Genomic DNA, 57,671 nt, shown 5'->3' with positions numbered 1-57,671 from the left:
GCGCCCCACGGCTGGCTGCAACCGCGGCAAAAATACATTTCGGTTCAGGATCTGGCGGGCCAATCTTTGGTGGGCCTGGATGGCCACGACCCGCTGAGCCCTGCGTTCGACCATAAGCTGGCGGCGCTACGCCCCGCGCCGGTCATCCAGATCCGCGTACAGACCCATCAGATGATGCGCGCCATGGTCGAGGCTGGTGAAGGGCTTGCCATCGTTGACCCCTTCACCGCTTCAGGTGCCAAGGACGGCGGGCTGGACGTATGCCCGGTATCGCCCGCCATTCCCATCTGCCTGTATGCGCTGAGCCTGAACGGCACGGCGGCCTCTTCCACCCTCCAGTCGCTGCTGGAACTGATTACGGAACAAGCCGAGGCGCTGTTGGGCCACTGATCGCCATGCCCAGCGGATCGTCGAACAACCGGTACCAGAACAACGCCACCTCGGCGGTATGCCGGTCAATGCCGCGATAGCGCAGATGATCGATCCCGCCCAGCACGTAACCGCACCGCTCATAGAGCCGGCAAGCGCCCAGGTTGTTGTTCTGGGTTTCGAGCATGATTCCCGGCAGTTTTTTCTTGCGACTCCAAAAATGAGCGACGTCTAGCAAAGCCCTGGCCACACCGTGGCGACGGGCCGGGGCATGCACGGCAAGCTCATCGATGTGGGCAAAACCGTTCCAGTTGGTGCTCACCACCAGATGCCCTACCGGTTGGTCATCGAGATAAGCCATGAAGATCTCGCTGTCCGGCGCATCGCGGAAGCTGCTGAATTCCTCAGGATCGATGCCATAGCATTTGCGATAAGGGGCGATGGGCGTCACTGGCCATTGGCTCACTGGCCGCCCCACCTGCGCCGCTCCATAGGCACTGACCTCGAAACTGAAGTCGCTGCCCCAGATATAGGCGGCAAAGCCGTCATCGACGACACGCACCGACAGGCCGGGGTGCTTGGGATTCATGACCGGCTGCATACTGGGAAAAGTCCTCATTCCTTGAGACAACCAACGGCGCTCTGCCATCCATTGCCCTTGCCTCTCGAAGCTTCATACATCAAGCGGGTATCCGTAGCCTGCCCGTTACCTCAGGTTAGAAGGTACTGGCGATTGTGGCGAGAAATGAATGATGAGGGCCCCTTGTGGGAGCGAGCCTGCTCGCGATGGAATCTCCACGATACAGCCGACAGACCGAGCTGCCTGCATCGCGAGCAGGCTCGCTCCCACAGGGCGCGGTCGTGGCGCAAGATCAATTCGCTGCGGCCTGGGATTCGACCAATTGCGTCCACAATGCCGGAGCGCCAGCAGACTTGGCGATGGCTTCCAGACGTGCGGCATGTTCAGCCAGGTCGTTTTCGCTGGCGCGAAGGATCCGGCCTGGCGTGCGGTCAGTGGGCAAACGACGAATTTCCGAGGCTTGGTTACCCGAACCTTCACCCGTGCCATTGCCATCGGAGGCGTTGCCGGCCAGGGACAGGCTGGTCTGCCCGCCCGTCATGGTCAGGTAGACGTCGGCCAGGATCTCGGAGTCGAGCAAAGCGCCGTGCAGTTCACGACCAGAGTTGTCGACCCCGTAGCGCTTGCACAAGGCATCGAGGCTGTTGCGCTGCCCCGGGTGCCGCTCCCGCGCCATCATCAGGGTATCGAGGATGGTGCAGTGCCGGGTGATGTCGGCCCGGTCGTGCTGGCCCATCAGGGCAAATTCGTTGTTGATGAAACCAACGTCGAACGCCGCGTTATGGATGATCAGTTGCGCACCCTGGATGAACTCGAAGAATTCATCGGCCACTTCAGCGAAGCGCGGCTTGCCCACCAGAAACTCGTTGGTGATGCCGTGGACGCCGATGGCGCCTTCATCACTTTCGCGGTCCGGTTGCAGGTAAACGTGGAAATGGCGACCGGTCAGGCGCCGGCCAATCAGCTCGACACAGCCGATTTCGATAATCCGGTGACCATCGGTCACCGGCATGCCGGTGGTTTCGGTATCCAGTACAACAGATCTGTTGGCCATCAGTGTTCAGCTCTCAACGGGCATGCTTGCAAAAGCGCGGATGTTAACACGCTCCGAGGGAGTTGCTGGCCGCAGCTTTGTGGCGAGGGGATTTATCCCCGCTGGGGCGCGAAGCGACCCCGTGCAAACTTCCTGACACACCGTGGTGTCTGGCTTTAGGGCTGCTTCGCAGCCCAGCGGGGATAAATCCCCTCGCCACAAAGTGTGCATGCCCAACTGAACAGGGTTGCATCAGGCTTGCTTGTACCCCCGCACCTCATCCACCCCACGGTTGGCCAACTGGTCGGCCCGTTCGTTACCGTGATGGCCGATATGGCCGCGCACCCACTTCCAGGTGACGTTGTGGCGGTTGACCTGCTCGTCGAGCAGCTTCCACAGATCGGCGTTCTTCACCGGCTCTTTCGCAGCGGTTTTCCAGCCACGCTTCTTCCAGTTGGCCATCCACTCATTGATGCCTTTCATCACATACTGCGAGTCGGTCACCAGCAATACGTCGCAGGGCCGCTTAAGCTCTTCCAAACCCCGAATAGCGCCCATCAGCTCCATGCGGTTGTTGGTGGTATTGGTTTCACCGCCCCAGAGTTCCTTCTCGACACCCTTGCATACCAGCAGCGCCCCCCAACCACCCGGGCCGGGATTGCCCTTGCAGGCGCCGTCAGTGAAGAGTTCTACGCTATCGCTCATGCCAATCCATCCAGAAAAAAATGCAAAGGCCTGCCGGACGGGAACGACAATGCCCGCAACCGAAATGCCGCCAGACCATCAGAAAAGGGTTAAGGCTCGATGTGGCGACGATTGACCTTGGCCATCGGCAAGGGAATCAGCTTGCCCATCGGCTCGCGTCGCGCCTGACGAACCGGGCGCAGCCCGACCGCAATCTTGCGCGCCACCAATAAATAGAAGCCGCCGCCGGACAGTTGCCACTCACCGGCCTTGCGCTCCCAGCCGGCCAGACGGGCCTGCCACTTGGGCGACGCAAGCGGCGGACGATAGCATCCGAAGCGGCGTTTCTCCAGCGCGAAGCCCAGCAGGTTGAGCCAGTCACCGACCCTTGACGCCGAGATGCAGCGAGCCTGACGCAAAGCATCGTGTGCGAACACGTGACGCAACCCCCAACTGCTCCAGGGATTGATGCCAATGATCAGCAGATGCCCGCCAGGGCGCACGCTGCTGGCGGCTTCGCGCAGCAACCCGTGCGGGGAGAGACAGAAATCCAGCCCGTGCTGCATCACCACCACGTCGGCGGCATGCTCGCTCAACGGCCAGGCCTGCTCTTCGCAAACGATCTCCACGCCGGGCAAGGGTGCCCCCAGGCGGACATTGCGCTGGACCTGCGGCGCCGACGGCGGTGTCTGCGCCGAAGGCCCGTAGTGCACCAGATAGCCACCAAAGAACCGGCCCAGCTCGTCTTCGAGCATGCGCCGCTCCTCTTCCAGCAAAAATTGCCCGACAGGGCCGGACAGCCACTCACGAGCGGCGCTGATCAACGCAAGCCAGTCGGGATCAGCCTGAGCGAACGCTTCATCAGTCATTGCATTCTCCAACGCGTCAGGAAGTTCTAAGATGCGCCTTTGTTTTCTGCTTGGCGAATTCCGCGATGATACAGATCAGTGCCCTGCCCGCGTTCACCGATAACTACATCTGGTTGTTACAGGACCACGCCACTCAACGCTGCGCCGTCGTCGACCCCGGCGACGCCACGCCGGTGCAGGAATGGCTCGACGCCCATCCAGGCTGGGTCCTGAGCGACATCCTGATCACCCACCATCATCACGATCATGTCGGCGGCGTCCAGGCACTGAAAAACGCGACACACGCCACCGTCTACGGCCCGGCCAGCGAAAACATCCCGGCGCGGGACGTGGCGCTGCAAGACAACGACCAGCTCAGCGTCCTCGGCTGGGACTTCGATGTCTACGCCGTACCCGGCCACACCCTGGGGCATATCGCGTATTACCATCATGGCCTGTTGTTCTGTGGCGACACCTTGTTCGCCGCCGGCTGCGGCCGGCTCTTTGAAGGCACGCCGGCACAAATGCATCAGTCCCTCAGCCGCCTGGCCTCTCTGCCTGAGGATACGCTGGTCTACTGCACCCATGAATACACCCTCAGCAATCTTAGATTCGCCGCGGCGGTAGAGCCCGGCAACCCGGACATAGCCGCGCGCCTGGAAAAAGTCAGCCAGCAACGCAACGCGGGCGTCATGACCCTGCCCTCGACCCTGGCACTTGAAAAGCTCACCAATCCGTTCCTGCGGACCGCTGAAACATCCGTTAAACAAAAAGCAGACGAACGGAATGGCCAGCGTAACGAGACGCCAAGTGAGGTTTTTGCGGCCTTGAGGGCATGGAAAGATAAGTTCTAAGGCCGCTGGCGTTTGATACAAAAATTCTGAAAGGTTGACCTGTTGGGGTGCGCTTCCTAGAATCGGCCGACATTTTTGCCCGGAACTTACTTCCAGCCAATGTCGTCATCTATACGTAAGTCCGTCCAGTCAGACACATTGACCCGCTTGGCTCAAGCTGTCGCAGTGGCTGTGTCCGCTACCCTGGCGGGCTGCCAGAGCACGAGCCAGGTGCCGCAGACCGATGTGGCGCACACGCCGAACATCGCCGCTCGCGCCAAACAGAAACCCATCTGGCTCACCGAAAAACCTGTCCCTCAAGTACCTCAGGACGTCTGGGAGCGTATGCGCCAGGGCTTCCAGCTGCAGGAAACCGCCGGCGTCAACCCGCGTATCGAACAGCAACGCCTGTGGTTCGCCAGCAATCCATCCTTTCTGGAAAACGCCGGCGAACGCGGCAGCCTGTACATTCATTACATCGTCGAACGCCTTGAAGAACGCAACATGCCCCTGGAGCTGGCGCTGCTGCCAGTGATCGAAAGCGCCTACAACCCCATGGCTTATTCCCGGGCCCATGCGGTGGGCCTGTGGCAGTTCATCCCGTCCACGGGGCGCTACTTCAACCTGCGCCAGACCCGCTTCTATGACGGGCGTCGCGACATCACGGCCTCTACCACGGCCGCGATGGATTACCTGACGCGCCTGCACGACATGTTCAACGGCGACTGGCTGTTGGCGCTGGCTGCCTACAACGCAGGCGAGGGAACGGTCAGCCGCGCCATCGAGCGCAACGAAAAACTTGGCCTGCCCACCGATTACTGGAACCTGCCGCTGCCCAGCGAAACCCAGGCCTATGTGCCGAAGTTGCTGGCGTTGTCCCAGGTGGTGCTTGCCCCGGAGGCCTACGGGGTCAACCTCAACCCGATCGCCAACGAACCGTATTTCCAGGTCGTCGAGATCAACCAGCGCATGGACCTGTCCAAGGTCGCGGCGGTGGCCGACATTGACGAAGACGAGCTGTTCCAGCTCAACCCGGCGTTCAAGCAGCGCACCACCATCGATGGCCCGCAGCACCTGCTGGTGCCCACGTCCAAGGCCCAGTTGCTGACCGCCAGCCTGTCCACCATGCGTCCGGAAGAACTGATCAGCAAACGATCGCTCAAACCGGTTTTTGACTCAGCCGAAGAAAGCACGGTGGCGGGGGCCAAGCGCACGTACCGCGTCAAGCGTGGCGATAACCTGGGTCTGATCGCCAAAGCCAACAACGTTCAGATCAAAGACCTGCAACGCTGGAACAGATTGAGCGGCAACAAACTCAAGATCGGCCAGACCCTGGTCATGCAGGACACCCGCAAACGCGTCAACACGGTGGTCGCGGCCAGCAGCAAGAATAAAAAGAAACAGACCCAGTACAAGGTCAAGCAAGGCGACTCGCTGTACGTGGTCGCCAAGCGCTTCAACGTGGAAATGCAGCACCTCAAGCGCTGGAATCCACGGGTAGGCAAGGCGCTGAAGCCCGGGCAGATGCTGACGGTTTACTCCCCGCACTGACGTGACCGGGGGCTGTGTAGGAGCTGTGTAGGAGCTGGCGAAGCCTGCGATCTTTTGATCTTCCGCTTTGAGATTCAAGTGTCCGGGGAGAAGCTCGCAGCCTCGTTGCACTCGACAGCTCCTACACCGCTCCTAAAGCCCCGCCTTTTTCCTGCCGATACAAGCTGTTACTGTACGGGCCATAAAGCCCAAGCCGCCTGGATCGGATCTCAGACTTGATACGTCCCCTCCTCCTGCTCCTGATCAGCCTGGCCTTGAGCTCTCCCGCCAGCGCAACCATTAGCGAAAGCCATGGTTATGCGCAGTTCGGCACGCTCAAGTACCCGGCCAGATTCACCCACTTCGACTGGGTCAACCCGCAAGCGCCCAAGGGCGGAATCTTGCGGGTCATGGCATTCGGCACCTTCGATACGCTCAATCCCTACACATTCAAGGGCAGCAGCCCGGTTTCGACCCCCAATTTCCTGCAATACGGCATCAACGAGCTGAACGAACCGCTGATGGTTGGCACGGGTCAGTACGCGCCGTCCGGCGACGAGCCGACGTCGAGCTATGGCCTGATCGCCCGGTCGGTGGAATACAGCGAAGACCGCAGTTGGGTGGTGTTCAACCTCAGACCCGAAGCGCGTTTTCACGATGGTGTGCCGATCACCGCCTATGACGTGGCGTTCTCCTACCGAACGCTGCTCAAGGAAGGTCATCCGCAGTACCGCACCAACCTTCAGGAAGTGCTGCGGGTCGACATCCTCAACCCGCTGAAAATCCGCTTTGTGTTCAAGCGTACGGGCAACCCGCTGCTGATCCTGCGTCTGGGTGAGTTACCGGTGCTGCCTCAGCACTACTGGAAAGACCGCGACTTCAAGGCCACCACCTTCGAACCGCCCTTGGGCAGCGGCCCATACCGGATTACCAAAGTACAGCCTGGTCGCCAGTTGGTGTTTGAGCGGGTCAAGAATTACTGGGGCAAGGACTTGCCGGTCAATCGCGGCAAATACAACTATGACCGGATGGACGTGGAGTTTTACCGCGACAGTGAAGTGGCTTTCGAAGCCTTCAAGGCCGGGGAGTTCGACATTTACATTGAGCACCAGGCCAAAAACTGGGCCAACGGCTATCAGTTCCCGGCAGTCAATCGCGGCGAGGTGATCAAGGCGCAGATTGCCCACCAGATCCCGACCCAGACCCAGGGTCTGTTCATGAACACCCGACGCAGCACGTTCGCCCAGGCCAAGGTTCGTGAAGCCCTGGGGATGATGTTCGACTTCGAGTGGACCAACCGCACGCTGTTCAGCGGTGCCTACAAGCGCACCCTCAGTTATTACCCCAACAGTGAGTTCTCCTCCAGCGGCCTTCCGGTGGGCCACGAATGGCTTCTGCTCAAGCCGTATCGGGAACAATTGCCGCCCCAGTTGTTCACCCAGCCCTTCAGCCTGCCTCGGACCGACGGCCGGGGGATCCCCCGGGAAACCTTGCGCAAAGCCCTCGGGTTACTCAAGGAAGCCGGTTGGAGCATTCACGGCCAGCGTCTGCTCAACGCCGACAGCCAGCCGCTGCGCTTCGAGATCCTGCTGGTGAACCCGAATCTGGAGCGCATCCTGCAACCCTACGTGGAAAACCTCGCCAGCATCGGCATCCAGGCCCGCCTGCGTACGGTGGACCGCGCCCAATACAAGCAGCGCCTGGACCAGTTCGACTTCGACATGATTCTGCTGACCCTGGGCCAAACCCTTAGCCCGGGCCTTGAGCAATGGCAGTACTTCCATTCCAGCCAGGCGGGGGTCAAGGGCAGCAAGAACTACGCTGGCATCAACAACCCGGTGGTCGATCACCTGCTGGAAAAGCTCCTTTCTGCCCGCACCCGTGACGAACAGGTCGCCGCCGGCAAAGCCCTGGACCGTGTGCTGCTGTGGCAGCACTACTGCATCCCTAACTGGTATCTCAATTATCATCGCCTGGCCTACCGTAACCGGTTTGCCTTTGTCACCACGCCGCCCTACACCCTGGGTTTGAGCGCATGGTGGCTGAAATCTTCGGAGAAAGATCAATGAAGCCTTTACGCGCCCTGCTCCTGCAGGCCAGCGGCCTGTTGTTCGCCGGACTGGCCTGTGCCGCACCGCAGCACGCCTTGACCTTGTACAACGAGCCGCCGAAGTACCCGGCCAACTTCAAGCATTTCGATTATGTGAACCCTGACGCCCCCAAGGGCGGGATTTTTCGTCAGGGCGGGTTTGGTGGTTTCGACAGCCTTAACCCTTTTATCAGCAAGGGCGTCCCCGCCGATGACATCGGCCTGATCTACGACACCCTGGCCAAACAAGGCCTGGACGAACCCTTCACCGAATATGGCCTGATCGCCGAAAAAATCGAGAAGGCCCCGGACAATGCCTGGGTGCGCTTCTACCTGCGGCCCGAAGCCCGCTTCAACGATGGCCATCCGGTGCGCGCCGAGGACGTCGTGTTCAGCTTCCAGACCCTGACCAAGGACGGCGCCCCGATGTTCCGCGGTTACTACAACGACGTCGCCGAAGTCATCGCCGAAGAACCGCTCAAGGTACTGTTCAAGTTCAAGCATAAAAATAACCGTGAATTGCCGCTGATCCTCGGCCAGTTGCCGGTATTGCCCAAGCACTGGTGGGCCGGGCGCGAATTCAACAAGGGCAACCTGGAAATTCCCCTCGGCAGCGGCCCCTATAAGGTCGCCGAAGTGAAGGCTGGCCGCTCGATTCGCTATGAACGCGTGAAGGATTACTGGGGTAAGGACTTGCCGGTCAATCGCGGCTTCTACAACTTCGACGTCCTGACCACCGACTATTACCGTGACAACACCGTGGCGGTCGAGGCACTGAAGGCCGGGCAGTTTGATTTCTGGCTGGAAATGGCTGCCAAGAACTGGGCCAACGCCTACAACATCCCGGCCGTTACCGAAGGCCGGCTGATCAAGGAGCAGATCCCCAACGGCAACCCCACCGGCATGCAGGGTTTTGTCTATAACCTGCGCCGTCCGGTCTTCCAGGACGTACGGGTGCGCAAGGCCTTGAGCCTGCTGCTGGACTTCGAATGGACCAACAAACAACTGTTCCACGGTGCCTACGCGCGCACCCGCAGTTATTTTGAAAACTCGGAGATGGCCGCCACCGGCCTGCCCGGGGAAGACGAGCTGAAGATCCTCGAACCCCTGCGCGGCAAGATCCCCGAACAGGTGTTCACCCAGGCATTCGAACCTTCGGTATGTGACGGCAGCGGCATGATCCGTGACCAGCAGCGCAAGGCCTATCAATTGCTGCAAGAGGCCGGCTGGCACATCGTCGACGACAAGATGGTCGATGCCCAGGGCAAACCCGTGGTGCTGGAGTTCCTGCTGGCCCAGACCGAATTCGAGCGGGTGCTGCTGCCATTCAAGCGTAACCTCAGCGACCTGGGCATCGAACTGGTGATCCGCCGGGTCGACGTGTCCCAATACATCAATCGCGTGCGCTCACGTGATTTCGACCTGATAGTGGGTAGCTTCCCGCAATCCAGCTCGCCGGGTAACGAACAACGGGAATTCTGGATGTCGGCTGCCGCCGATAATCCCGGCAGCCGCAACACCATGGGCCTGAAGGACCCGGCGGTCGACCAACTGGTGGAGCAACTGATCAACGCCGATTCACGCAAGAGCCTGGTGGCCCACGCCCGGGCGCTGGACCGGGTGCTGCAATGGGGCTACTACGTGATCCCCAACTGGCACATCAAGACCTGGCGCGTAGCCTACTGGAACCACATCGGCCATCCAAAAATCACCCCGACCTACGACATCGGCACCACCACATGGTGGGTCAAGCCAGAGGTCAAGCCTTCCATTGAGGTGGAAAAACAGGTCATCGAGCAAAAAATCGTCGCCCCGGCGAGTGTGGAGTAACCCGATGCTGGCTTATATCTTTCGGCGCCTGTTACTCATCATTCCAACCCTGTTCGGCATTCTGTTGATCAACTTCGTGATCATCCAGGCCGCGCCCGGCGGGCCGGTAGAGCAGATGATCGCCAAACTCGAAGGCTTCGAAGGCGCCACCAGCCGCATTGCCGGCGGCGGTGCCGAAGTGTCGGTGGCCGGCTCGGCCTATCGCGGTGCCCAGGGCCTGGACCCGGCGCTGGTCAAGGAAATCGAGCGCATGTACGGCTTCGACAAGTCGGCACCGGAACGCCTGTGGATCATGATCAAGAACTACGCCCGGCTGGATTTCGGTGACAGTTTTTTCCGCGACGCCAAGGTCATCGACCTGATCAAGGAAAAAATGCCGGTCTCCATCTCCCTAGGGCTGTGGAGTACGCTGATCATGTACCTGGTGTCGATCCCGCTGGGGATCGCCAAGGCAACGCGGCATGGCAGTCACTTCGACGTCTGGACCAGTTCGGCCATCATTGTCGGCTATGCCATCCCGGCATTCCTGTTCGCCATCCTGCTGATCGTGGTGTTTGCCGGCGGCAGCTATTTCAACTGGTTCCCGCTGCGGGGGCTGACGTCCAACGATTTCGACGAACTGAGCATGGGTGGCAAGATCCTCGACTATTTCTGGCACCTGGCCTTGCCTGTGACAGCCCTGGTGATCGGCAACTTTGCCACCATGACCCTGCTGACCAAGAACAGCTTCCTCGATGAAATCAACAAGCAGTACGTGGTCACCGCCAAGGCCAAGGGTCTGACCCGCAATCGGGTGCTCTATGGTCATGTGTTCCGCAACGCAATGTTGCTGGTGATTGCCGGCTTCCCGTCGGCGTTCATCGGAATCTTCTTCACCGGCTCGTTGCTGGTGGAGGTGATCTTTTCCCTGGATGGCCTGGGATTGATGAGTTTCGAGGCGGCCATCAACCGTGACTACCCGGTGGTCTTTGGCACCCTGTTCATCTTCACCCTCCTGGGGCTGGTGGTGAAACTGATCGGTGACCTGACCTACACCTTTGTCGATCCACGCATCGACTTCGAAAGCCGGGAGCATTGAGATGAACCTGTCCCCCCTCAATCGCCGCCGTTTCGAACTGTTCAAGGCCAACAAGCGTGGCTGGTGGTCGCTGTGGCTGTTCCTGATCCTGTTCGGGCTCAGCCTGGGCGCCGAACTGATCGCCAATGACAAGCCGCTGGTGGTGCACTACGACGACGGCTGGTACTTCCCGGCCCTCAAGCGCTACCCGGAAACCACGTTCGGCGGCGAATTTCCGCTGGAAGCCAACTACAAGAGCCCATACATCCGCGAACTGCTGGCCGCCAAGGACGCGTGGGTGCTGTGGGCACCGATCCCGTTCAGCTACCAGAGCATCAATTACGACCTGAAGGTCCCTGCCCCGGCACCGCCTTCCTCGGTCAACTGGCTGGGCACCGACGACCAGGGCCGCGATGTGCTGGCCCGGGTCATCTATGGCTTCCGTGTCTCGGTGCTGTTTGCCCTGACACTGACCCTTCTCAGCTCAATCATCGGCGTGATCGCCGGCGCCTTGCAGGGCTTTTATGGCGGTTGGGTCGACCTGGCCGGCCAACGCTTCCTGGAGATCTGGTCAGGGTTGCCGGTGCTTTACCTGCTGATCATCCTGGCCAGTTTCGTGCAACCGAACTTCTGGTGGTTGCTGGGCATCATGCTGCTGTTCTCCTGGATGAGCCTGGTGGACGTGGTCCGCGCCGAGTTCCTGCGCGGGCGCAATCTGGAATACGTGCGTGCCGCGCGGGCATTAGGCATGCAGAACGGCGCGATCATGTTCCGCCACATCCTGCCCAACGCCATGGTCTCGACCATGACGTTCATGCCGTTCATTCTCACCGGCGCCATCGGCACCCTCACGGCCCTGGATTTCCTCGGGTTTGGCTTACCTCCGGGCGCGCCGTCCCTGGGTGAACTGGTGGCCCAGGGCAAATCCAACCTGCAGGCGCCTTGGCTGGGCATCAGCGCGTTCGCCGTGCTGGCGATCATGCTGAGCCTGCTGGTATTTATCGGCGAGTCCGCTCGCGATGCCTTCGATCCGAGGAAGTGAGATGAATCAGGACAATCTGATCGAAGTACGCGACTTGGCAGTGGAGTTCATTGTTGGCGAACGGCGCCAGCGAGTCGTCGAAGGCGTCAGTTTCGACATCAAGCGTGGCGAAACCATGGCTCTGGTCGGCGAAAGCGGCTCAGGCAAGTCGGTGACCGCCCACTCGATCCTGCGGTTGCTGCCCTACCCGCTGGCCCACCATCCAAGCGGAACCATCCAGTATTCCGGTCAGGACTTACTGGGGCTCAAAGAAAAGACCATCCGCCATATCCGCGGCAACCGGATCGCGATGATCTTTCAGGAACCGATGACGTCCCTCAATCCGCTGCACTGCATCGAGAAGCAGATCAACGAAGTGCTGGGCATTCACAAGGGGCTGTCCGGCAAGGTCGCTACCCGTCGCACCTTGGAGTTGCTGGAACTCGTGGGCATCCCCGAGCCGCACAAGCGCCTCAAGGCCCTGCCCCATGAGTTGTCTGGCGGCCAGCGCCAGCGGGTGATGATCGCCATGGCCCTGGCCAACGAGCCGGAACTGCTGATTGCCGACGAACCGACCACGGCACTGGACGTCACCGTCCAGCTGAAAATCCTCGAATTGCTCAAGGATTTGCAGGCGCGGCTGGGCATGTCGCTGCTGTTGATCAGCCACGATTTGAACCTGGTGCGAAGAATTGCTCATCGCGTATGTGTCATGCAGCGCGGTTGCATCGTCGAACAGGCATCGTGCGAAGAGCTGTTCCGCGCGCCGCAGCATCCGTACACTCGGGAACTGCTGGCCGCCGAGCCCAGCGGCAACCCGGCGACCAACGTGGTCGGCCCGCCGCTGTTGCAGGTCGAGGACCTGAAAGTCTGGTTCCCGATCAAGAAAGGGCTGTTCAAACGCACGGTGGATTACATAAAGGCCGTGGACGGGATCCGCTTCAGCCTGCCCCAGGGCCAGACCCTGGGCATCGTTGGCGAAAGCGGCTCCGGCAAGTCCACCCTGGGGCTGGCGATCTTGCGGTTGATCGGCAGCCAGGGGGGGATCCGGTTTGAAGGCAAGCAGCTGGACTGCCTGTCGCAGCAACAGGTCCGGCCGTTACGCCGGGAGATGCAAGTGGTGTTTCAGGACCCGTTCGGCAGCCTGAGCCCACGGATGTGTGTCAGCCAGATCGTCGGCGAAGGCCTGCGGATCCACAAGATCGGCACCGCGGCCGAGCAGGAACAAGCGATAATCGAGGCATTGAAGGAGGTCGGCCTGGATCCGGAAACCCGGAACCGCTACCCCCATGAATTTTCCGGAGGGCAACGGCAGCGTATCGCCATTGCCCGGGCCCTGGTGCTCAAGCCGGCGTTGATTCTGCTGGATGAACCGACGTCGGCCCTGGACCGTACCGTGCAACGCCAGGTGGTGGAGCTGTTGCGGTCGCTGCAAACCAAGTACAACCTGACGTATCTGTTTATCAGCCATGACCTGGCTGTCGTCAAAGCGCTAAGCCACCAGTTGATGGTGGTCAAGCATGGCCAAGTGGTCGAACAAGGTGATGCCCGCAGCATATTCGCCGCGCCGCAACACCCCTATACACAGCAGTTGCTGGAGGCCGCTTTCCTGGCCCCAACAACTGCCGAATAACCTGAAAGAGGAGCAACACATGGGTTTTCTCGCCGGTAAGCGCGTACTGATCGTCGGTGTCGCCAGCAAGCTGTCCATCGCATCCGGCATCGCCGCCGCCATGCATCGCGAGGGCGCTGAGCTTGCCTTCACTTATCAGAACGACAAACTCAAGGGTCGTGTCGAAGAGTTCGCACAAGGCTGGGGTTCGAGCCCTGAGCTGTGCTTCCCGTGCGACGTGGCCAGCGATGAAGAAATCGCCAAGGTCTTCGAAGAACTGAGCAAGAAGTGGGACGGTCTGGACTGCATCGTGCACTCCGTGGGCTTCGCCCCGGGGGACCAACTGGACGGCGACTTCACCGAAGCCACCACCCGTGAAGGTTTCCGCATTGCCCACGACATCAGCGCCTACAGCTTTGTGGCCCTGGCCAAGGCCGGTCGCGAAATGATGAAAGGTCGCAACGGCAGCCTGCTGACCCTGTCGTACCTGGGCGCCGAGCGCACCATGCCGAACTACAACGTGATGGGTATGGCCAAGGCTTCCTTGGAAGCAGGCGTGCGTTACCTGGCCGGCTCCCTGGGCCCGGACGGCACCCGCGTCAACTGCGTATCGGCCGGACCGATCCGCACCCTCGCCGCTTCCGGCATCAAGAACTTCCGCAAAATGCTGGCCGCCAACGAAGCGCAAACCCCGCTGCGTCGCAACGTCACCATCGAAGAAGTCGGCAACGCCGGCGCCTTCCTGTGCTCGGACCTGGCCTCGGGCATCAGCGGTGAAATCATGTACGTAGACGGCGGCTTCAACACCACCGCCATGGGTAATCTCGAAGAGTAATCTTCACGCCACGTGCTATGCGTAAAAACGCCGCTTGTCCTGAGAAGGGACAAGCGGCGTTTTTTTGTTCCCGTCTGTCAGCTTACATTCGTGTTGAATGGGCCACCGCTATCGCGAGCAGGCTCGCTCCCACATTTTTCGCGTTGCTCATAGACTTTGGGCAAACCACAAATTCCCTGTGGGAGCGAGCCTGCTCGCGATGACGATGGACCTGCACACATAAGGGCCTGATGTGATGCCCTCAGCGTGAACTTGCCTGTTTTTGGATGTACATCGCCGCATCGGCATCCGCCAAAAGGCTGTCGATGGACTGATAGCGTTGGGGATCGTATTCGATCTGGCCGACGCTGAAACGGATGTCATAGCCACGCTGCAACATCGCGTTGCGCTCGTCGAGGATTTCCCCAAGCCGCGCCATGATCGCCGCAGTTTCGACATGGGAAGAGCCGGTGAGCAAGGCGACAAACTCATCGCCGCCCAGACGACCGATCACATCACTTTCGCGGAAAGCGATGCGTAGCACGTCGGCGAAGGTTTTCAGCGCCGTATCGCCCTCGGCATGTCCAAAGCGATCGTTGATGGGTTTGAAATCGTTAAGGTCGAAGAACAGTAGCGTTGCCGGACGCGACAGGCGCTCGCACACGCTCAACGCATGCTGGGCCAGTGTCTTGAAACCACGCCGATTGGACAGCAACGTCAGTTCGTCCATGCTCGCCATCTGCACAGCAACCATTTCCTGCTCGGCCATGCTGGCAAGGTCGCGCAGCAGTTCGCGTTCTTCGTCATTGAGCTTGCGCGGCCGGGTGTCCAGCAAGCACAAGGTTCCAAGCTTGCTGCCGTCATCAAGTGCCAACGGGTGCCCGGCGTAGAAGCGAATGCCGGGTTTATCCGTGACGAACGGGTTGTCGCGAAACCGTTCGTCCTGTTCCGCGTCGCAGACCTCCATAATCTGATCCTGCAAAATGGCGTGCCCACAAAATGAAACGTCACGCCCGGACTCACTGGCGTCCAAGCCGGCGTTGGATTTGAACCACTGACGGTTGGCATCCACCAGCGATACCAGCGCAATGGGCACATCGAACAAACGCCGGGCAAGGCGAGTCAGGCGGTCGAAGCGCTCCTCGGGCGCGGTGTCGAGCAGTTTGAGCGAGTGCAAATTCTTGAGGCGAACGGCTTCGTTATCCGGTTTACCTGGCGCAAGCATCGCAAACTCCATCGAGAGGGCTGGTTGAAGTCTAGCCCAGGCCCACGCCCCTTCAAACCGAACGGCCAAATCAAACAGGCATTTATCGACGGGGCCGAATACACTGCGCCCCAGGTTCAAGACGAGGACGCTCACCGATGAAACCCGCCACCCACGATGCCGCCCCACGTTTCTGGCGTGATGCAGCGCTGCCCTTCATCGAAGCCCGAGCCATCGCCGACGGGCGCAAGGTCTGCTATTCGCGTCATTCCCATGACCATTTTTCCATCGGGGCAATCACGGCCGGTCGCAGCACCTACCTTCATGAGCAATCGAATTTCCAGGTAGAGAGCGGTACGGTCGTGCTGATGAACCCTGGCGCTGTCCATGCGTGCAACCCGATCAATGATCAGCCATGGTCGTATGTAATGCTGTACGTCGACACCCAGTGGCTGACGGACTTGCAGCGCCGAATCGGCTTTGACGAGACGCTGGATTTTCAGGGTTTTGCCACCACCCACAGCCGTGACATTGAGCTGTTTGCCGCATTACAGGGTTTGTATGCACAACTGGTGGACGAGCGGATCGACATCGCCGGCAAACACGCCGCCGCCGAAGCGTTCTTCATCGACCTGCAACACCGGCTCAACCCCGCCGGGCGCCCGGACCGCGGGAGCCATCCGGGGCTGATGCGCGCGGCGCAGTTTATCCATGACCATTGCAGCGAGGCCTTGAAACTCGAAGACATCTGCGCCGCCGCACAACTTTCGCCGTCGTACCTGAGCCGGGCCTTCAAGCGCCATTACGGCATGACGCCCCATGCGTTCCTGGTCAATCGTCGAATCCAGTTCGCCCGTCGACAATTGCGCGAAGGCAAGTTGATCGCCGACGTGGCGCTGGACAGCGGGTTTGCCGACCAGGCGCATTTTCAGCGAGCCTTCAAACAACACCTGGCCGCCACGCCGGGCCAGTATCGCGGCTGATATCCCTTCAGTCCTATGGGTCTGGGTCAAGGCAACAACAAATACACCGCACTGACCACCAGCAACGCCGCCATCGTCCGATTGAACAGGCGCATGGTCGCCGGATTGCCCAACCAGGTCCGTAGAAAACTGCCGGCATAGGCCCAGCAGCCCACCGAGAGGTAACAGATCACCAGGTAGATAGCCGCAAACTGCCACACCAACCGCGCCTCACCATCGGCCACGAACGCGCCCATCCCGGCCACACAGGCCAGCCATGGCTTGGGGTTGAGCCACTGCATCAACGCGCCGTAGAACATCGACGGCGCCCGCTCCTCGTCTCCGCCCCCTAGGTGACCGTTGTCCATCGCCAGTTTCCAGGCCATGAACAACAGAAAACCCACGCCCCCCAGTTGCACCACTCGCGTGAGGCCCGGCCAGCGCTGCAGCACTTCGTGCAACCCCAGCCCCATCAGCACCAGCAGCAAGACAAACCCCAGAGTGGCACCGGCCACGTGACGCAAGGTGGCCCGAAACCCGTATCGAGCCCCGGAGCTGAGAGCGACAATATTGACCGGCCCAGGCGTGATGGAAGCGACCAGCGCGAACGCCGCCATGGAAATAATCAGACTCATTGCATACCTTCTTCATGTCCGTGAGGTGGCGTTCAAGGTAAATTGCACGCCACCGGCGGTCTTGAACAAAACTGCCCAATGACGGCCATTCACCGTGCCGCGCGGACAGGTGCTGTTTCGGGCACTTTTTTTACGCAAACTTTACGCAGCGCCCGGCCAACGAAATCGATACTGGGCGGCTCATTCTTTCAGGCGTGTGTTATGTCCCTTGCGGCTGTGCGGTTTATCGGATTCATCCTCGGCATTTTCCTGATCACCTTGGCCGCCAGCATGGCAATTCCGCTTATTACGCTGATGGTGTACGAGCGCAACGATGACCTTTCGGCGTTTTTGTGGTCGAGCCTGATCACCTTTGTCTGCGGCGTCTTGCTGGTGGCCCGCGGTCGGCCGGCGCACATACAACTGCGTCCGCGGGACATGTATCTGCTCACCACTGCCAGTTGGGGCGTTGTCTGCACCTTCGCGGCCCTGCCGATGGTGTTTATCCAGCACATCAGTTACACCGACGCATTCTTCGAGACGATGTCCGGCATCACCACCACCGGCTCGACCATCCTCACCGGCTTGGACAAGGCCTCCCCCGGACTGCTGATCTGGCGCTCGATGTTGCAGTGGCTCGGAGGGATCGGCTTCATCGGCATGGCGGTGGCCATCCTGCCGCTGTTGCGGGTCGGTGGCATGCGACTGTTCCAGACCGAATCATCGGACTGGTCGGAGAAAGTCACACCGCGCTCCCATGTCGCGGCGACCTACATTCTGTGGCTCTACCTAGGGTTGAGTGCCCTGGCCGCCCTGGCCTTGTGGCTGGCGGGCATGACACCTTTCGAAGCAATCAACCATGCGATGACCATGATTTCCACCGGAGGGTTCTCCACTTCGGATTCGTCCCTGGCCAACTGGTCTCAACCGGCTATTCACTGGATCTCGGTGATTATCATGATCGCCGGCGCACTGCCCTTCACCTTGTATGTCGCCACGTTACGCGGGAACAAACGAGCGTTATTCAGGGATCATCAGGTCCGAGGGTTCCTCGGATTCCTGGTCATTACCTGGCTCGTGGTGGGAACCTGGCTGAGCCTGAACAGCGATTACGCCTGGCTGGACGCCGTGCGCATCGTGGCCGTCAACGTGACGTCGGTGGTCACCACCACTGGTGTGGCGCTGGGGGATTACTCGTTGTGGGGCAGTTTTGCCCTGCTGTTGTTTTTCTACCTGACGTTTGTCGGCGGTTGTTCGGGCTCCACCTCCGGCGGGCTGAAAATCTTTCGTTTTCAAGTGGCTGGCGCCTTGCTGATGGGCAGTTTGAAACAACTGATCCATCCGCGGGCGGTGATCCAGAAAAAATACAATAAGCACCCCATCGACGAAGAGATCGTCCGTTCGCTGCTGACGTTTTCTTTTTTCTTCACCATTACCATCGGCGCTATCGCCCTTGGGCTTGCACTGATCGGCCTGGACTGGACGACGGCCCTGACCGGTGCCGCCACGGCCGTGTGCAACGTGGGCCCAGGGCTGGGTTCGATCATCGGCCCGGCCGGCAACTTCTCGACCTTACCGGATGCGGCCAAATGGCTGCTGACCATTGGCATGCTGCTGGGTCGCCTGGAGATCCTGACCGTCCTGGTGTTGTTCACGCCGGTGTTCTGGAAGTATTGAACACTTCGGACAATGCGAAGCCGATAAACGAAAAAAGCCGCGACGCCAATCCATGGCGTCGCGGCTTTTTTTCAAGCGATCAGCGGTCGTTCTTGATCGAGGAGCTGGTCGCGTTGGTCAGTCCCTTGGTGTTGTGGGTGCCTGGCGTAGCGGTGGAAATGGCCGACGCCTTGGTCAAACCGCGAGTGTCACGGTCCTTGGCGATGTTTGACGTGAGCGAAGCCTTGCTGGTCCGGTCGGTGCGGGTGGTACCGGTGTGTTTGCCGCTCAGGCCATGATCGCGAGTGCGGGTGCCGGTGTGGTCGCTGGTCAATCCTTTGCCAAAGCCGCTGGAAGCGCTGGACTTGCCACTGCCCTGGCCACCGCCGACACCACCACCGTGGCCGCCGCCGTTTCCACCGCCCTTACCGCCGCCACCGCCACCGCCATTGCCATTGCCACCACCGGCAGCGTAGCTCGCGCCAATAGGCGACAGGTCGGCGGGCAACAAGGCTGAAGCACTCAGCATCAAGGCGCACACAGCGACGGCAATCAGGGATTTCTTATGTTTGGACATGATGTCTCCGAAAGACAAAAACAACGGTTGAGCCTTTAAGACTCAGGAGTTCCACTTTTGTTCGTAACCAGCCGACCAAGTGAATGGAAATTCACTGTCGATTTTCCGGTGGAGCCCTCCCGAGCCTGGCTCTATGCTCACCCCATGAACCTACATGACTCGTTGCTCCCACCCCATGCCGAGATGGTCCGCGCCATGCTCGAACGAGACACCGCTTATGAAGGGGTGTTCTTCACGGCGGTCAAGACCACCGGCATCTTCTGTCGCCCCAGCTGCACGGCACGCAAGCCAAAGCCGGAGAACGTCGAATTCTTCGCCCACGCTGACGAAGCCATGTCGGCCGGCTACCGGGCCTGTCTGCGGTGCAAGCCGCTGGATGCCGCCGCGATCGCACCGGACTGGATCCAAGCGCTGCTCAAGGCCGTGAACGATCAACCCGACCTGCGCTGGACCGATGCCTCATTGCTGGAACAAGGCATCGAACCGCTGAAGCTGCGGCGCTGGTTCAAGCAGCATTTCGGCATGACCTTCCACGCGTACCTGCGCACCCGTCGGTTGGGCCTTGCGCTGGGGGGAATCAAGGAAGGCACTTCCATCGACAATGCGGCCTTCGATTCGGGCTACGAGTCCCTGAGCGGATTTCGTGATGCCTTCGTGAAGTCTTTCCACATCACACCGGGTCGCGCCGCCCACAGCGAACCCTTGCTGTTCACCCGTCTGACCACGCCACTGGGGCCGATGCTGGCCATGGCCGAACGGCGCGGCCTGGTGTTACTGGAATTTCTCGACCGCCCGGCCCTGACTCGGGAAATCGAAGAATTGCAACAGCGCTATGGCTATACCGTCGCCCCGGGGCACAACCCCCACTTGCAGCAGATCGAAACCGAACTGGTCGACTACTTCGCCGGGAAGCTCACCTCGTTCAGCGTGCCGCTGCACATGCCCGGCAGCGCCTTCGCCGTCCGGGTCTGGGCTGAACTGGAAAAAATCCCCTACGGCGAGACCCGTAGCTACGGCAACATCGCCACGGCCCTCGGCAGTCCTGGCGCCAGCCGCGCGGTGGGGCTGGCCAACGGCCAGAATCGCCTGGCCATCGTCATCCCCTGCCACCGGGTAATCGGTGCGGACGGTTCATTGACCGGTTATGGTGGCGGGCAGCCACGCAAGGCTTTTCTATTGCGGCTGGAGAAAGCCGCGGTGCAGGTGTCCCTGCCACTGGCATTCTGATCAGCCTGCCGAGTGAACACCTGATGTCTGTCCCGTACCACGATGCAAGCACCTTTCTGGCAAGCCTCGACGAAGACTGGCGCCGCCATGTCGAAATGATCGGCCCTTGCCTGCTGCAGCCCAAACCGTCCCGCGACCCGTACGAAGCCCTGGTCCGGGCGATTGCCTATCAACAACTGCATGCTAAAGCCGGCGATGCGATTCTCGGTCGCTTTCTGCGGCTGTTTCCCGGCGCGACTTTCCCAAGCCCGGAGCAGATCCTGGCGACTGACACCCAACAGCTGCGCGATTGCGGATTTTCCGCCAGCAAGATCGTGACCATACAGGGCATCGCCCAGGCAACGCTGGACGCGGTGGTGCCGGACTACGTCACGGCGCTGGCCATGGATGATGAGGCCTTGATCGAACGCCTGATCACCTTGCGCGGCATCGGACGCTGGACCGTGGAGATGCTGCTGATCTACAGCCTGGAACGGCCGGATATTCTGCCGGCGGATGATTTTGGGGTGCGTGAGGGGTATCGGCGGCTTAAGGGCTTGGACGTCCAACCGACGCGCAAACAGATGGTTGGGATTGGACAGGCGTGGAGCCCTTATCGGACGGTGGCGGCGTGGTATTTGTGGCGGGTGCCCGGTCGCTAGAGCGCGTCATCGTTCATCGCGAGCAGGCTCGCTCCCACAGGGGATTTCCTGTGTAGACATTACTTGTGTTCACTGAAGATCAAATGTGGGAGCGAGCCTGCTCGCGATGGCTGCCGCATGGCCGGCCTGAATTCAACTGTCAAAAAACGCTGAGCGTCTAGGCTATCCAGAACCATTTCCCAATCACCAATTGGAGGTTCCCATGCAGCTCGAAGGATCCTGCCACTGCGGCGCGGTGTCGTTCAGCTTGGCCTGCGCCCATCCCTACCCTTATCAGCGCTGCTACTGCTCGATCTGTCGCAAGACCCAAGGTGGAGGCGGTTTTGCAATCAACCTGGGGGGCGATGCCCGGAGCCTGAAAGTGCGCGGTCGCAAGCACATCTCGATCTACCATGCACGGCTCAAGGATGAAGGGGATAAACGCGCCCACCGCAGCAGCGCCGAACGGCACTTCTGCTCCCTTTGCGGCTCGGGTTTGTGGCTGTTCAGCCCCGAATGGCCGGAGCTGATCCACCCGTTCGCCTCTGCCATCGACACGCCGTTGCCGGTACCGCCTGAGCACACCCATCTGATGCTGGGCTCCAAGGCTCCGTGGGTGGAAGTCCAAGCGCATGCCGGCGATCAGCAGTTCGAGGTCTATCCCCAGGAGTCGATTGCCCAGTGGCATGAGCGGCTGGGTTTGAGCGATTAGGGGCTTTCATAAAAGATCGCAGCCTTCGGCAGCTCCTACAGTTGGATGGCGGGCGTTCTGTAGGAGCTGCCGAAGGCTGCGATCTTTTTTGATCCTACCTATCTCACGCAGCGACGGGCACACCACTGTGGAAGCGAAATTCCACATCCGGCGATTCAATCAGCGCCTGCTCGGCGTCACGCACCTTGTCGATCACCTGGGCGATGTCCTTGGCGTCGCCATACTGGTAGGCCAGCTTCAGGTAGCCCTGGAAATGCCGCGCTTCGCTTTTGAGCAAGCCGAAATAGAACTTGCCCAGCTCTTCGTCCAGGTGCGGCACCAGGGCCTCGAAACGCTCGCAACTACGGGCTTCGATGAAGGCGCCGACCACCAGGGTGTCCACCAGTTTCACCGGTTCGTGGCTGCGGACCACTTTGCGCAGCCCCGAGGCGTAACGTCCGGCAGAGAGCTGGCGCAAGCCGACCTTGCGTTTTTTCATCAGGCGCATCACCTGTTCGTGATGCACCAGTTCTTCCCGGGCCAGACGTGACATCAGGTTAATCAGGTCAACGTGGGAGTGGTACTTGGCGATCAGGCTCAGGGCGGTGCTGGCGGCCTTGAATTCGCAGTTCTTGTGGTCGATCAGCAGCGTCTCCTGGTCGGCCAGCGCCGCCTGGACCCAGGCATCGGGCGTGCGGCAACCAAGGAATTCATGAATTTCGGGAAGGATCATGGGGCTCACGGAAAAAGGTAGTCGAGCGAAGGGCGCCGATTATACCGGCCTGCTTCCAGACCACCAGCCACCGCCGTTGATATGCATCAAGTCGACGACTGCCATACAACAACTATAGTTGAGCAACGCCATGCCTTTTTATTGCTGGAGACGCCGATCATGCAAGCCATTCGCAGCATTCTGGTGGTCATCGACCCCGAACATTCGGAAAGCCTGGCGCTCAAGCGCGCCAAGCTGATTGCCGGTGTGACCCAGGCTCACTTGCACCTGCTGGTGTGCGACAAAAAGCATGACCATGCCGGCATGCTCAGCGTGCTGAAGGCCGCGTTGCTGGCCGACGGCTACAGCGTGACCACCGAACAGGCCTGGAACGAAAGCCTGTATGAAACCATCATCGACGTCCAGCAGGCCGAAGGCTGCGGCCTGGTGATCAAGCAACATTTTCCCGACAGCCCGCTGAAAAAAGCCCTGCTCACCCCGGCAGACTGGAAATTGCTGCGCCATTGTCCGACTCCGGTGCTGCTGGTAAAAACCGCCGGCTCCTGGAAAGACAAAGTGATCCTGGCCGCCGTCGACGTGGGCAATGCCGACGGCGAACACCGTCACCTGCACGCCACCATCATCGATCACGGCTACGACATTGCCATCCTGGCCAAGGCGCACCTGCACGTGATCAGCGCCCATCCCACACCGATGCTTTCGTCCGCCGACCCTACGTTCCAGCTCAAGGAAACCATCGAGGCCAAATACCGCGAACAATGCCGGGCGTTCCAGGCTGAGTTCGACATCGACGACCAACACCTGCACATCGAAGAAGGTCCGGCGGACGTCCTGATTCCATACATGGCGCGCAAGCTGCAGGCGGCGGTGACAGTGATCGGCACCGTGGCGCGTTCCGGGTTGTCCGGTGTCCTGATCGGCAACACCGCCGAGGCGGTGCTCGATACGCTGGAAAGCGATGTGCTGGTACTCAAACCGCAGGAGGTTGAGGATCATCTGGTGGAGTTGGCGGTCAAGGAATAAATACGCTGTGGCGAGGGGATTTATCCCCGTTGGACTGCGGAGCAGGCCCATCACTCTAAACGCCAGACGCCTGCTTCGCAGCCGAACGGGGATAAATCCCCTCGCCACAAAAGCTCTTTGCACAAATGGCCGGGAGTCAGCCGCCAATGGCATCCTTCAGAAACCCCGGCGCAATGTAGCGCTGGTAATGGGCTTCGGACAGCAGGAAGAATTCCCGATCAATGGCGTCGCGCAGATCCGGCAGGTCCCAGTCGCGAAATTCCGGCATCAGCACCATGCCGTAGGCTTCCAGATTGTTGATCACCCGCGCGCCACGGGCGATCAATTGATAAGCCCAGCAATATTCCGACTGGTGCGGCACAAACCGGATCTTGCGTGTTTCCAGTTGCTGGCGCAGCAGGGCAGGATCAAAAACCTCCAGCTTGGCCACCATCACCTGGACCAGCAACTGCTCCAGCCGCATCCACACCGCGCGTTTCTCCTCCTCGTTATAGCCGTTCCAGTGAATCACTTCATGGTGGAACCGCTTGCAGCCACGGCACACCAGGTCACCATAGACAGTGGAGCAGAGGCCGACGCAGGGGGTCTTGATGAGCTGGTTGGGCATAGGGAAAAGCACACGCAAAAGCAGGACAGGCCGGCATGTTAGCCCTTTGTCTAAGATTGATCACCCCTCAAACTTCAGGGCCTAACTTACGTTTATTTTTTTTTTGCCGTAGAATCAGCCAGCCTTTTAAGGCGCCAATGTCCGTTAGAAGCTGTTTTCAAAGCGTCACGAGCACAGTCGTTCCTTCAGAGCGGTGTTGGCCGAGGGTCTTTCCAGCGGGGAAAGCCCAACGCCAACCCTCATCAGCTCCCCGTTCTGCAGGCGTAAAACTTTGAAAGCAGCTTCTGTGAGGAACTCGCGGAAACTCTGGCGTGGTGGCTCAAAAAGCCCCCGACGCGCATGAGTACCGTGGGTTTCTGGATGAGCGTCCCGGACACCCATTTGGGACCACTGATGAGGGTAATAACTGTGCTTGAAGCCTACCGCAAACATATCGAAGAGCGTGCAGCACTGGGTATCGTTCCCCAGCCGCTTAACGCCGAACAAACCGCAGGCCTGATCGAGCTGCTGAAGAATCCTCCGGCTGGCGAAGAAGCTTTCCTCGTTGACCTGATCACCAATCGCGTTCCGCCTGGAGTCGACGAAGCCGCCTACGTGAAGGCCGGTTTCCTGTCCGCCCTGGCCAAAGGCGAAGCCCAATCCCCTCTGCTGGACAAGAAGCGCGCCGTTGAACTGCTCGGCACCATGCAGGGCGGCTACAACATCGTGACCCTGGTGGACCTGCTGGACGACGCCGAACTGGCGCCCGTTGCCGCCGAAGAACTCAAGCACACCCTGCTGATGTTCGACGCTTTCCACGACGTGGCTGAAAAGGCCCGCAATGGCAACGTTCACGCCAAGGGCGTGCTGCAATCCTGGGCCGACGGCGAGTGGTTCAAGAACCGCCCGGTTCTGGCCGACAAGATCAGCCTGCGCGTGTTCAAGGTTACCGGCGAAACCAACACCGACGACCTCTCCCCGGCTCCTGACGCCTGGTCCCGCCCGGACATCCCACTGCATGCCCTGGCCATGCTGAAAATGGCCCGTGACGGTATCGTGCCGGATGAACAAGGCAAGACCGGTCCGATGAAGCAGATCGAAGAGATGCGCGGCCAGGGCTTCCCGATCGCCTACGTCGGTGACGTGGTCGGTACCGGTTCGTCGCGTAAATCGGCGACCAACTCAGTGCTGTGGTTCTTCGGTGACGACGTTCCTTACGTACCGAACAAGCGTGCCGGTGGTTTCTGCTTCGGCAGCAAGATCGCGCCGATTTTCTACAACACCATGGAAGACGCCGGCGCCCTGCCGATCGAATTCGATGTGTCCAACATGCACATGGGCGACGTGATCGACCTGTACCCGCATGCTGGCAAAGTCTGCAAGCACGGCACCGATGAAGTCCTGACCACCTTCGAAATGAAGACCCCGGTCCTGTTGGACGAAGTACGTGCCGGCGGCCGTATCCCGCTGATCATCGGCCGTGGCCTGACCGAGAAGGCACGTGCCGAGCTGGGCCTGCCTGCTTCGGACCTGTTCAAGAAGCCTGAAGCCCCGGCCGAAAGCACCAAGGGTTTCACCCTGGCGCAGAAAATGGTCGGCAAGGCCTGCGGCGTGACCGGCGTTCGTCCGGGCACCTACTGCGAGCCGAAGATGACCACCGTCGGTTCCCAGGACACCACTGGCCCGATGACCCGTGACGAATTGAAAGACCTGGCGTGCCTGGGCTTCTCGACCGATCTGGTGATGCAGTCCTTCTGCCACACCGCGGCCTATCCAAAGCCGATCGACGTGACCACCCACCACACCCTGCCTGACTTCATCATGACCCGTGGCGGCGTATCCCTGCGTCCAGGCGACGGCATCATCCACAGCTGGCTGAACCGCATGCTGCTGCCGGACACCGTCGGCACCGGTGGTGACTCCCACACCCGTTTCCCGATCGGTATCTCCTTCCCGGCCGGTTCCGGCCTGGTGGCGTTCGCCGCCGCCACTGGCGTCATGCCGCTGGACATGCCGGAATCGATCCTGGTTCGCTTCAAGGGCAAGCTGCAACCGGGCGTCACCCTGCGTGACCTGGTACACGCCATCCCTTACTACGCGATCCAGAAAGGTCTGTTGACCGTCGAGAAAAAAGGCAAGAAGAACGCCTTCTCCGGCCGCATCCTGGAAATCGAAGGCCTGGAAACCCTGACCGTCGAGCAAGCGTTCGAACTGTCCGACGCCTCGGCCGAACGTTCGGCTGCCGGTTGCACCATCAAGCTGTCCAAGGAATCGATTGCCGAATACCTGCAATCGAACATCACCCTGCTGCGCTGGATGATCGGCGAAGGCTACGGCGATGCCCGCACCCTGGAGCGTCGTGCCCAGGCGATGGAAGCCTGGCTGGCCAACCCGGAACTGCTGGAAGCCGACAAGGACGCCGAATACGCCGAAGTCATCGAGATCGACCTGGCCGACGTCAAGGAGCCTGTGCTCTGCGCGCCGAACGACCCGGACGATGCCCGCCTGCTCTCCAGCGTCGCTGGGCAGAAGATCGACGAAGTGTTCATCGGTTCGTGCATGACCAACATCGGCCACTTCCGCGCTGCCGGTAAGTTGCTGGAACAGGTCAAGGGTCAGTTGCCAACTCGTCTGTGGCTCTCGCCGCCGACCAAGATGGACGCTCACCAGCTCACCGAAGAAGGCTACTACGGCATCTACGGCAAGGCCGGTGCCCGGATGGAAATGCCAGGCTGCTCGCTGTGCATGGGTAACCAGGCACGCGTGGAACCGAACTCCACCGTGGTGTCGACTTCGACCCGTAACTTCCCGAACCGTCTGGGCGACGGCGCGAATGTCTACCTGGCTTCGGCCGAACTGGCATCCGTGGCGTCCATCCTGGGTCGCCTGCCGACTGTCGAGGAGTACATGGAATACGCCGGCAAGATCGACAGCATGGCAGCGGACGTGTACCGCTACCTGAGCTTCGACCAGATCGCCGAGTTCCGTGAAGCGGCTGCCAATGCCAACATCCCGGTCGTTCAAGCCTAAGGCTTCAACGCTCGACTGAAAACGCCGCCCCTCTTGCGAGGGGCGGCGTTTTTTTATGCCTGTCATTTCGATGCAAACTGACCTACCGCTATCGCGAGCAGGCTCGCTCCCACAGGGGATCTGTGCCTGACGCTGCTTCTATGAACACCTCGAAAAACTGTGGGAGCGAGCCTGCTCGCGATAGCGGTGGATCAGTCGACATCAATACTGCTTACCCGACGCCATCGCGAGCAAGCTCGCTCCCACAAGGATCGGGTCAGGCTGTCAGGGAATAGACCAGCGCGGTGATTGCCACCACCCCCACCAGCGTCACGAACACATTGGACGCCTGGCCGCGGTAACGGGCCATGGCCGGGACTTTCTGGATGGCGTACATCGGCATCAGGAACAGGATCGCCGCGATCACCGGGCCGCCCAGGGTTTCGATCATGCCCAGGATGCTGGGGTTAAGGGTGGCGACGATCCAGCACACCACCAGCATGAACGCCGCCGTCAGACGGTCCAGGGTCTTTGCCGCCGGACGTCGACCGCTCTTGACGATCAGGCCCTTGAGGCCTTCGCTGGCGCCAATGTAATGCCCCAGGAAGGATTTGGAGATCGCCACGAACGCAATCAACGGCGCAGCAAAAGCAATGGTCGGATTGCTGAAGTGGTTGGCCAGGTACGACAGGATCGACAGATTCTGCGCCTTGGCCTCGGCCAGTTGCGACGGGGAAAGCGTCAAAACACAACTGAACACAAAGAACAGCACCATCACCACCATCAGCACATGGGCGCGCGACAGGATCTGCGAACTGCGCACCTCGGCGTTATCACCATGGCGACGCTTCTGATCCACCGCAAACGCCGAGATGATCGGCGAATGGTTAAACGAGAACACCATCACCGGAATCGCCAGCCACAAAGTATGCAGCATTGCCGAAGGTTCAGGCAGTGTGGACGCAGTGGTCAGGATGCCACCGTTCCAGTGCGGGATCAGAAACACCGCCAGGAACAGCAACGCTACGATAAACGGATAGACCATCAGGCTCATGGCCTTGACGATTGCCTGCTCGCCGCATCGCACCACTGCCAGCAAACCCAGGATCAACACCAGCGACAGCACCACCCGAGGTGGCGGCTGGATATGCAATTGATGCGCAAGGAAACTGCCCACCGTATTGGTCAGCGCCACGCTGTAGATCAGCAGGATCGGAAAAATCGCAAAGAAGTACAGCAACGTGATCAGCGCACCGGCCTTGATACCGAAATGCTCCTCCACCACCTCAGTGATGTCCGCGCCGTCACGGCCGGACAACACGAAACGGGTCAGCCCCCGGTGGGCGTAGAACGTCATGGGAAACGCCAGCAACGCCAGGATCAACAGCGGCCAGAAACCGCCGAGGCCGGCGTTGATGGGTAAAAACAAAGTACCTGCACCGATGGCGGTGCCAAACAGGCCCAGCATCCAGGTGGTGTCATGGCGTCCCCATTGGCTGAGCGTCGTTGGGGCGGTCGTTTCAAAGCGTTCTTCGACGCCAGTGGCCTGATCATTCATCCGGTCGGATCTCCGTATTCCGGTCACATGCACCCGGCCGGGACGAGTCAGAAAACCCCGACAGGCAGCGCCCTGGCCGAAACAGGGGCGCGATTGTCCGGGATTAACGAGCAGAAGCAAAGAGTTAGCTGAGGAGTGGTCGTGAAGGCGGCGCATCTGCCGCAAATAATGCTGGGGAATGAAGCCGCCGGCCTATCGCCGTTTTGCGCCAGCTCCTACACTCAGAACAGATGAAACAACTGCCCGCGCACGCTAAGCCATAATGCACAAAACCCTGTGGGAGCGAGCCTGCTCGCGATAGCGATGGATCAGCCAGCCTTGGTATTGCCTGAGACACCGCTATCGCCAGCAGGCTCGCTCCCAACAGGGTTTCGTCAGTCCTATAGCCCACAGGAGCACAGCATGACCGCAACCGTTCTTGTCCTGGTTGAAACCGTCAACGAATACCTGCCGATTCTTGAGCGTCAGGGTTATCACTTGGAGTTGGCGCCAACGCCTGCCGAGCGCAAGACGGCGATTTACGAACATGGAGAACGGTTCAGCGCGGTACTGACCCGCGGCCCCCTGGGTTTGACGGCCGAGGAAATTGCCGCCCTGCCCAACCTGAAAATCATCTGCGTGATCGGCGCCGGCTACGAACAGGTGGACCTGCAGGCTGCCCAGCAGCGCGGCGTGGTGGTGACCAATGGCGCCGGAGTCAACGCGTCGTCGGTAGCCGACCATGCCATGGCGCTGTTGCTGGCGTTGGTGCGCGACGTACCCCATTGCGATGCCGCCCTGCGCCGGGGCGAATGGCCGAGGAGTGCGCGCCCTTCCCTGGCCGGTAAACGGCTGGGGGTGCTGGGCCTTGGCGCGGTGGGCATGGCGATCGCCAAGCGGGCCGCTCTGGGCTTTGACATGAGTGTCAGCTATCACAATCGCCGGGTACGCACTGACGTGCCCTACACCTTCTGCGCCACGCCCACGGAACTGGCGCGGGTCTCGGACTTCCTGATCGTCGCCACGCCAGGCGGCCTGGATACCCGACAGTTGATCAACAAGCAGGCCCTCGATGCCCTTGGGCCAAAAGGGTTTCTGGTGAATGTCGCCCGGGCCAGTGTGGTGGCTACCGACGACCTGATCAGCGCCCTGGAGCAGCGACGAATCGCTGGCGCGGCCCTGGATGTGTTCGATCACGAGCCCGAGGTGCCGCAAGCGCTGAAAAACCTGCCCAACGTCGTCCTCACACCCCACGTGGCCGGTCTGTCGCCGGAAGCGACCCGCGCCATGGTGGAGCTGGTGGGCCAGAATCTGACTGCGTTCTTTTCCGGCAAACCGGTGCTGACGCCGGTGCGCTTACCCGACTAGGAGCGTTAGAGAACGCCCAATAGCGTCCACAGGCGCCTGGATTCGGCATCGGCACTGATCAGTTCGCCCAGCAGCTCGCTCAACGGTTTGTTGCCCCACTCCACGCCGCGCCGGATCAAATAGGGCACCGGGCTGTGGGGTTCGGTGCGAGCCAGGTAACCGGCGATGACCAGTAACTGGCGATAGGCTTCTTCGCGGCTGGCCGGCTCCTGAAAAACCTGGGCGACAGCGGCGCCCGCCTGCGCCGGGACGGTTTGTGGCGTCACCGGCGGTGGTGCTTGCGCCGGCACGACGCTGGGTTGCTGTGGGTTCATCGCAATGAACTCCTCTATCAATGTCAGCAAGGCCTGCATCACGTCCTGCAGGGCGGTATAGCCCGGGGCCTGATCGCCCAGGTAGGCATCACTCCAGCCTTGGAGCCGTTGCAGGTGATGCAGACTCAGCATCAGGCTGCCTTGGCGATGCAGCCAGAACGACAATGGCGTGGTGCGAATCAGTTCGCTGAGTTTTTTCTGGTCGTTGCGCGCCGCTTCTGCCGAGGCCTTGGCGTTTTTACTGTCGTTGACCAACACCTGCTGGCGCTGCAAGCGTTGCCAGTCGGCCAGGCAGAACCCGTCGAAATCAGGGTCTCGGCCATCGAACAAGGCCACCCGTGTCAGTAACACTTCGCTGTAGCGACGGGCCAGCCACTCCAGCGGAATCACCCGCCACGACGGGTCACCGTCATCGGCCCGGGGATACAACTGCTCGGGGTAGCGCTCACACAGACCCGCCACCAACGCCAGGCTGCCCGGCAATCCTTCCAGCCCCGTCAAGTGCAGCCAGGCCTCCCCCAGCCAGGCGCTGATCATCAAATCCTTGCTGCGCTCGAGCAACAGCGCAGTGGCAAGTTTTTCCAGTTCCGGCCATTGGGCGCGCTTGATCGACGATTGCCACACACCCGTGGGCAGGCTGGTGTCGTCCTCCCGGCGCAACTGGCGCAACTGGTCGAACTCCGGTTCGTAGCGCAGATCCTGGCCACAGGGCGATTCGGCGCTGATCGGCTCAAGCAACCGCGGGATGAGTTCGGGCAACGGGGATATCGGCAAGCTCACAAACCCTCCTCGCGGGTGGCAATGGCGGGGCTCGATGAGCTCGCCATGAAAGGTGAACGGGGTGCCTGGGTCGGCAGCGGCGGGATCGACAGCGGCAGCTTTGAGCCCTGGCTCATCAGCGACAGACGCAGGAACATCAAGGTCTGTTGCGCCGTGGTCGCCTGGGTCTGGGCCGTCACGGGCAGTTGCAAGGTCAGTGGGAAGTCGGTGTAGTCGGCATTCGGCTGGCGCTGGCTCGACACCAGTGAGCGCATCAGGCGCAACAACGACCACGGCCCCTGATACTCCCAGCCGGCTTCCAGGTCGCGCACCACCAGGTCGGGTTGCAAGGGGTCGTTGGCCGGACGCTGGTAACCGTTGCGGGCCCAACGCAAGGTCAAACTCACCGGCTGGCCGACCATCCAGCGCAGGTTCTGTCCGGGTTCACCGGGGTAACTGATCTGTTGATTGCCGGCGTTCAGCCCCCAGGCGATCACCTGATCCGCGCCGCGTTCCTGCTCGCGGTCGGTTCGCCAGCGCACGTCCATTTCCACGCCGAGCAAGCCGCTCTTGTCCCGCACGAACAATGGCCCGAGCCAGGCACCGGCCTGTTTCAAACGGTTGAGAAAATCCTCTGCCGCCAATCGTTCCGGCGTCCGGCTCAACGCCAGCCCGGCCTGTGCCTGGGGCAGCCGCGTGTCGATCAGCTCCAGCAGGCGTTGGACCCGCGCCGGGTCGGCGTCGCTGGCCCGTACATCCTGGGAAAACGGAAAGCGCCCGGCCAGGTACTGATTGAAGTAATCGGCCAGATCATTCCAGGCCATCGCCGCCTGGTTCTGTTGCAGATACAAGCACCGTTGCAAGGCGCTTTGTTGCAGGGTAACGGTGCGCACGGCCAGGTCGCCACGCCCGCCGGGCAAGCTGGACGTTTGCAGAATCTGCGCGCAGGACGTGGTGTCCATTTCGATAAAATCACGGCTTACCAACTGCTCCAGTTGGGCAGCCGCACTCGCCGGGTTCTGGTTTTTATATTTGAGCAGTTCGTCATTGAGCGCCATGAACCGGCTGACTTGATCGTGCTCCAGGGCCGACAGGTTGTCCTGCTGGACAATCAGCCATTCCAGCGCGGGCATGCGTTGCTCGGCGATTTGCAGCATGGCGCCGAACTGCTGGTTCAGGCTCAGCTTCAAATCCTGAGGATCAGTGGCACCGTACAACTGCAAACCGAAGTTCTTCGAGCCGTCCCAGCGCTGGATATCAGTGCGTTGAGTAAACAGAGGCTGGGCGTCGATTTCGTTCAGGCCGCTCTGGATCTGCGCCAACGCGCGGCGGTTGAGCAGGCGCTGAAAACGAATCGCCAGATCGCTGCGCTTCACATCCATGAAGGCTTTTTGCAGGGCAACGGCCTGGGAGGTCTGCACATTGAAACTCATCCCCGGTAGTGGTTGCTCGCTTTCATCCAGACTCAGCCACATGGCCCGCGCCGCCGCGCTTTCAGCGGCCTCCATCAGCGCCCCCCGATAATCCGGCGGGATGCGCGGCAGTTCTTCATTGGCGTAGCTCTGGTAGCTGGCGAAGTAGTTCAGGGCAACGCTGAAATCATCGCTGTCACCCCGCCCCATCGAGTCGGCGCTACTGTCCGACGGCGCCTTCTGCATGGCCAACGCCACGAAGTCACGCTTGAACAGCGCTTGCACCGCGTCGTCCAGCGCCGTGACATGCCCCTGCAGCACCAGCAAACCGCTGCCCTGCTGGACCAACAGATTGTCCCTGGAACCGGTCTGGACGATCCACTGGTCGCGAAAGCTCTGCTGCAGTTTTGCCGCCTGGCTCTCCAGATCCTGCTCAAGGTCCGGCCCCAGCAGCGTGCTGTGGCCCACCTTGTCCAGCAACTGGGTGTAACCGGGCACCAGGTCCTGCCCCTTGCCTCGGCCCCAGGCCGAGTTGGTCAGGCTGACGAGCCTCTGCAGGTCATCGACCAACGCCATCAGCTCTTCAAGTTCACTCAAGGAATTGCCACCGCCGGCCTCAAGCCGTTGCAGATGCCGCTTCAGGTAACCGGCCTGGCGCACGAAGTTGTCCGCCAGGAAATACTGATCCAGCCAGCGCTGCATCAGGCCCATGAAGTTATCGGCGATCAGCGGACGCGCGGCGTTCAGGTCCAGGCCTTTCAGATCGGTATTCTGGGCATCGAACAGCACCCGATTGTAGAAGCGTGCCCGACTCAAGGTTCCGGTATTGAGGTTCAGCGACAGGGCGTTATTGCTCAGTTGCACCAGTTCGTCCAACGGCGCCTTGGGGTTGTTCACTGCCTGGCTGAACATCTGATTGTGCTGTTCCAGACGCACCGCACGTTCCACCAGTTCCTTGGCCTTCACATAACTTTGCCATTGCGCCGGGTCTTCGCTTTCCACGTTGCCCCGTCGCTCGGTATTGCGGATGCCTTTGAGCTGTTCGAGGTCCCAGGCCAGCAGGTCACGCAACGGCAATATCCAATGATGGCGGGCGGTCATGCGCAACCCGTTGTCCAGTTGTGCGTCCACACCGGAGAACCATGAAGTTGGAAAAACCACCGAGACGAAACGCCAGCGTGGGGCCTTTTCCAGTACGTTCCAGTAGTTCTGCACGTTCTGTCGGGTCGGTTCCAGTTGCGGTTTGTCGGGATCGACCACCACATGGTTTTTGTGCGCGCTGAGGATCAACCGCGACAACCCCTGGGCTTGCTCGACAGAATCGTGCCAGACCCAGACCATGCTCGCCAGCCAGACCACCCCGACAACCAGCGCCACTCCACCGGCCAGTCGATGCCAGCGTTGGCGCAAACGTAGCAGGCGCGGCACTGGCTGGGCCAGGCCTCGCTCGGCCACCAGCCGGCGTGACCACAATTGCCGGGCGAACACCGTTTGACGCAACACACTGTCGCTGGCGGTCAACCCATCGCCAGTGACGGCCGGCGCCTGGCTGGCGGTGAAATACACGCCACGAAAACGTGGTGCCTCGCCTTGCGCATTGCCCTGGAAAACCGGTTCCAGCAGCAGTTGCATGGCGCGCCGCAACCCTTCGAAACGCTCCGGCAACCCATACAGATCGCTGCTCAACTGCCCCGACAGCGCGCCGATCTCGATGATCGACTGGGACAATGCGGCGTTGACCTGATCCAACGCCTGATCGCTCCATTGCGATTGCCACGCCGCATCGGGCGAATATGGCGACGACCAGCCCAGCGTCGATTCCCGAGCCTGGGCGGGCAAGGCGCTGACCAGTTCCTGGAACCCCGGCAGTTCTTCCATCCCGGTGATCACCACGTACACCGGCAAGCTCAGACCGAACCGTTGCAAGAGGTCGATGAAACAACGCCGGACCTTGAGACTCAGCTCGGTCGTCTGTTCGAGGTCATCGAGCTTGCCGAACGGCACAGTCCAGATCACCGCATCCAGTGGCCGTCTGCTGCGCAGGCGCAGAATCAGTCCCAACAGGCGCCACCAGTTGCCCCGCTGCATGTTCATGCCCTCATCGGGCAAAAACAGCACCTGGGGCACCACCAGCACCGCGCCTTCGGCATCCGACCACCAGCGCCCGAACCACGCCGCCTTGTCTGTCGGCTGCAAACGCCACTGGGCGCACAACTGCGTGCCATCGAACTCGTTGCCCAGCATCAGCAACCAGGGCATCTGGTAGCGGTCCCGAGTGCCTTGCTCCTGTTCCATGTGGCGCACCGCGCCATAGAAGCTGCGGATGGCCGCGCCGCCCTGGGTGCGCAGCCACCAGATCGCAGCCGCAATCAGCAGCACCGCAACCATCGCCAGCAACACCAGGGCGACGATGCTCAAGAGACTCATGAGTCCTGCTCCTGAACCACCGACTCGTTCAGTTGCAGCACCGGCTCAAGCTCCGACCGGATGTCACGCCAGAACACCTGTCCCAACCCGCTCAGAAACAACACCATCGCCAGGATCACCAGTCCCAGGCGCAACCCGTCCGGTAACGACTGCTGGGCCGGGACACGCACCGGCATGGCCGCCGCAGGCAGCGCCAGGCGCTCGCTGACATCGACATAATCGGGCTCGTGCTGCCAGGCGAACGTGAACAGCGCCAGACGCCATTTTTCGTGCTGGACCTGACCGGGCTCGCCACGCAATCGGCCCTGAAAACCGAGAATCAGGCACTGCAGGTACACATTGGCCAGGTCCCGGGTGCCGGGCATCTGCTCATCCAGCAATTTCTTGATGGCGGCCGGCAACCGTTCGCCGGCCTGGCGGCTGGAGTACATGCGCGACTCGAGGGGATGCTGCTGCCAGGCCAGTTGTCCCGGCCATGGGGTGAACAGCAAGGTCTCGTCCACCAGCGCGACGAACGCATAGACCAGCGCCTTGACCTGCTCGGTGGCCGCATCGCCCACGGTGGCAAAGGCCACCCGCCACAACCGCTGGGCACTGCGCCCAGAGAACTCCACCACCCGGCTGACCAATACCGCGGGATCGCTGTCCTTGGGCAAGTCCTGCCAGTCCTGGGACCACTTCAGCCAGGCCTGACGAAACGCACTGCTCAGCGGTGCCTCATGCAGACTCCGAACCGCCCCGCCACTTCCGTCAGGCATACGACTCCCCTTTACGATCAGGCGCTTTCACCGGCTTGCGCGACAAACAACACCACTTGCCACGGACTGCTGGCCTGATGTGAGGCCGGCGCTACGATGTGCAACGGCAATTGCCCATCGAACCATTGCCCACTGGCGGCCACCACGAACAGCCGGGTGTCGTCCCCCACGCTGTAGGCCACTTGCTCGTTGCGACTCATGGCCTGATGGGGCAGACCGCTCATGCGCTGGCGACTCAACAACGGGATGTGCGGCGCCGACGCGATGATCGCCCCGCGCAACCACTCGGCCGCCGCCTGCTCACTGGCGCCGTTGGGCATACGCAGGCCGATCACCAGGCGCTGGTTCGGCTGGTCGTCGGGCAACTGGATCGAGAACACCTGGTCATCGCGCTCGAAGGCCAGGCTGCGATAGCCGGCGCGAACCAGCTCCAGGGTATTTTCCAGCCAGTCCAGCAGCGGTTCATAGCCGCGTTGCAACTCAAGAAAATCCAATGGCGCGAAGGCCGGGACACCGGCCAGCGGATCGAGCGCCGACCAGCTACCGGCCAACCCCAACAACAGGCCATGCAATGCCTGAGGCGTCGCCACCCGGGTGTTCAGCGCGCCTTCGACTTCCGGCAGTCGCGCCCACAACGCCGTCAATTGGCGGCGAATCTCCATTGCATCGTCCTGGTTGCCGGCCGCCTGAGCCTGACGCAGGCGCCCGGCCAGGAACAGGCACTTCTCCCGTGCCCTGGCACACAACCCGGCCACTCGCCGACCAAGAATCGATTCCGGCAACAGGATCGGCGTCGGCGGTGTGTAGGGCACTCGCAGAAATCCTCCGCCTTCCTTGCGGATGCGCAACAGTGGCAGGCAGATCGAGTCGGCCTTGCTCAGTTGCGTGCACAACCGAGGGTTCGGCCGCCACACCGTGATGGACTCAGGGAACTCGCCGCTGGTGAGGTCTGGCAAGGCGTCACCCACGACCGATTGCAGGCGTCCCTTGAGCGGCAGCAATTGCCCGGCGCGCCAGAGCGGACTGATGGCCAGGTACACCGTCACCGTCGCGTCGTCGGTCTTGTTCACCGCCTCGGTGATGTCCAGCTCCAGGGTCGGCCCGACCCCAGCCTGCACGTTGACCGGCAACCCGTCCGGCAAGGTGCCCTGCAGTTGCAACAGCCGGACCTGGCCGGCGCTGAGAGCCGAAGGGTCGACTTCCAACTGGCTGACACCCCAGAACCATGGGTTGCAGGCGCCAGCAAAATGCGCGGCCAAGGCCTCGGCGCGCAGCCCTTGCAATTGGAAGTGCTGGGGCAGCAACTGCATGCCCTCATGCCAGCAAACCGCGTCAGGTAACAGACTCATACGACTCCCTTCGACATCCCAATGACGCCGCCCCAGGGCGGCCCGCGGTCACTCAAGGCTGACTGGCAAGTTGGCCATCGTTCACCAGGGTCATCTCACGACTTTCGAACTTCAGCCAGGCCTTGCGCTGATCGTCCAGCCGAAGCCGGTGGGCTCCGGGAGTGTTATAGCTGGCGAAGACCAAAAGTCCAGCGGCGCGCCGGCCCTCCAGCGGGAAGGGTTGGCGGTCGATGAATTGCCCCGGCACCAGCTCCAGACCCCACACCGACATGAGTTGACGATAGTCGCGCTGGAACTGTTCGCGCTCGGCAAACCACTGGCGTGCGCTGATACCCGACAGTTGCTTGAGCAGATCCGGGTCGTTCACGGCGACAAAATCCACCGCGATGGGGGTGTCGTCATTGGCTCGCGGCGCGACATCCAGGGTCAAGCTGTCCAGGTCCACGCTGGGGGCAAAGAGCGAGCAACCGGTGAGCGCAAGGCTCAAAAAAAATCCGGAAAAAAAGACACGCAAAATGAATCTTCCTTTTCTCAGCGGTCAAAAATTGTTTTTGCTTGCATTTTTATAGACCTGTTCTAGCGTCTTGGGTAGTTCGACCCACACAGTCGAATGCACCAGGTTCGTCAAGGGAATGACAGGTCTACTGCCCTCCATTTGCAACCTGCGGATCAGCAAGGGAATGCGATGAGCGGGCCCCCCGATGCATTGCTCCCCTACATGCATCGGAGTCGGCCGCCATGGCAGAAAGTACTCAGCACAAGCTCGACAGAGTCCGTCCCCCCCGCGTCCAGATCACCTATGACGTGGAAATCGGCAATGCCATCGAAAAGAAAGAATTGCCACTGGTGGTCGGCATTCTGGCCGACCTCTCGGGCAAACCACTGGACCCGCTGCCCAAGCTCAACGAGCGGCGCTTCACCGAAATCGATCGCGACAATTTCAACGAGGTACTCGCCTCCATCTCCCCTCGCGCCACCCTTCAGGTGAACAACACCCTCAGCGGTGACGACAGCAAGCTCAACATCGAACTCAACTTCCGCCACATCGACGACTTCGACCCGGTCAAGGTCGTGGAGCAGGTCACACCCCTGCGCCGATTGTTCGAAGCGCGCCAGCGCCTGCGCGACCTGCTGACCAAACTTGATGGCAACGACGACCTGGACAAGCTGCTGCGCGACGTGATCGCCAACACCGAAGGCCTGCAAGAGATCAAGTCAGCCCGCCCTCAGGATGCGCAAGACCTGCCGACCGAAGCCGCCAACGATGATCCAGCCCCTGCCGAACCACAGGCCTGATCGCGCTCATCACTCAAGGGAGATAAAGCCATGCCTGCTTCATCCAGCGCTCAAACCAGCGAGAGCACGACCCAGACCCTGTCCCTGCTGGACAAGATCATCGCCGAAGGCCGCATGGCCCACGACGACAGCCAGCAGGACTACGCCCGCGACATGCTGGCTGAATTCGCCACCCAGGTCCTCGACGAAGGCATGGCCATCGACAAGGACACCGTGGCCATGATCAACGACCGCATCAGCCAGATCGATCAGTTGATCAGCGCCCAGCTCAACGAAGTGCTGCACCACCCCGAACTGCAAAAACTCGAAGCCTCCTGGCGCGGCCTGCACCTGCTGGTGCAAAACACCGAAACCAGCACGCGGCTTAAATTGCGCTTGCTCAACGTGACCCAGAAAGAACTGCAGAACGATCTGGAAAAAGCCGTCGAGTTTGACCAGAGCGCGCTGTTCAAGAAGATCTACGAGGAAGAATACGGCACCTTCGGCGGGCATCCGTTCAGCCTGCTGGTGGGCGACTACACGTTTGGTCGCCATCCCCAGGACATCGGCTTGCTGGAAAAACTGTCGAACGTCGCCGCCGCCGCGCACGCACCGTTCATTGCCGCCGCCAGCCCCCGGTTGTTCGACATGACCAGCTTCACCGAACTGGCCGTGCCCCGTGACCTGTCGAAGATTTTCGAAAGCCAGGAGCTGATCAAGTGGCGCTCGTTCCGCGAAAGCGAAGACTCGCGTTACGTGTCCCTGGTGCTGCCGCACTTTCTGCTGCGCCTGCCCTACGGTCCGGACACCCTGCCGGTGGAAGGCATCAACTACGTCGAGGACGTCAACGGCACCGACCACAGCAAATACCTGTGGGGCAACGCCGCCTGGGCACTGTCGCAACGCATCACCGAAGCCTTCGCCAAATATGGCTGGTGTGCGGCGATTCGCGGGGCCGAAGGCGGTGGCGCGGTAGAAGGCCTGCCGGCCCATACCTTCCGCACCAGCTCAGGCGACCTGTCGCTCAAATGCCCGACCGAAGTGGCGATCACCGACCGTCGCGAAAAAGAACTCAACGACCTGGGTTTCATTTCTCTGTGTCACAAGAAAAACAGTGACGTGGCAGTGTTCTTCGGCGGCCAGACCACCAACAAGGCCAAGCTCTACAACACCAACGAGGCCAACGCCAACGCGCGAATCTCGGCGATGTTGCCGTATGTGCTCGCCGCCTCGCGTTTCGCCCATTACCTGAAGGTCATCATGCGCGACAAGGTCGGCAGCTTCATGACCCGCGACAACGTGCAGACCTACCTCAATAACTGGATCGCCGACTACGTGCTGATCAACGACAACGCGCCGCAAGAGATCAAGGCGCAGTACCCGTTGCGCGAGGCGCGGGTGGACGTCACGGAAGTGGCGGGCAAGCCGGGGGCCTACAAGGCCACGGTGTTCCTGCGCCCGCACTTCCAACTTGAGGAACTGACCGCCTCGATCCGCCTGGTGGCGACCCTGCCGCCGCCGGTAGCCGCCTGACGGTTGAAACCTGTGGCGAGGACGCTGTTGTGGCGAGGGGATTTATCCCCGCTGGGGCGCGAAGCGGCCCTGAATACCAGCAACCCGGTGTGTCAGGCAGATTGAGTTGACTGCTTGGAGGGCTGCTGCGCAGCCCAGCGGGGATAAATCCCCTCGCCACAGGTTCGGCGTTCGTTTTTAACGGTATCGGGCACTACCTCACTTGTCTTTTTCTGGAGTTCCACACAATGGATGCGATCATTCTCGACCTCGGCGGTGACATCAAGGGCGACAGCCTGCTCGAGGGCTTCACCGACAAAATCGAAGTCATGTCCTACAGCCACAACGTGGCGATGCAAGTCACCAACGACGTCAGCAACTCGGAACGCACTTCCGGCAGACCCCACATCGGCGAATTCACCCTGACCAAATTCGTCGACAGTTCCACCCCCACCCTCAACGAATATTGCTGCGCCGGCAAACCGATCCCGCAAGCCGTCATTACCATCGGCCGCAACGCTGCCGAAGGCAGCGGCAAACTCATGCCCTTCATCATCTACACCCTGACCAACGTCGTGCTGTCCAATGTCAGCGTCAGTGGCGGTACGGGCGGCAAACCGGTGGAAACCTTGTCGCTGAACTTCACCAAGATCAAATGGGAGCTCACCGCGCAGAAAGACGACGGCACCAAGGAAGGCACGGCGGGCACGACGTGGGACCTGGCGGCCAACAAGATGACCAAGTAAGAACGCCGCGCCCATGGCTGGCTTCGGGCTTCGCCCTCCTTTGTTCGAGCGTCTGGCCAGCCCGACGCAAGACCCTGAGCGGGCGTTCGACCGGCAGGCGTTGCAGGACTCGGTGCATGCCGAACTGCTACGCCTGTTCAACACCCGACGCGGCCCGAAAGCGCTGACCGAGCCGCCGAGCATCCTGGATTACGGCATCGCTGACTGGACCGCGCTACAGCAGCAGCGCAGCGATGACCGTCGCCAACTGACCCGCGAGATCCGCCAGGCCATTAACCACTTCGAACCGCGCCTGCGGTTGGGCGAGGTTCAGGTCAACCCTGTACCGGGTCATCCCCAGCAACTGAACATACGGCTATTGGGCGAGTTGCGCGGCGACCAGCACTCATGGCCCGTGGCATTTGTCATCGAGCCCGCCGGCGACGGCCTTGAGGTACGACATGAGCGACTCGATTGACCCGCAACTGCTGGATTATTACCAGCGTGAACTGACCTGGCTGCGACATGCCGGGAGCCTGTTTGCCGAACGTTACCCCAAGGTCGCCAGGCGCCTGGAGCTGTCTCCCGGCGAATGCCCGGACCCGCATGTCGAGCGACTGCTGGAGGGCTTCGCGCTGCTGGCCGCCCGCTTGCAGCGAAGACTGGACGACGACTACGCCGAGTTCAGCGATGCCTTGCTCGAACAGCTTTACCCCCTGGCCCTGCGCCCTTTGCCGTCCTGCGCGATCGTGCAGTTCGAGCCCGACCCGAGCAAAGGCAACCTCAATGAAGGCTATCCCCTGCCCCGGGACACGCCCTTGTTTGTCACCACCGACAAGGGGCAGAGCATTCATTTTCGCACCACGGCCGCCGTGCGCCTGTGGCCGATTGAAGTCAGTGAAGCGTTGCTGCTGGGCAGCGATGAGGCTCAGGCGCTGACGGGGGTGGTTCAGGCGCGTTCGGCCTTGCGCCTGAACCTGCGCTGCCTGGGCGAAAGCCAATGGTCGACGCTGGGGATCGATTCCCTGCGGGTGCACCTGGCAGCCTCACCCATGATCAACGCCTGGCTGTATGACCTGCTCGGCGCCCATGCCGTGAAGGTCCTGGCCGGCCCACCGGGCAGCGTGCCGGAGCCGCTGACTGGTCTGCCTGAGATCGTCGGTTTCGCCAGTGATCAAGCCTTGCTGCCGGACGAAGACGGTGTGCATCCCGGCATGCGTCTGCTGGCAGAATACTTTGCTTTCCCTGACAAATTCGGCTTTTTCGACTTGCCCCTGGCCGGAGCGACCAGCGACAGCCAAGCCTTGTACCTGTACATCGTGTTCGACCGCGCGCCCGTCAGCCGGCTGCCGCTCCAGGCCAGCGACATCGCCCTGGGCTGCGCGCCAGTGATCAACCTGTTCCCCAGGACGTCCGAGCCGCTACGCCCCGACGGCACCCGTAGCGAATACCGCCTGGTGGCCGACAGTCATCGAGAAAACAGCGTCGAGATCCACAGCATCCGCGGCATGCGCGCGACGTCGAGCCAGGGGGTGCGCAAAGTCCCGGCCTATTACGGCAGCCAGCACGGCAACGACCAGGCCTATTACTGGCATGCGCGGCGAGTCAGCGGCATGAGCCCCAATCGCCTGGGCACCGATTTGATGGTCAGTCTGGTGGACACTCAGTTCGACCCGCTGGCTGACACGCGGGACTACAGCCTCACCGCCGAGTTGCTGTGCACCAACCGGCATCTGGCCCAAAACCTGCCGTCCGGCACGGCACTGGGTTTTGAGCGTCCCGGGCCGGTGGCCTGGGCTCGCCTGCGCAACCCGCCCAGCCCGCAAAGCCTGCCACGCCTGGATGGCGAATCGCGCTGGCGGCTGGTGTCGCAACTGACCCTCAATCACCTGTCGCTGGTGGAAGGTCCCCAGGCGCTGGACGCGTTGCGCGAAATTCTCGAATTGCACAATCTGCGGGACGAAGCCAGTGCCCGGCGACAGATCGCCGGGGTGCTGGAACTGGGCTGTGACCGGGTCATCGCCCATGTCGGCGAAGACGCCTGGCGCGGGTGGCGCAACGGGTTGCAAGTAAGCCTGCAACTGGACCCGCAACACTTCGTCGGCAGCAGTGCCGTGCTGTTCTCCGGGGTACTGGCGCAGTTCTTTTCCCTCTATGCCACCGCCAATCGTTTCGTGCGCACCGTACTCGTTCAGTCGGACAGGGAGGTGAAAACATGGCAACCCCAAGCCGGCAAACCCCTGACGCTCTGAACCTGAGCGAACGTTTGCGCCGCAATCCGCATCGTTTCGAATGGCTTCAGGCATTGCTGGTGCTGGAACGCGAACAGCCCCAGGCCGAAACCCTGGGCAGCGGCACCGCGCCCCATGCCGAAGCCCTGCGCCTGCGTGGGCCGTTGACACCACTGTTCGCCGCCAGTGAAGTCGAAAGCCTGAAGCAGGAGCCCGGCACGGCGCCCGTTCTGACCACGCCGATCTTTGGCCTGGGCGGCCCCGACGGTCCCTTGCCCTACGCCTATCAGGAATGGCTGCAACAGCGGGCACGGGCGCGCGATCATGCGCCGGCGGAGTTTCTCGACCTGTTCCAGCATCGTCTGCTCAGCCTGCTCTACAAAGTGATGCGCAAACACCGCATCGCCCTGGGTTTTACCGCACCGGCGGCGTCTGCCGTGCAGGCGCAACTGCGTGCATTGACCGGCCTGCTCCCCAAGGCGTTGCAAGAACGCCAGGCCGCGCCCGATGCTGGCGTGCTGGCGTGTACCGCGCTATACGCCGATGGTCGGCGCTCCCTGGCCGGGTTTGCGGCAGTCGTGCGCGAACAGTTCGGGCTGCCAGTGGAACTGACCGCCTACGAAGGTGGCTGGCGTGAAATCCCGCCCGCCAGCCGCAGCCGTTTGCAGCCCGGCGGGCGCAACTTGCGCCTGGGCCACAGCGCGATAGCCGGCATCCGGGTCTGGGACGAACATGCCGGCGTGCGCATGACCCTCGGGCCGCTGACCGCCGCCCAGGCCAATACCTTGCTGCCCACCGGCGAGACCCATCCGTTACTCGCCAGTCTTTACGCCTTGTACTTCGGTCCCGATCTGGACTGCACCCTGGTGCTGCTGATCCGGGGCGCCGGGCCACTGCAACTGGTTCGCCAGGCGCCGCCGCGCTTGAGCTGGAACGGTGGCCTGCAACGCCAGCCGAACCTTGCCATACAACGGATCGAAACTCGCCTTCGTCAGCCGGAGATCGCCTGAAATGGAACTGGCCAGCCTGATCGGACGTCTCAACCCGGACAACCGCCGCGCCCTGGAACGCGCCGCGCAGCGCTGCCTGCAACGCAGCCATCACTATGTGGAAATCGAGCACCTGCTGCTGGAACTGTTGGACATCGAAGGCGGTGACTTCGCCTGTCTGTTGCCGCGCTTTGGCTTGGAGCGCGACGCGGTGGCAGCAGAAATCAACAAGGCCCTGGAGCTGTTCAAATCCGGCAGTACCCGCACGCCGGCCCTGTCGACGCAAACCATCGGCCTGCTGGAGGACGCCGTGGTACAGGCCAGCGTGCTGGGCCTGGACAGCATCCGTTCCGGCTTGTTGTTGCTGGCACTGTTGGACCGAGATGAGCGTCGCAGCCTGTTGCTCAACAGTGCTTCGTCGCTGTTGCGCATTCCCCGGGAGGCCTTGCGCGCCCATCTGCTGGAATGGACCGAAAGCTCCCGGGAACATGTCGGCGGCGTGCGCCCGGTAAAACCCGGTGAGACGCCACACAAACAAGACCCGGTGCTCGACCAATACACCCAGGACCTGACTGCCGATGCCCGGGACGGACGCATCGACCCCATCGTCGGCCGCGACGGTGAGATACGCCAGTGCATCGATATCCTGCTCAGGCGTCGGCAGAACAACCCGATCCTGGTGGGCGCGCCGGGCGTCGGCAAGACCGCCGTGGTGGAGGGCCTGGCCTTGCGCATCGCCGCAGGCGACGTGCCTCCGTCGTTGCAGGAAGTCACGTTGCGAGTGCTGGATCTGGGCCTGTTGCAGGCCGGCGCGGGCGTCAAGGGCGAGTTCGAACAGCGTCTCAAAGGCGTGATCGACGCGGTACGCAGCGCGGAAAAACCGATCATTTTGTTTATCGACGAAGCCCACACCCTGATCGGTGCCGGCGGCGCTGAAGGTGGCAGCGATGCGGCCAACCTGCTCAAACCGGCCCTGGCCCGAGGCGAGCTGCGCACCCTGGCCGCCACTACCTGGCTGGAATACAAAAAATACTTCGAGAAAGACCCGGCCCTGGCCCGGCGTTTCCAGTTGGTGCAGGTCGAAGAACCGGACGAACTCACCGCCGTGGAAATGCTCCGTGGCGTGGCGACCAAACTGGAACAACACCACGGCGTCCAAGTGCTGGACGCGGCCATTCACGAGGCGGTGAAACTGTCCCACCGCTACATTTCCGGGCGGCAATTGCCGGACAAAGCCATCAGCGTGCTCGACACCGCCTGCGCGCGGGTCGCCCTCGGTCAACACGATGTCCCGCCGCCCCTGGAAAGCCTGCGCCACCGGCAGAACAGCCTCAAGGACGAAGTCGAACGCTTGCGCCGTGAACAGGCCACCGGGCTGGATCACCGCGAACGCATCACCCTCCTGGAAACCGAGTCGGGCGCCAACGTGCAGGCCATCCGCGAGCTGGAGACCCGTTGGGGCGAAGAGCGCGAAGCGGTGCGCGAACTGCTCGATACCCGCCGCGAACTGCTGACCTTGAGCGAACGCGCCGACGGTGAAAAACCAGACACCGAGATCGACAACCGCATCGACCACCTGGCCGCCGAACTGCTGCGTCTGGAAGCGGGCCTGGATGCCATTCGGCAGGACGATCCGCTGGTGCCCGAACAGGTGGACAGCAAGACCGTCGCCGCCGTGATCGCCGGCTGGACCGGCATTCCGGTGGGCAAGATGCTCGCCGACGAAGCTCACGCCGTGCGCACCCTCGGTCAGCGCATGGGCCTGCGGGTGATGGGCCAGGACACCGCGTTGAACACCATCGCCCAGCGCCTGCAAGCTTACCGCGCCGGCCTGACCGATCCGCAAAAGCCGGTCGGCGTGTTCCTGCTGGTGGGCCCCACCGGCGTGGGCAAGACCGAAACCGCCTACGCCCTGGCCGATGCCTTGTACGGCGGTGAACGTAACCTGATCAGCATCAACCTTTCGGAGTACCAGGAAGCCCACACCGTCAGCCAACTCAAGGGCGCCCCACCCGGCTATGTCGGCTACGGCAGCGGGGGTGTGCTCACCGAAGCGGTCCGGCGCAAACCCTATTCGGTGGTATTGCTCGATGAAATCGAAAAGGCCCACCCGGATGTACTCGAGGCTTTCTATAACGTCTTCGACAAAGGCCTGATGGAAGACGGCACCGGCCTGGTGGTGGACTTCAAGAACACGGTGATGCTCGCCACCAGCAACGTTGGCGCCGAACTGTTGCTGGACACGCCGGCCGCGCAACTGGGCAGCGACGCCTTCAACGAGGCCTTGCATAAAGTCTTGCTGCAAGCGTTTCGCCCGGCATTTCTGGCGCGCATGACGGTGGTGGCGTATCGGCCGTTGGATGAGACGACGCTGGAAGCCATTGTGCTGGCCAAGCTGGAGAAATTGCGTGGGCGGTACAAGGCCGCGACCGGCAAGCCATTCGAGTTCGACGCGGGGATCGTCAAGGCTGTGTTGGCCAAGTGCAGCGCAGCAGGAGCAAGGGATGTGGAGAATGTGTTGATGACACAGGTGACGGGGAAGTTGGCGGAGTGGGTGTTGGAGTGACACACCGTCGTTGTTCATCACCTGTTAAGACTTTCTGAGTTGGACCGGAGCCCTTATGAAGTTCTACCACTACACCACCCAGTCAGCGGCCAAATCCATCACTGATAATCAAATCGGCACCCCCGCCGTCCGGGAGTGGAAATGCACGATGAATCAACCTCAAAAGTGGGCCTGGTTCAAAAAGCAGCATGAAGAAGGGTTCTATTTAACGACCATACCACCGTCTGAAATACGAGAGAAAAAAGAGAAACTTGGCATTAGCAAACTGTCAGAAGTCTATGTTTTGTACTTCAACATCACATGGATAAAACCAAAACAGATGAAGAAAGTGGATGACTACGTAAATAGCGGATTCATCAAGATTAAAAAAGTTGGCGAGCCTGACAAAATTTGCGCTCAACGTATTGGCGTCAATACCAATCAACTGGACAATGTTCCTTTCCCAGTTGAATCATGTTTATGGGCAGGCCCGGTCGAAGGATTTCCTGACGATATTTGACGGCGCTGAGGACAATCAATGCCCCGCTCCACCGACAGCAACACCACCCTCTCCCTCACTGCGGCCACGCTGTCAGCGCTGTATCCGGAATCGCTGTCCGGCGAAGAGAGCCTCAATGCCTTGGGCTCGCACATCCTCAACGGCATCAACGACGGCTCCTCGCTGACCCTCACCAGCGCTGTCGCCAGCCATGTCACCATGACGCTGCACAAGGACGCCTTGTTGCGCCCGCTGGACTGTCTGGTCGCGGAGATCCGCCAGCTCCCCGCCGACGCCACCGCCGAACGCTATCAACTTTTACTGCGCCCATGGCTGTGGTGGCTGACCCTGGCGAGCAACAACCGGGTGTTTCAGAACCTCGCCACCTCGGACATCGTCACCACGATTTTCAAGGCCCATGGTTTCACCGACTTCCAGCTCAAACTCACCGGCAGCTACACACCCCGCGAATACTGCGTGCAATACGGCGAAACCGATCTGGCCTTTGTTTCGCGGTTGATGGAAGAAGACGGGATTTTCTGGTTTTTCAGCCACGAGGAAGGCAAGCACACGCTGGTGCTGGCCGACAGCAACGATGCGTTCTTGCCGATTCCCAATGGCCCGACAGTGAATTATCTCGGGCAGAACATCGGTGATCGGGAACTGCACGGCGTCCGCTCAGGCCAGGTGTGCCTGCAAGCAGTGGCCGGGGTGTACCAGGCGACCGACTATCAATTCACCACGCCAACGACGTCACTTTACAGCCAGGCCGAAGCCGTCGCCGGGCCAAGTTCGATATACGAGCATCCGGGCGGTTATGACGCCAAGGGCCAGGGCGATGCATTGACCAAACAACGGGTGGATGGCCTGCGCAGTCAAGAGAAGCGTTTTGTCGGCGAAAGCGACTGCCGTTGGCTGGTGCCGGGGTATTGGTTCACCCTCGCCGGCCATGAAGACTCGACGCTGAATATCGATTGGGTGGTGACCTCAGTCAGCCACGAAGCCAGCCACGATAGCTACCGAAACCGCTTCGAGGCGATTCCCAAGGCCACGACTTATCGACCACCCCGCACCACGCAAAAACCGCGCATGCACACTCAGACCGCACTCGTGGTGGGCAAGGCCGGCGAGGAAATCTGGACCGACGAATACGGGCGGATAAAGTTGCAGTTTCCCTGGGACCGCACCGGCAAGAACGACGAGAGTTCATCCTGCTGGGTTCGTGTGGTGTTGCCCTGGAGCGGCAAGGGATTTGGCATGCAGTTCGTGCCGCGCATCGGCCAAGAGGTCATCGTCACCTTCATCGACGGCGATCCCGATCGGCCGTTGGTGACCGGCTGCGTCTACAACGGCGACAACGCCCTGCCCTACGCGCTGCCGGCCAACCAGACCCAGTCCGGGATCAAGACCAACTCGTCCAAGGGCGGCGGCGGTTTCAACGAATTACGCTTCGAGGACAAGAAGGACGCAGAGGAGGTTTTTCTCCAGGCTCAGAAAGACTTCAACATCAACGTGCTCAACGACACCACCGCCACGGTCGGTCACGATGAAACCCTCACGGTGCAGAACGCTCGCACCCGCACGGTCAAGGAAGGCGACGAAACCGTCACCCTGGAGAAGGGCAAACGCAGCGTGACCATCCAGACCGGCAGCGACAGCCTCGATGTGAAGGACACCCGCACCGTGACCGTGGGTTCGGACCAGAACCACAGCACCGGAGGCAACTACGCGCACAAGGTCAGCGGTAACTATGAGCTGACGGTGGACGGCAACCTGACCATCAAGGTCAGCGGCACCCTGACCCTGCAAAGCGGTGGCAGTTTCGCGATCAAGAGCGGTGCGGACCTGGCGGCCCAGGCCAGCACGTCCATCAGCCAGAAGGCTGGAACCGCCCTGAGCAATCAGGCCGGTACGTCATTGGAAAACAAGGCCGGCACCACCCTGACCAACGACGCCGGCATCAGTCTGGTGAACAAGGCCGCCGCCGAACAGACCGTGGACGGCGGCGGCATGCTGACCATCAAGGGCGGCCTGGTGAAGGTCAACTGACAGGAGTGCGCCGATGGCCTCGAAAAAACTCGACCTGGAACGTGACGACAGCCACCTGAGCGGGCAACTGGTCGACGGCCACCTCAACGGCTCACTGCAGATTGATGAGGCCCAGCGTCGGCAAGCGACCCTCAACTATCAGCAAGGTGAGCTGCAAGGCACCAGCACGCTGTATCACCCCAACGGTAAAGTCTCGGCGGTGTTGCCCTTCGTCAGAGGCAAACTGCAGGGCGTGGCGAGCTTTTACGCCGCCGAAGGCGGGCTCCAGCGTCAGGCCACTTATCGGGGTGGGTTGCTGCACGGTGAGGCGAACAACTATTTCCCCGACGGGCAACTGGCCGAGTCCGAGTTCTATCGTGACGGTGTGCGTGACGGTCGTTATCGACGCATGCACCCCAATGGCAACCCCGCCGTCGATGCCCGCTACCTCAACGGCCAACTGCTGGAACCGGCACACGCCTACGCCGCAGACGGTCGGCCGTTGGACGCCGACGGCAAGCCGATCTCTAGGGTACGCTGGTGGTTCAGGCGCTGGAATGACCCGGCGCAAGCCTGAATACCCCCGCCCCTTGTGGGAGCGAGCCTGCTCGCGATAGCGGTGGCACATCCAACATCACTGCAAGCTGATCCACCGCTATCGCGAGCAGGCTCGCTCCCACAGGAAATCATTGATACCTGTAGGTTCGCACCATTCAAGGAATCAACATCTGCACCTGCCCCGGCACGACGATCTTGATCACCCCGGCCCAGGTACACATCAAGGTGCTGTTGGCATCGATGGCCGGCATGTTGCCCAGCAGCAAGGTTGGTGGGCCGCCGGGGATCCACGGGGTTGCGGTGGCAGGAATGCACGGCATGGGTGTCAGCACGCCCAGTGCCGCGGTGGTCGCAGCGGCGACTGTGGGATTAGCCAGGCTTTGACACATGCCGAAGGTGGTGATGTTCACCAGGGGGATGTGATCCATGATATTGGCCGCCGGCATCCCGCCGGTCAGCAGCCGATTGACCGGCAGCACATTGAGTACCGCCGGGGCGGCGCCGAAACTGCATTGCAAGGTTGCAGTGCCACAGACTTGCGGGCATCCCATCGCGATGGCTCCCCTGAAAAGCGACAGACGCTGAAACCATAGCTCATCCGCCCGGCATCAGGCCCGCTGATTATCCTGCAACACGCTAACCTATAAGACCTTGGCGTGCTTGTGACGCCCCTCACCTGCCATTAGATTAGCCAATGATCGATGGCCTCCAAAATAAGCAGAAGGGATAAGCATGGCGTTTACTGATCAGTCCACCCGTGTCCGCGACGGTGAAGAACTCGATGCCAGTCTGATTGACCCGTACCTCAAGGCCCATATTCCAGGCCTGACCGGCACGCCGCAGATCAGCCAGTTTCCCGGTGGCGCTTCGAACCTGACTTACCTGCTGGAATACCCTGAACAGGAATTTGTCCTGCGACGCCCGCCGTTCGGCCATAAAGCCAAGTCCGCCCACGACATGGGCCGTGAGTTCCGCATCCTCAATCAGTTGCGCGAAGGTTTCCCATATTGCCCGAAAGCTTACGTGCACTGCACCGACGAGTCGGTGATGGGTGCCGAGTTCTACGTGATGGAACGGGTCAAGGGCATCATCCTGCGCTCCGACCTGCCGCCGGAACTGGGTTTTGACGCCGCCCGTACCGAAGCCCTGTGCAAGAGTTTCATCGACCGCCTCGTCGAACTGCATCAGGTTGACTACAAGGCCTGCGGCCTGGCCGACCTGGGCAAGCCCGAAGGCTACGTGGCCCGGCAGATTCGTGGCTGGAGCGACCGATATGAAAAGGCCCTGACCCCGGACGCGCCGAAATGGGAGGCGGTCATGGCCTGGCTCAACGACAAAATGCCCACCGATCACCCCACTTCCAGCATCGTGCACAACGACTACCGCTTCGACAACGTGATCCTCGACCCGGAAAACCCGATGCAGATCATCGGCGTGCTGGACTGGGAACTGACCACCCTTGGCGACCCGCTGATGGACCTGGGCAACAGCCTCGCCTACTGGATCGAAGCCAGCGACCCGGCCCCGGTACAACTGATGCGCCGCCAGCCCAGCCATGCACCGGGCATGCTGACCCGTCGCGAGTTCGTCGATTACTACGCCGAACGCTCCGGGATCCGCATCGACAATTTCGACTTCTATTACACCTACGGCCTGTTCCGCCTGGCCGGCATCGTCCAGCAGATCTACTACCGCTTCTTCCATGGCCAGACCCAGGACAAACGCTTCGCGCAGTTCGTTCAGATGAACAAACTGCTGGAGCAGATGAGCCTGCAGGTCATCAGCAAATCCACGCTCTGAGCGCACCTATAACAAGGAAACAGCATGTCCAAGACTCAGTTGTTCGACCTCGACGGTAAAATCGCTTTCGTTTCCGGCGCCAGCCGCGGCATCGGCGAGGCCATCGCCAAACTGCTGGCCCAGCAAGGCGCCCATGTGATCGTCTCGAGCCGCAAACTCGAGGGTTGCCAGCACGTGGCCGATGCCATCATCGCTGCGGGCGGCAAAGCCACCGCCATCGCCTGCCACATCGGTGAAATGGAACAGATCAGCCAGGTATTCGCCGGCATTCGCGAGCAGTTCGGGCGCCTGGACATCCTGGTAAACAACGCCGCCACCAACCCGCAGTTCTGCAACGTGCTGGACACCGACCTGGGGGCGTTCCAGAAAACCGTCGACGTGAACATTCGCGGCTATTTCTTCATGTCGGTGGAAGCCGGCAAACTGATGCGCGAGCACGGTGGCGGCAGCATCATCAACGTGGCCTCGATCAACGGCATCTCGCCGGGGATCTTCCAGGGCATCTATTCGGTGACCAAGGCCGCAGTCATCAACATGACCAAGGTGTTCGCCAAGGAATGCGCGCAATTCGGCATCCGCTGCAATGCCTTGCTGCCGGGCCTGACCGACACCAAGTTCGCCTCGGCGCTGGTCAAGAACGACGCGATCCTGAAAACCGCCCTGGCGCAGATCCCGCTCAAGCGCGTGGCCGACCCAAGCGAAATGGCCGGCGCGGTGCTGTACCTGGCCAGTGATGCGTCGAGCTATACCACCGGTGTGGCGTTGAATGTGGATGGGGGTTTCCTGTCCTGATGATGTTTCCCCTGTGGGAGCGAGCCTGCTCGCGATGACGTTGGATCAGCTAGCATTGATGTCACTGATCCACCGCTATCGCGAGCAGGCTCGCTCCCACAGGGGGTGGTGCAGTGAGCGCCAATTAAAGAATATTTATTCCAACATTTGCAATATGCGAATATTTATTCCATAAAGAGCCCTTCTGAAAATAAAAACTCAAAGGGGCTCTTTCTCATGCGCGAACTCGGCATCGGTCTGATTGGTACTGGCTTCATGGGCCGTGCCCATGCCTTGGCATTTCATAACGCCAAAGCGGTGTTCAACCTTCCTCAACACCTGAAACTGGCGGCGCTGGCCGATGCCGATCCCCAGCGTGCCCGACAGTGCGCCCAGAGCTGGGGGTTCGAAACGGCCCACAGCGACTGGCAACAACTGATCGACGACCCGAAGGTCGACCTGATCGCCATCACCACGCCCAACCATTTGCACTTCCCGATGGCCATGGCTGCACTGGCAGCGGGTAAGCCGGTTTATTGTGAAAAGCCCCTGGCCGTGTCCCTGGAACAGGCCGACCAGATGCAACGGGCGGCCAAGGCGGCTGGCGTGGTCACGCGGGTCGGCTACAACTACCAGCACAATCCGCTTATTCAACGGGCGCGGGACATGATCCAGCGCGGGGAACTGGGACAGATCATCAGTTTCCAGGGCGAGTTCAGCGAAGACTTCATGGCCGATCCGACCTCACCGTGGTCATGGCGCTGCGAAGCCGCCCACGCCGGCGGCGCATTGGCGGACCTGGGCAGCCACTTGCTGGCCATGGCCCGTCATTTATTGGGCGATGTCGAGGCGGTGTGTGCCGACAGCCAGACCGTACACAGCCAACGCCCAGCCAGTGCCGGCAACACTGAGCAGCGCACCATCGCCGTGGATGACCAAGTCCACGCCCTGCTGCGCTTCACCAGCGGCGCCCGAGGCACGGTCAGCAGCAGTTGGCTCAAGCACGGCTACAAGAATCACCTGAGTTTTGAGATCAGCGGCACGCTCGGCACCCTGGCGTTCGATCAGGAACGGCTGAATGAACTGCGGCTGTGCCGCGTCGGCCAAGGGGGCTTTCAACGTCTGCTGGCCGGCCCGGACCTGCCGGGCTACGCCGCATTCAGCCCAGCGGCCGGGCATCAGCTGGGGTACAACGAATTGAAGACCCTGGAGGTCCAGGAATTGATCATGGCCATCGCCGGCCAGGGCGGCGACGGAACCGATTTTGAAGAAGCCTGGGAAGTGGAACGGCTGGCGGCAGCGATTCGCCTGGCGGCGCGGGAGGGGCGTTGGGTGAACATCAGCGAGCTGTAACCTCCCACGAGTGAACACGTTGCTCCCGCTGGGCTGTGTAGGAGCTGCCGAAGGCTGCGATCTTTTGATCTTTTGATCTTTCGCTTGGGATTCAAGTGTCTGGGGAAAGATCGCAGCCTCGTTGCACTCGACAGCTCCTACATGCAGTCCGGCGGGAGCTTGCTCCCTCGCCACGGGGGAGTGTGTTCAGCCTGGGTATTGGCTTTGCAACTCAACCAACCGCGCCGCCAGCGCCTTGGCCTGGCTCGCCACATCGGTCACTGCGGTGCTTTCCCACCACATCCCGCGCAACGGAGGTCCCATGGCGAACAGACGACTGGCAGGCTCGCCCTGGGCATCCAGCACTGCGCCATCGGCACGGGCGGCGATGCCCAGGGCCAACGGGCCGGGCTGAACCAGTCCGCGAGCCAGTAGTTGTTGGGGCAACGGTCGGGCAACTCGACGCCAATCGTATTCGATGCCACTGGAGTTGATCAGCGCAGCGCCCTGCACCACCGTTAGATCCGCCTCACCCCGCCGCCGAATGCGGATGTTCACCGCTCCCTCGAGCGACGACGCCAGCCCCTTGAACGAAGCCGCCTGGATCCGCAACCGCCCTTGCTCATGTAGCCGCGCCACCAGCTCGGCGCTCAAAGGTGGTGAACGATGATGATGGCTCTCCCACCAGGGCCGCACATGCCGCACAAACTGTCGGCGCTGCACATCACTGGCCTGGCTCCACAAGCGCCCGATGTGCGCACGCACCGTGTCCAGCGGGGCTTGCCAGTCGATACCCTGGGCCTGGGCCTGACGACATTGCTCACGCAGAGCGCGCATCAATTGGCGTGGCGAGCGCAGGCTGTGATCGTCGGCGAGAAAGTCCACCCACTCAGGCGGTTGTCGACGCACATGGGGCAGCAGGCCATGGCGGGAAAACACTTCGATAGGTCCGCGATGCCCGGCCTGCTCCAGGGACACCACGGCATCCACCATCGTCAGCCCTGAGCCAATGATCAACACCGTGGATTGCGGATCGAGCCGACGCATCGCCGCTACATCCCAAGGGTCCAGCGCGGCGGCATTCAAGCCGCTGGATTCGGTCTGCGGGGTGCGCGCCGCCGGGAACATGCCCGTGGCGAGCACCGCGAAACGTCCGCGCAAGGTCTGGCCATCGCTCAGCGTCAACAGCACGGTGTCAGCCGCGACCTGCAGATCGACGGTTTCGCCACGCACATGCTCCGCCACCGAGCCATTGCGGGCTCCCTGCGCCCGGGCTTCAGCCAGACGCTGTTGCACATACAAGCCAAAGATTCCCCGGGGCGGGAACAGTTCGCTGACCGGCACATGCTGCTGATCCGACTCGGGCCAGCCACCGGCCTCGATGAATTCGGCGAGCCATTGGGTCAGGTCATCGGCGTTGTCCGGATCGACGCTCATCCGCGCGGCGTTGCCGTTCAAGGTGTGGCCCAGCTCCACCGCGCTGTAGGCCTCGCCCCGACCCAGTTCGCTGCGCGGCTCGACAATCAGCACGCTGCGCCGGCCAGGCAGGCGCAGTAGCTGCGCCGCCAGCATGGCTCCGCTCAGGCCACCGCCGACGATCAAGACGTCGGCCTCGCGGGTGATGCTGCTGAAAGGTCGATCCAGCGCTGTATGCATGTCGCTCTCCAGGAATCAAATCACCACGTTGCGTACGAATCTCGTCGCCACCGGCCCCTCATTGCGATAGGCATGGGGCTGGTTGCTGGCAAACATGAAAAACTCACCGGCGCCTATCTGGTGCTCTTCGCTACCCAGCGTCAGGGTCAGGCAACCTTCGAAAACATAGAGCTGCTCACTCCAGCCATCGGCATCAGGTTCGGATGGGTAACGCTCACCGGGCTCCAGGCGCCATTCCCAGAGTTCGACTTCGCGGCTGGCAGTGGCCTTGGCCAGCAGCACGGCTTTGCTGCCGGGGATGGTACCGGCCCAGGCCAGTTCGTTGATGCGACTCGGGTCGCGGGCATCGGGGGCCTGGATCAGGTCGCTGAAGGCCACGTCGAGGGCTTCGGCGACACGGTCAAGGGTAGTCAGGCTGACGTTCTTTTCGCCGGCCTCGATGGCCACCAACATGCGCCGGCTGACCCCGGACAGTTCGGCCAGGGTTGTCTGGCTGAGCTGCGCGGCGTGGCGCAAGCGGCGGACGTTCTGGCTGACGTGTTGCAGGACGGATGCCCGCTGGCCGTTTTCTTTGTGCACTATATTGCTCATCTGCTGGGGTTGCGCATTATACTGCCCACCTTCTTCGGGCGCATTGTGCGTCCGCCTCAGGTGGCGCGCAAGGTCATGGCATCGGTGAACTCCCCCCAAGCTTCCTCCCGTTTCTCCAGGTTCAGCAAGGCCGAATGCGTGCTAGTGCTGATCACCATGATCTGGGGTGGGACGTTCTTGCTGGTGCAGCACGCCATGACCGTCAGCGGACCGATGTTTTTCGTCGGCCTGCGTTTTGCCGCCGCCGCAGCGTTCGTCGCGCTGTTCTCCTGGCGTCATCTGCGCGACCTGACCCTGTTCGAACTCAAGGCCGGAAGCTTCATCGGCGTGGCGATCATGCTCGGTTATGGCTTGCAGACCGTCGGCCTGCAGACCATTCCCAGCAGCCAGTCAGCGTTCATCACCGCGCTTTACGTGCCATTCGTACCGCTGTTGCAGTGGCTGGTGCTGGGCCGTCGGCCCGGGTTGATGCCCAGCCTCGGCATCATGCTGGCCTTCACCGGGTTGATGCTGGTGTCGGGCCCCGCCGGGGCGTCGTTGAACTTCAGCCCCGGTGAAATCGCCACGCTGATCAGCGCCATCGCCATTGCCGCCGAAATCATCCTGATCAGCGCCTACGCCGGCCAGGTCGATGTGCGCCGGGTCACCGTGGTGCAACTGGCAAGCACGGCGGTACTGGCATTTTTGATGGTGGTGCCGACCCAGGAAAGGATTCCGGACTTCTCCTGGCTGCTGCTGGTCAGCGCCGTGGGCCTGGGGGCGGCCAGCGCGGCGATCCAGGTGGCGATGAACTGGGCGCAGAAAAGCGTCTCGCCCACCCGCGCCACGCTGATCTATGCCGGCGAGCCGGTGTGGGCCGGGATTGCCGGGCGCCTGGCCGGCGAGCGGTTGCCGGCGATTGCGCTGGTAGGCGCGGGGCTGATCGTGGCGGCAGTGATCGTCAGCGAACTGAAGACCCGCAGCAAAATTGTCAACGAGGCGGATGAGGTGCTTGAGCGCGAACGCTGAGGCAATCGAAAAAGCCTTGAGAAGTCGTTGTCTTTGAAACGATCGCAGCCTTCGGCAACTCCTACACACGCAAAATAGGAATACTCCACCTACCTTGTAGGATTCTGCGACAGGCTGGCGGTTGGTGATCGGACGCACGCCACGTATGATCCCTGACAAACTCCCGCCGAATAGAAGCCTATGTCACTGATAGTTCTATTGCTTTTGCCCTTCATCGGCAGCTGTGTCGCGGCGCTGCTGCCGCATAACGCCCGTAATGCCGAATCCGTGCTGGCAGGCCTTGTGGCCTTGGTCGGCACCGTTCAGGTGGCTTTGCTGTACCCGCAGATCGCCGACGGCGGTGTGATCCGTGAGGAGTATTTCTGGTTACCGAGCCTGGGCCTGAATGTCGTGCTGCGCCTGGACGGTTTCGCCTGGCTGTTTTCAATGCTGGTGCTGGGCATCGGCACGCTGGTGTCGCTGTACGCCCGCTATTACATGTCGCCGGACGATCCGGTGCCGCGTTTTTTTGCATTTTTCCTGGCGTTCATGGGCGCCATGCTGGGGTTGGTGATTTCCGGCAACCTGATCCAGATGGTGTTCTTCTGGGAGCTGACCAGCCTGTTCTCATTCCTGCTGATCGGCTATTGGCACCACCGCTCTGATGCCCGACGCGGTGCCTACATGGCCTTGATGGTGACCGGGGCCGGCGGGTTGTGCCTGTTGGCCGGCGTGATGATCCTCGGTCATGTGGTGGGCAGCTATGACCTGGACAAGGTCCTGGCTGCCGGCAACCTGATCCGTGACCACGCCCTCTACCCCGTCCTGCTGACGCTGATTCTGATTGGCGCGCTGAGCAAAAGCGCACAGTTCCCTTTCCACTTCTGGCTTCCCCATGCCATGGCCGCGCCCACTCCGGTGTCGGCGTATCTGCATTCGGCCACCATGGTCAAGGCCGGAGTATTCCTGCTGGCGCGGTTGTGGCCGTCGCTGTCGGGCAGTGAACAATGGTTCTACATCGTCGGCGGCGCCGGCGCCTGTACGTT

50 protein-coding genes (2 of these 50 cut by a window edge) are annotated in these 57,671 nt (G+C 61.3%); 32 read left to right on the top strand and 18 right to left on the bottom strand.

Going from position 1 to position 57,671, the window contains the following annotated elements; genetic code table 11:
* Positions 1-390 carry the 3' end of a LysR substrate-binding domain-containing protein gene (locus BMY45_RS09390; RefSeq protein WP_092396890.1) on the top strand. It extends 504 nt beyond the left edge of the window, so only the last 390 of its 894 coding nucleotides appear in the window; the start codon falls outside the window, past its left edge; its stop codon occupies positions 388-390.
* On the opposite strand, the gene BMY45_RS09385 is transcribed toward BMY45_RS09390, so the two are convergent.
* The 4 genes from BMY45_RS09385 to BMY45_RS09370 all read right to left on the bottom strand — a co-directional run bounded on the left by BMY45_RS09385 (position 356) and on the right by BMY45_RS09370 (position 3,535).
* Positions 356-970: a GNAT family N-acetyltransferase gene (locus tag BMY45_RS09385; protein ID WP_092396888.1), complete on the bottom strand. Its 615-nt coding sequence runs from the start codon at positions 968-970 to the stop codon at positions 356-358. The two genes, BMY45_RS09390 and BMY45_RS09385, sit on opposite strands and share 35 nt — an antisense overlap.
* A gap of 271 nt (positions 971-1,241) precedes the next feature.
* Complete coding sequence (gene dnaQ, locus BMY45_RS09380; protein ID WP_092396886.1) at positions 1,242-2,003, bottom strand: DNA polymerase III subunit epsilon; 762 nt, start codon at positions 2,001-2,003, stop codon at positions 1,242-1,244.
* 231 nt (positions 2,004-2,234) lie between these two features.
* On the bottom strand, positions 2,235-2,687 hold the full coding sequence (gene rnhA, locus BMY45_RS09375) for a ribonuclease HI (protein ID WP_058544565.1): 453 nt from the start codon (positions 2,685-2,687) through the stop codon (positions 2,235-2,237).
* 89 nt (positions 2,688-2,776) lie between these two features.
* A complete protein-coding gene (locus BMY45_RS09370; protein WP_047225765.1) occupies positions 2,777-3,535 on the bottom strand; it encodes a class I SAM-dependent methyltransferase in 759 nt (252 codons plus the stop codon).
* Positions 3,536-3,600: 65 nt separating this feature from the next.
* Between BMY45_RS09370 and gloB the strand changes: the two genes are divergently transcribed.
* The 8 genes from gloB (at position 3,601) to fabI (ending at position 14,321) form a co-directional block, all read left to right on the top strand.
* Positions 3,601-4,368 (top strand): hydroxyacylglutathione hydrolase, encoded by a 768-nt coding sequence (gloB, locus tag BMY45_RS09365; RefSeq protein ID WP_092396884.1) that lies wholly within the window; start codon positions 3,601-3,603, stop codon positions 4,366-4,368.
* A gap of 99 nt (positions 4,369-4,467) precedes the next feature.
* The gene (locus BMY45_RS09360) at positions 4,468-5,898 is read left to right on the top strand and encodes a transglycosylase SLT domain-containing protein (protein WP_092396883.1); all 1,431 of its coding nucleotides are present in this window, start codon (positions 4,468-4,470) and stop codon (positions 5,896-5,898) included.
* A gap of 215 nt (positions 5,899-6,113) precedes the next feature.
* Positions 6,114-7,946, top strand: a complete 1,833-nt coding sequence (locus BMY45_RS09355) for an extracellular solute-binding protein (RefSeq protein WP_092396881.1) — start codon at positions 6,114-6,116, stop codon at positions 7,944-7,946.
* Positions 7,943-9,796, top strand: coding sequence for an extracellular solute-binding protein (locus BMY45_RS09350; protein ID WP_092396879.1), 1,854 nt, complete (start codon positions 7,943-7,945; stop codon positions 9,794-9,796). Before BMY45_RS09355 ends, BMY45_RS09350 begins: the two co-directional genes overlap by 4 nt.
* A gap of 4 nt (positions 9,797-9,800) precedes the next feature.
* Positions 9,801-10,874, top strand: a complete 1,074-nt coding sequence (locus BMY45_RS09345) for a microcin C ABC transporter permease YejB (protein ID WP_047225760.1) — start codon at positions 9,801-9,803, stop codon at positions 10,872-10,874.
* A 1-nt stretch (position 10,875) separates the two neighbouring features.
* Positions 10,876-11,895, top strand: coding sequence for an ABC transporter permease (locus BMY45_RS09340; protein ID WP_047225759.1), 1,020 nt, complete (start codon positions 10,876-10,878; stop codon positions 11,893-11,895).
* A 1-nt stretch (position 11,896) separates the two neighbouring features.
* Positions 11,897-13,507: an ABC transporter ATP-binding protein gene (locus BMY45_RS09335; RefSeq protein ID WP_092396877.1), complete on the top strand. Its 1,611-nt coding sequence runs from the start codon at positions 11,897-11,899 to the stop codon at positions 13,505-13,507.
* Between the two features lie 19 nt (positions 13,508-13,526).
* On the top strand, positions 13,527-14,321 hold the full coding sequence (gene fabI, locus BMY45_RS09330; RefSeq protein WP_092396875.1) for an enoyl-ACP reductase FabI: 795 nt from the start codon (positions 13,527-13,529) through the stop codon (positions 14,319-14,321).
* 241 nt (positions 14,322-14,562) lie between these two features.
* On the opposite strand, the gene BMY45_RS09325 is transcribed toward fabI, so the two are convergent.
* Positions 14,563-15,525: a GGDEF domain-containing protein gene (locus BMY45_RS09325; protein ID WP_092396873.1), complete on the bottom strand. Its 963-nt coding sequence runs from the start codon at positions 15,523-15,525 to the stop codon at positions 14,563-14,565.
* Between the two features lie 137 nt (positions 15,526-15,662).
* Here BMY45_RS09325 and BMY45_RS09320 point away from each other — a divergent pair, with 137 nt between their 5' ends.
* Positions 15,663-16,487 carry a helix-turn-helix transcriptional regulator gene (locus BMY45_RS09320; RefSeq protein ID WP_092396871.1) on the top strand — a complete coding sequence of 275 codons (825 nt, stop codon included), beginning with the start codon at positions 15,663-15,665 and terminating at the stop codon, positions 16,485-16,487.
* 26 nt (positions 16,488-16,513) lie between these two features.
* Here BMY45_RS09320 and BMY45_RS09315 read toward each other — a convergent pair whose 3' ends face one another.
* Positions 16,514-17,101: a LysE family translocator gene (locus BMY45_RS09315; RefSeq protein WP_092396869.1), complete on the bottom strand. Its 588-nt coding sequence runs from the start codon at positions 17,099-17,101 to the stop codon at positions 16,514-16,516.
* Positions 17,102-17,302: 201 nt separating this feature from the next.
* On the opposite strand from BMY45_RS09315, the gene BMY45_RS09310 reads away from it, so the two are divergent.
* On the top strand, positions 17,303-18,757 hold the full coding sequence (locus BMY45_RS09310; protein WP_092396867.1) for a TrkH family potassium uptake protein: 1,455 nt from the start codon (positions 17,303-17,305) through the stop codon (positions 18,755-18,757).
* Positions 18,758-18,836: 79 nt separating this feature from the next.
* Here BMY45_RS09310 and BMY45_RS28145 read toward each other — a convergent pair whose 3' ends face one another.
* Positions 18,837-19,313, bottom strand: a complete 477-nt coding sequence (locus BMY45_RS28145; protein ID WP_177193327.1) for a hypothetical protein — start codon at positions 19,311-19,313, stop codon at positions 18,837-18,839.
* A 144-nt stretch (positions 19,314-19,457) separates the two neighbouring features.
* Here BMY45_RS28145 and BMY45_RS09300 point away from each other — a divergent pair, with 144 nt between their 5' ends.
* The 3 genes from BMY45_RS09300 to BMY45_RS09290 all read left to right on the top strand — a co-directional run bounded on the left by BMY45_RS09300 (position 19,458) and on the right by BMY45_RS09290 (position 21,872).
* A complete protein-coding gene (locus tag BMY45_RS09300; protein ID WP_092396863.1) occupies positions 19,458-20,540 on the top strand; it encodes a bifunctional transcriptional activator/DNA repair enzyme AdaA in 1,083 nt (360 codons plus the stop codon).
* A 23-nt stretch (positions 20,541-20,563) separates the two neighbouring features.
* Entirely contained in the window at positions 20,564-21,181 is a 618-nt protein-coding gene (locus BMY45_RS09295) for a DNA-3-methyladenine glycosylase family protein (protein WP_092396861.1), read from the top strand.
* Between the two features lie 202 nt (positions 21,182-21,383).
* Positions 21,384-21,872, top strand: coding sequence for a GFA family protein (locus BMY45_RS09290; RefSeq protein ID WP_092396859.1), 489 nt, complete (start codon positions 21,384-21,386; stop codon positions 21,870-21,872).
* A 103-nt stretch (positions 21,873-21,975) separates the two neighbouring features.
* Here BMY45_RS09290 and BMY45_RS09285 read toward each other — a convergent pair whose 3' ends face one another.
* Positions 21,976-22,584 carry a MiaE family protein gene (locus tag BMY45_RS09285; protein ID WP_092396857.1) on the bottom strand — a complete coding sequence of 203 codons (609 nt, stop codon included), beginning with the start codon at positions 22,582-22,584 and terminating at the stop codon, positions 21,976-21,978.
* A 159-nt stretch (positions 22,585-22,743) separates the two neighbouring features.
* On the opposite strand from BMY45_RS09285, the gene BMY45_RS09280 reads away from it, so the two are divergent.
* Positions 22,744-23,607: a universal stress protein gene (locus BMY45_RS09280; protein ID WP_092396855.1), complete on the top strand. Its 864-nt coding sequence runs from the start codon at positions 22,744-22,746 to the stop codon at positions 23,605-23,607.
* Positions 23,608-23,743: 136 nt separating this feature from the next.
* Here the strand turns inward: BMY45_RS09280 and BMY45_RS09275 are convergent, their stop codons facing one another.
* Positions 23,744-24,214: a DUF1289 domain-containing protein gene (locus BMY45_RS09275; RefSeq protein WP_092396853.1), complete on the bottom strand. Its 471-nt coding sequence runs from the start codon at positions 24,212-24,214 to the stop codon at positions 23,744-23,746.
* 408 nt (positions 24,215-24,622) lie between these two features.
* Here BMY45_RS09275 and acnB point away from each other — a divergent pair, with 408 nt between their 5' ends.
* Positions 24,623-27,223 carry a bifunctional aconitate hydratase 2/2-methylisocitrate dehydratase gene (acnB, locus tag BMY45_RS09270; RefSeq protein WP_092396851.1) on the top strand — a complete coding sequence of 867 codons (2,601 nt, stop codon included), beginning with the start codon at positions 24,623-24,625 and terminating at the stop codon, positions 27,221-27,223.
* Positions 27,224-27,479: 256 nt separating this feature from the next.
* Here the strand turns inward: acnB and BMY45_RS09265 are convergent, their stop codons facing one another.
* Entirely contained in the window at positions 27,480-28,760 is a 1,281-nt protein-coding gene (locus BMY45_RS09265; RefSeq protein WP_092396849.1) for a serine/threonine transporter, read from the bottom strand.
* 402 nt (positions 28,761-29,162) lie between these two features.
* Between BMY45_RS09265 and BMY45_RS09260 the strand changes: the two genes are divergently transcribed.
* Positions 29,163-30,107, top strand: coding sequence for a 2-hydroxyacid dehydrogenase (locus BMY45_RS09260; protein WP_092396847.1), 945 nt, complete (start codon positions 29,163-29,165; stop codon positions 30,105-30,107).
* 5 nt (positions 30,108-30,112) lie between these two features.
* On the opposite strand, the gene tssA is transcribed toward BMY45_RS09260, so the two are convergent.
* From tssA to BMY45_RS09235, 5 genes are read right to left on the bottom strand one after another with little or no spacing between them, the layout of a single operon-like run.
* Positions 30,113-31,201, bottom strand: a complete 1,089-nt coding sequence (gene tssA, locus BMY45_RS09255; RefSeq protein WP_092396845.1) for a type VI secretion system protein TssA — start codon at positions 31,199-31,201, stop codon at positions 30,113-30,115.
* The gene (locus tag BMY45_RS09250) at positions 31,198-35,019 is read right to left on the bottom strand and encodes a type VI secretion system protein (RefSeq protein ID WP_092396843.1); all 3,822 of its coding nucleotides are present in this window, start codon (positions 35,017-35,019) and stop codon (positions 31,198-31,200) included. Before BMY45_RS09250 ends, tssA begins: the two co-directional genes overlap by 4 nt.
* Positions 35,016-35,777 (bottom strand): DotU family type IV/VI secretion system protein, encoded by a 762-nt coding sequence (locus BMY45_RS09245; protein WP_092396841.1) that lies wholly within the window; start codon positions 35,775-35,777, stop codon positions 35,016-35,018. The genes BMY45_RS09250 and BMY45_RS09245 overlap by 4 nt, the downstream gene beginning before the upstream one ends.
* 17 nt (positions 35,778-35,794) lie before the next feature.
* A complete protein-coding gene (gene tssK, locus BMY45_RS09240) occupies positions 35,795-37,126 on the bottom strand; it encodes a type VI secretion system baseplate subunit TssK (RefSeq protein WP_092396839.1) in 1,332 nt (443 codons plus the stop codon).
* A gap of 52 nt (positions 37,127-37,178) precedes the next feature.
* Positions 37,179-37,640 carry a type VI secretion protein gene (locus BMY45_RS09235; RefSeq protein ID WP_092396837.1) on the bottom strand — a complete coding sequence of 154 codons (462 nt, stop codon included), beginning with the start codon at positions 37,638-37,640 and terminating at the stop codon, positions 37,179-37,181.
* 224 nt (positions 37,641-37,864) lie between these two features.
* Between BMY45_RS09235 and tssB the strand changes: the two genes are divergently transcribed.
* The 10 genes from tssB (at position 37,865) to BMY45_RS09180 (ending at position 49,507) form a co-directional block, all read left to right on the top strand.
* The gene (tssB, locus tag BMY45_RS09225; protein WP_047225738.1) at positions 37,865-38,422 is read left to right on the top strand and encodes a type VI secretion system contractile sheath small subunit; all 558 of its coding nucleotides are present in this window, start codon (positions 37,865-37,867) and stop codon (positions 38,420-38,422) included.
* 30 nt (positions 38,423-38,452) lie between these two features.
* Positions 38,453-39,934, top strand: coding sequence for a type VI secretion system contractile sheath large subunit (gene tssC, locus BMY45_RS09220; RefSeq protein ID WP_053145385.1), 1,482 nt, complete (start codon positions 38,453-38,455; stop codon positions 39,932-39,934).
* A 227-nt stretch (positions 39,935-40,161) separates the two neighbouring features.
* On the top strand, positions 40,162-40,659 hold the full coding sequence (locus BMY45_RS09215; RefSeq protein ID WP_046063980.1) for an Hcp family type VI secretion system effector: 498 nt from the start codon (positions 40,162-40,164) through the stop codon (positions 40,657-40,659).
* A 13-nt stretch (positions 40,660-40,672) separates the two neighbouring features.
* Positions 40,673-41,116 carry a type VI secretion system baseplate subunit TssE gene (tssE, locus tag BMY45_RS09210; protein WP_092396833.1) on the top strand — a complete coding sequence of 148 codons (444 nt, stop codon included), beginning with the start codon at positions 40,673-40,675 and terminating at the stop codon, positions 41,114-41,116.
* Positions 41,100-42,890, top strand: a complete 1,791-nt coding sequence (gene tssF, locus BMY45_RS09205; RefSeq protein WP_092396831.1) for a type VI secretion system baseplate subunit TssF — start codon at positions 41,100-41,102, stop codon at positions 42,888-42,890. Before tssE ends, tssF begins: the two co-directional genes overlap by 17 nt.
* Positions 42,854-43,879 carry a type VI secretion system baseplate subunit TssG gene (tssG, locus tag BMY45_RS09200; protein WP_092396829.1) on the top strand — a complete coding sequence of 342 codons (1,026 nt, stop codon included), beginning with the start codon at positions 42,854-42,856 and terminating at the stop codon, positions 43,877-43,879. Before tssF ends, tssG begins: the two co-directional genes overlap by 37 nt.
* A 1-nt stretch (position 43,880) precedes the next feature.
* A complete protein-coding gene (tssH, locus tag BMY45_RS09195; protein WP_092396827.1) occupies positions 43,881-46,424 on the top strand; it encodes a type VI secretion system ATPase TssH in 2,544 nt (847 codons plus the stop codon).
* A gap of 55 nt (positions 46,425-46,479) precedes the next feature.
* Positions 46,480-46,923: a hypothetical protein gene (locus BMY45_RS09190; protein WP_092396825.1), complete on the top strand. Its 444-nt coding sequence runs from the start codon at positions 46,480-46,482 to the stop codon at positions 46,921-46,923.
* Positions 46,924-46,941: 18 nt separating this feature from the next.
* Entirely contained in the window at positions 46,942-48,951 is a 2,010-nt protein-coding gene (gene tssI, locus BMY45_RS09185; RefSeq protein ID WP_092396823.1) for a type VI secretion system tip protein VgrG, read from the top strand.
* A gap of 13 nt (positions 48,952-48,964) precedes the next feature.
* Complete coding sequence (locus BMY45_RS09180) at positions 48,965-49,507, top strand: toxin-antitoxin system YwqK family antitoxin (RefSeq protein WP_092396821.1); 543 nt, start codon at positions 48,965-48,967, stop codon at positions 49,505-49,507.
* 136 nt (positions 49,508-49,643) lie between these two features.
* On the opposite strand, the gene BMY45_RS09175 is transcribed toward BMY45_RS09180, so the two are convergent.
* Positions 49,644-50,039 (bottom strand): DUF4280 domain-containing protein, encoded by a 396-nt coding sequence (locus BMY45_RS09175; protein ID WP_092396819.1) that lies wholly within the window; start codon positions 50,037-50,039, stop codon positions 49,644-49,646.
* Between the two features lie 181 nt (positions 50,040-50,220).
* Between BMY45_RS09175 and BMY45_RS09170 the strand changes: the two genes are divergently transcribed.
* From BMY45_RS09170 to BMY45_RS09160, 3 genes are all read left to right on the top strand, one after another.
* A complete protein-coding gene (locus BMY45_RS09170; protein WP_092396817.1) occupies positions 50,221-51,288 on the top strand; it encodes a phosphotransferase family protein in 1,068 nt (355 codons plus the stop codon).
* A 24-nt stretch (positions 51,289-51,312) separates the two neighbouring features.
* Entirely contained in the window at positions 51,313-52,080 is a 768-nt protein-coding gene (locus BMY45_RS09165; protein ID WP_092396815.1) for an SDR family oxidoreductase, read from the top strand.
* A 216-nt stretch (positions 52,081-52,296) separates the two neighbouring features.
* Positions 52,297-53,412: a Gfo/Idh/MocA family protein gene (locus BMY45_RS09160; protein WP_092396813.1), complete on the top strand. Its 1,116-nt coding sequence runs from the start codon at positions 52,297-52,299 to the stop codon at positions 53,410-53,412.
* Positions 53,413-53,598: 186 nt separating this feature from the next.
* Here BMY45_RS09160 and BMY45_RS09155 read toward each other — a convergent pair whose 3' ends face one another.
* Together BMY45_RS09155 and BMY45_RS09150 are read right to left on the bottom strand one after the other, a co-directional pair.
* Positions 53,599-55,047: an FAD/NAD(P)-binding protein gene (locus BMY45_RS09155; RefSeq protein ID WP_092396811.1), complete on the bottom strand. Its 1,449-nt coding sequence runs from the start codon at positions 55,045-55,047 to the stop codon at positions 53,599-53,601.
* A gap of 15 nt (positions 55,048-55,062) precedes the next feature.
* Positions 55,063-55,626: a helix-turn-helix domain-containing protein gene (locus BMY45_RS09150; RefSeq protein WP_092396809.1), complete on the bottom strand. Its 564-nt coding sequence runs from the start codon at positions 55,624-55,626 to the stop codon at positions 55,063-55,065.
* Here BMY45_RS09150 and BMY45_RS09145 point away from each other — a divergent pair.
* Together BMY45_RS09145 and BMY45_RS09140 are read left to right on the top strand one after the other, a co-directional pair.
* Positions 55,621-56,646 (top strand): DMT family transporter, encoded by a 1,026-nt coding sequence (locus BMY45_RS09145; protein WP_092396807.1) that lies wholly within the window; start codon positions 55,621-55,623, stop codon positions 56,644-56,646. The genes BMY45_RS09150 and BMY45_RS09145 overlap by 6 nt on opposite strands.
* Positions 56,647-56,826: 180 nt before the next feature.
* A protein-coding gene (locus BMY45_RS09140) for a monovalent cation/H+ antiporter subunit A (RefSeq protein WP_092396805.1) crosses the window boundary here: on the top strand, positions 56,827-57,671 show its beginning. The gene runs 2,083 nt beyond the window's last position; only the first 845 of its 2,928 coding nucleotides appear in the window; it begins with the start codon at positions 56,827-56,829; its stop codon lies beyond the right edge, outside the window.

This window comes from Pseudomonas sp. NFACC39-1 (assembly GCF_900110355.1).
Classification (GTDB): Bacteria; Pseudomonadota; Gammaproteobacteria; order Pseudomonadales; family Pseudomonadaceae; genus Aquipseudomonas; species Aquipseudomonas tehranensis.
This window is presented reverse-complemented; position numbering and strand designations above follow the sequence as displayed.

What these genes read in the sequence shown, in the direction of transcription:
- BMY45_RS09385 (WP_092396888.1), bottom strand. Translation starts at nt 970, where the DNA reads ATGCAGCCGGTCATGAATCCCAAGCACCCCGGCCTGTCGGTGCGTGTC.
- dnaQ (WP_092396886.1), bottom strand. Translation starts at nt 2,003, where the DNA reads ATGGCCAACAGATCTGTTGTACTGGATACCGAAACCACCGGCATGCCG.
- rnhA (WP_058544565.1), bottom strand. Translation starts at nt 2,687, where the DNA reads ATGAGCGATAGCGTAGAACTCTTCACTGACGGCGCCTGCAAGGGCAAT.
- BMY45_RS09370 (WP_047225765.1), bottom strand. Translation starts at nt 3,535, where the DNA reads ATGACTGATGAAGCGTTCGCTCAGGCTGATCCCGACTGGCTTGCGTTG.
- gloB (WP_092396884.1), top strand. Translation starts at nt 3,601, where the DNA reads ATGATACAGATCAGTGCCCTGCCCGCGTTCACCGATAACTACATCTGG.
- BMY45_RS09360 (WP_092396883.1), top strand. Translation starts at nt 4,468, where the DNA reads ATGTCGTCATCTATACGTAAGTCCGTCCAGTCAGACACATTGACCCGC.
- BMY45_RS09350 (WP_092396879.1), top strand. Translation starts at nt 7,943, where the DNA reads ATGAAGCCTTTACGCGCCCTGCTCCTGCAGGCCAGCGGCCTGTTGTTC.
- BMY45_RS09345 (WP_047225760.1), top strand. Translation starts at nt 9,801, where the DNA reads ATGCTGGCTTATATCTTTCGGCGCCTGTTACTCATCATTCCAACCCTG.
- BMY45_RS09340 (WP_047225759.1), top strand. Translation starts at nt 10,876, where the DNA reads ATGAACCTGTCCCCCCTCAATCGCCGCCGTTTCGAACTGTTCAAGGCC.
- BMY45_RS09335 (WP_092396877.1), top strand. Translation starts at nt 11,897, where the DNA reads ATGAATCAGGACAATCTGATCGAAGTACGCGACTTGGCAGTGGAGTTC.
- fabI (WP_092396875.1), top strand. Translation starts at nt 13,527, where the DNA reads ATGGGTTTTCTCGCCGGTAAGCGCGTACTGATCGTCGGTGTCGCCAGC.
- BMY45_RS09325 (WP_092396873.1), bottom strand. Translation starts at nt 15,525, where the DNA reads ATGCTTGCGCCAGGTAAACCGGATAACGAAGCCGTTCGCCTCAAGAAT.
- BMY45_RS09320 (WP_092396871.1), top strand. Translation starts at nt 15,663, where the DNA reads ATGAAACCCGCCACCCACGATGCCGCCCCACGTTTCTGGCGTGATGCA.
- BMY45_RS09315 (WP_092396869.1), bottom strand. Translation starts at nt 17,101, where the DNA reads ATGAGTCTGATTATTTCCATGGCGGCGTTCGCGCTGGTCGCTTCCATC.
- BMY45_RS09310 (WP_092396867.1), top strand. Translation starts at nt 17,303, where the DNA reads ATGTCCCTTGCGGCTGTGCGGTTTATCGGATTCATCCTCGGCATTTTC.
- BMY45_RS28145 (WP_177193327.1), bottom strand. Translation starts at nt 19,313, where the DNA reads ATGTCCAAACATAAGAAATCCCTGATTGCCGTCGCTGTGTGCGCCTTG.
- BMY45_RS09300 (WP_092396863.1), top strand. Translation starts at nt 19,458, where the DNA reads ATGAACCTACATGACTCGTTGCTCCCACCCCATGCCGAGATGGTCCGC.
- BMY45_RS09295 (WP_092396861.1), top strand. Translation starts at nt 20,564, where the DNA reads ATGTCTGTCCCGTACCACGATGCAAGCACCTTTCTGGCAAGCCTCGAC.
- BMY45_RS09290 (WP_092396859.1), top strand. Translation starts at nt 21,384, where the DNA reads ATGCAGCTCGAAGGATCCTGCCACTGCGGCGCGGTGTCGTTCAGCTTG.
- BMY45_RS09285 (WP_092396857.1), bottom strand. Translation starts at nt 22,584, where the DNA reads ATGATCCTTCCCGAAATTCATGAATTCCTTGGTTGCCGCACGCCCGAT.
- BMY45_RS09280 (WP_092396855.1), top strand. Translation starts at nt 22,744, where the DNA reads ATGCAAGCCATTCGCAGCATTCTGGTGGTCATCGACCCCGAACATTCG.
- BMY45_RS09275 (WP_092396853.1), bottom strand. Translation starts at nt 24,214, where the DNA reads ATGCCCAACCAGCTCATCAAGACCCCCTGCGTCGGCCTCTGCTCCACT.
- BMY45_RS09265 (WP_092396849.1), bottom strand. Translation starts at nt 28,760, where the DNA reads ATGAATGATCAGGCCACTGGCGTCGAAGAACGCTTTGAAACGACCGCC.
- BMY45_RS09260 (WP_092396847.1), top strand. Translation starts at nt 29,163, where the DNA reads ATGACCGCAACCGTTCTTGTCCTGGTTGAAACCGTCAACGAATACCTG.
- BMY45_RS09250 (WP_092396843.1), bottom strand. Translation starts at nt 35,019, where the DNA reads ATGAGTCTCTTGAGCATCGTCGCCCTGGTGTTGCTGGCGATGGTTGCG.
- BMY45_RS09245 (WP_092396841.1), bottom strand. Translation starts at nt 35,777, where the DNA reads ATGCCTGACGGAAGTGGCGGGGCGGTTCGGAGTCTGCATGAGGCACCG.
- tssK (WP_092396839.1), bottom strand. Translation starts at nt 37,126, where the DNA reads ATGAGTCTGTTACCTGACGCGGTTTGCTGGCATGAGGGCATGCAGTTG.
- tssB (WP_047225738.1), top strand. Translation starts at nt 37,865, where the DNA reads ATGGCAGAAAGTACTCAGCACAAGCTCGACAGAGTCCGTCCCCCCCGC.
- tssC (WP_053145385.1), top strand. Translation starts at nt 38,453, where the DNA reads ATGCCTGCTTCATCCAGCGCTCAAACCAGCGAGAGCACGACCCAGACC.
- BMY45_RS09215 (WP_046063980.1), top strand. Translation starts at nt 40,162, where the DNA reads ATGGATGCGATCATTCTCGACCTCGGCGGTGACATCAAGGGCGACAGC.
- tssE (WP_092396833.1), top strand. Translation starts at nt 40,673, where the DNA reads ATGGCTGGCTTCGGGCTTCGCCCTCCTTTGTTCGAGCGTCTGGCCAGC.
- tssF (WP_092396831.1), top strand. Translation starts at nt 41,100, where the DNA reads ATGAGCGACTCGATTGACCCGCAACTGCTGGATTATTACCAGCGTGAA.
- tssG (WP_092396829.1), top strand. Translation starts at nt 42,854, where the DNA reads ATGGCAACCCCAAGCCGGCAAACCCCTGACGCTCTGAACCTGAGCGAA.
- tssH (WP_092396827.1), top strand. Translation starts at nt 43,881, where the DNA reads ATGGAACTGGCCAGCCTGATCGGACGTCTCAACCCGGACAACCGCCGC.
- BMY45_RS09190 (WP_092396825.1), top strand. Translation starts at nt 46,480, where the DNA reads ATGAAGTTCTACCACTACACCACCCAGTCAGCGGCCAAATCCATCACT.
- tssI (WP_092396823.1), top strand. Translation starts at nt 46,942, where the DNA reads ATGCCCCGCTCCACCGACAGCAACACCACCCTCTCCCTCACTGCGGCC.
- BMY45_RS09180 (WP_092396821.1), top strand. Translation starts at nt 48,965, where the DNA reads ATGGCCTCGAAAAAACTCGACCTGGAACGTGACGACAGCCACCTGAGC.
- BMY45_RS09175 (WP_092396819.1), bottom strand. Translation starts at nt 50,039, where the DNA reads ATGGGATGCCCGCAAGTCTGTGGCACTGCAACCTTGCAATGCAGTTTC.
- BMY45_RS09170 (WP_092396817.1), top strand. Translation starts at nt 50,221, where the DNA reads ATGGCGTTTACTGATCAGTCCACCCGTGTCCGCGACGGTGAAGAACTC.
- BMY45_RS09165 (WP_092396815.1), top strand. Translation starts at nt 51,313, where the DNA reads ATGTCCAAGACTCAGTTGTTCGACCTCGACGGTAAAATCGCTTTCGTT.
- BMY45_RS09160 (WP_092396813.1), top strand. Translation starts at nt 52,297, where the DNA reads ATGCGCGAACTCGGCATCGGTCTGATTGGTACTGGCTTCATGGGCCGT.
- BMY45_RS09155 (WP_092396811.1), bottom strand. Translation starts at nt 55,047, where the DNA reads ATGCATACAGCGCTGGATCGACCTTTCAGCAGCATCACCCGCGAGGCC.